The sequence below is a fragment of the uncultured Lamprocystis sp. genome, from assembly GCF_903933125.1.
GTDB lineage: Bacteria > Pseudomonadota > Gammaproteobacteria > Chromatiales > Chromatiaceae > Thiodictyon.
Window position 1 is genome coordinate 1 of sequence record NZ_CAIZIZ010000411.1, and the last position, 46562, is coordinate 46562.

The 46562-nt window shown below is 62.3% G+C and carries 32 protein-coding genes, 1 tRNA gene, 1 other RNA gene and 1 pseudogene; 29 read left to right on the plus strand and 6 right to left on the minus strand.

What is annotated here, in order from left to right; all coding sequences use genetic code 11:
* On the plus strand, positions 1-223 hold a 223-nt coding region (locus tag QZY03_RS21800; protein ID WP_295584559.1), incomplete at its 5' end, for a hypothetical protein.
* Here QZY03_RS21800 and QZY03_RS32230 read toward each other — a convergent pair.
* Positions 220-606, minus strand: a complete 387-nt coding sequence (locus tag QZY03_RS32230; protein WP_363169471.1) for a hypothetical protein — start codon at positions 604-606, stop codon at positions 220-222. The genes QZY03_RS21800 and QZY03_RS32230 overlap by 4 nt on opposite strands.
* 1229 nt (positions 607-1835) lie before the next feature.
* On the opposite strand from QZY03_RS32230, the gene QZY03_RS21810 reads away from it, so the two are divergent.
* Positions 1836-2156 carry a YMGG-like glycine zipper-containing protein gene (locus QZY03_RS21810; RefSeq protein ID WP_295584561.1) on the plus strand — a complete coding sequence of 107 codons (321 nt, stop codon included), beginning with the start codon at positions 1836-1838 and terminating at the stop codon, positions 2154-2156.
* Positions 2157-2342: 186 nt separating this feature from the next.
* Here QZY03_RS21810 and QZY03_RS21815 read toward each other — a convergent pair whose 3' ends face one another.
* The 3 genes from QZY03_RS21815 to QZY03_RS21825 all read right to left on the minus strand — a co-directional run bounded on the left by QZY03_RS21815 (position 2343) and on the right by QZY03_RS21825 (position 6276).
* Positions 2343-2759, minus strand: coding sequence for a hypothetical protein (locus QZY03_RS21815; RefSeq protein WP_295584563.1), 417 nt, complete (start codon positions 2757-2759; stop codon positions 2343-2345).
* A gap of 6 nt (positions 2760-2765) precedes the next feature.
* Complete coding sequence (locus QZY03_RS21820) at positions 2766-5081, minus strand: NADP-dependent malic enzyme (protein ID WP_295584565.1); 2316 nt, start codon at positions 5079-5081, stop codon at positions 2766-2768.
* 628 nt (positions 5082-5709) lie between these two features.
* On the minus strand, positions 5710-6276 hold the full coding sequence (locus tag QZY03_RS21825) for a hypothetical protein (RefSeq protein WP_295584568.1): 567 nt from the start codon (positions 6274-6276) through the stop codon (positions 5710-5712).
* A 378-nt stretch (positions 6277-6654) separates the two neighbouring features.
* Between QZY03_RS21825 and pglW the strand changes: the two genes are divergently transcribed.
* The 6 genes from pglW to QZY03_RS21855 all read left to right on the plus strand — a co-directional run bounded on the left by pglW (position 6655) and on the right by QZY03_RS21855 (position 22708).
* On the plus strand, positions 6655-10818 hold the full coding sequence (gene pglW, locus QZY03_RS21830; RefSeq protein ID WP_295584571.1) for a BREX system serine/threonine kinase PglW: 4164 nt from the start codon (positions 6655-6657) through the stop codon (positions 10816-10818).
* Between the two features lie 329 nt (positions 10819-11147).
* Positions 11148-14837, plus strand: a complete 3690-nt coding sequence (gene pglX, locus QZY03_RS21835; RefSeq protein ID WP_295584573.1) for a BREX-2 system adenine-specific DNA-methyltransferase PglX — start codon at positions 11148-11150, stop codon at positions 14835-14837.
* A 25-nt stretch (positions 14838-14862) separates the two neighbouring features.
* Entirely contained in the window at positions 14863-18561 is a 3699-nt protein-coding gene (locus QZY03_RS21840) for a phage resistance protein (RefSeq protein ID WP_295584575.1), read from the plus strand.
* Positions 18558-20753, plus strand: a complete 2196-nt coding sequence (gene pglZ / locus QZY03_RS21845) for a BREX-2 system phosphatase PglZ (RefSeq protein ID WP_295584577.1) — start codon at positions 18558-18560, stop codon at positions 20751-20753. The genes QZY03_RS21840 and pglZ overlap by 4 nt, the downstream gene beginning before the upstream one ends.
* Before the next feature lie 18 nt (positions 20754-20771).
* A complete protein-coding gene (locus QZY03_RS21850; RefSeq protein WP_295584579.1) occupies positions 20772-22109 on the plus strand; it encodes an ATP-binding protein in 1338 nt (445 codons plus the stop codon).
* Positions 22109-22708: a hypothetical protein gene (locus tag QZY03_RS21855; protein ID WP_295584581.1), complete on the plus strand. Its 600-nt coding sequence runs from the start codon at positions 22109-22111 to the stop codon at positions 22706-22708. The genes QZY03_RS21850 and QZY03_RS21855 overlap by 1 nt, the downstream gene beginning before the upstream one ends.
* A gap of 182 nt (positions 22709-22890) precedes the next feature.
* Here QZY03_RS21855 and ssrA read toward each other — a convergent pair.
* Both ssrA and smpB read right to left on the minus strand, forming a co-directional pair.
* Positions 22891-23246: a transfer-messenger RNA gene (gene ssrA, locus QZY03_RS21860) on the minus strand.
* Positions 23247-23566: 320 nt separating this feature from the next.
* Positions 23567-24043: an SsrA-binding protein SmpB gene (gene smpB / locus QZY03_RS21865; protein ID WP_295584584.1), complete on the minus strand. Its 477-nt coding sequence runs from the start codon at positions 24041-24043 to the stop codon at positions 23567-23569.
* Between the two features lie 83 nt (positions 24044-24126).
* Here smpB and tpiA point away from each other — a divergent pair, with 83 nt between their 5' ends.
* From tpiA to QZY03_RS21970, 21 genes and pseudogenes are all read left to right on the plus strand, one after another.
* Positions 24127-24891: a triose-phosphate isomerase gene (tpiA, locus tag QZY03_RS21870; protein ID WP_295584620.1), complete on the plus strand. Its 765-nt coding sequence runs from the start codon at positions 24127-24129 to the stop codon at positions 24889-24891.
* Between the two features lie 192 nt (positions 24892-25083).
* A pseudogene (gene secG / locus QZY03_RS32235) lies at positions 25084-25308 on the plus strand (preprotein translocase subunit SecG); the annotation flags it as partial.
* Positions 25309-25703: 395 nt separating this feature from the next.
* Positions 25704-25788 (plus strand) — tRNA-Leu (locus QZY03_RS21880).
* Positions 25789-25965: 177 nt separating this feature from the next.
* Positions 25966-26322: an NADH-quinone oxidoreductase subunit A gene (locus QZY03_RS21885; RefSeq protein WP_295584589.1), complete on the plus strand. Its 357-nt coding sequence runs from the start codon at positions 25966-25968 to the stop codon at positions 26320-26322.
* A complete protein-coding gene (locus tag QZY03_RS21890; RefSeq protein WP_295584592.1) occupies positions 26313-26789 on the plus strand; it encodes an NADH-quinone oxidoreductase subunit B family protein in 477 nt (158 codons plus the stop codon). The genes QZY03_RS21885 and QZY03_RS21890 overlap by 10 nt, the downstream gene beginning before the upstream one ends.
* Before the next feature lie 25 nt (positions 26790-26814).
* Positions 26815-27528 (plus strand): NADH-quinone oxidoreductase subunit C, encoded by a 714-nt coding sequence (locus QZY03_RS21895; RefSeq protein ID WP_295584594.1) that lies wholly within the window; start codon positions 26815-26817, stop codon positions 27526-27528.
* Positions 27521-28780 carry an NADH-quinone oxidoreductase subunit D gene (locus QZY03_RS21900; protein WP_295584597.1) on the plus strand — a complete coding sequence of 420 codons (1260 nt, stop codon included), beginning with the start codon at positions 27521-27523 and terminating at the stop codon, positions 28778-28780. Before QZY03_RS21895 ends, QZY03_RS21900 begins: the two co-directional genes overlap by 8 nt.
* Positions 28780-29307 carry an NAD(P)H-dependent oxidoreductase subunit E gene (nuoE, locus tag QZY03_RS21905; protein WP_295584598.1) on the plus strand — a complete coding sequence of 176 codons (528 nt, stop codon included), beginning with the start codon at positions 28780-28782 and terminating at the stop codon, positions 29305-29307. Before QZY03_RS21900 ends, nuoE begins: the two co-directional genes overlap by 1 nt.
* Before the next feature lie 5 nt (positions 29308-29312).
* Positions 29313-30596 (plus strand): NADH-quinone oxidoreductase subunit NuoF, encoded by a 1284-nt coding sequence (gene nuoF / locus QZY03_RS21910; protein WP_295584601.1) that lies wholly within the window; start codon positions 29313-29315, stop codon positions 30594-30596.
* A gap of 191 nt (positions 30597-30787) precedes the next feature.
* A complete protein-coding gene (gene nuoG / locus QZY03_RS21915) occupies positions 30788-33163 on the plus strand; it encodes an NADH-quinone oxidoreductase subunit NuoG (protein WP_295584603.1) in 2376 nt (791 codons plus the stop codon).
* Between the two features lie 13 nt (positions 33164-33176).
* A complete protein-coding gene (gene nuoH, locus QZY03_RS21920; protein ID WP_295584605.1) occupies positions 33177-34211 on the plus strand; it encodes an NADH-quinone oxidoreductase subunit NuoH in 1035 nt (344 codons plus the stop codon).
* A gap of 19 nt (positions 34212-34230) precedes the next feature.
* Entirely contained in the window at positions 34231-34722 is a 492-nt protein-coding gene (nuoI, locus tag QZY03_RS21925) for an NADH-quinone oxidoreductase subunit NuoI (protein WP_295584607.1), read from the plus strand.
* 83 nt (positions 34723-34805) lie between these two features.
* The gene (locus tag QZY03_RS21930; RefSeq protein ID WP_295584609.1) at positions 34806-35426 is read left to right on the plus strand and encodes an NADH-quinone oxidoreductase subunit J; all 621 of its coding nucleotides are present in this window, start codon (positions 34806-34808) and stop codon (positions 35424-35426) included.
* A gap of 5 nt (positions 35427-35431) precedes the next feature.
* Positions 35432-35737, plus strand: coding sequence for an NADH-quinone oxidoreductase subunit NuoK (gene nuoK, locus QZY03_RS21935; RefSeq protein WP_295584610.1), 306 nt, complete (start codon positions 35432-35434; stop codon positions 35735-35737).
* A gap of 95 nt (positions 35738-35832) precedes the next feature.
* The gene (nuoL, locus tag QZY03_RS21940) at positions 35833-37839 is read left to right on the plus strand and encodes an NADH-quinone oxidoreductase subunit L (protein WP_295584611.1); all 2007 of its coding nucleotides are present in this window, start codon (positions 35833-35835) and stop codon (positions 37837-37839) included.
* A 24-nt stretch (positions 37840-37863) separates the two neighbouring features.
* The gene (locus tag QZY03_RS21945; RefSeq protein ID WP_295584613.1) at positions 37864-39441 is read left to right on the plus strand and encodes an NADH-quinone oxidoreductase subunit M; all 1578 of its coding nucleotides are present in this window, start codon (positions 37864-37866) and stop codon (positions 39439-39441) included.
* A gap of 87 nt (positions 39442-39528) precedes the next feature.
* Complete coding sequence (gene nuoN / locus QZY03_RS21950; RefSeq protein WP_295584614.1) at positions 39529-40965, plus strand: NADH-quinone oxidoreductase subunit NuoN; 1437 nt, start codon at positions 39529-39531, stop codon at positions 40963-40965.
* A gap of 96 nt (positions 40966-41061) precedes the next feature.
* Positions 41062-41937 (plus strand): 4-hydroxy-tetrahydrodipicolinate synthase, encoded by an 876-nt coding sequence (dapA, locus tag QZY03_RS21955; RefSeq protein ID WP_295584615.1) that lies wholly within the window; start codon positions 41062-41064, stop codon positions 41935-41937.
* Between the two features lie 161 nt (positions 41938-42098).
* Positions 42099-43187, plus strand: coding sequence for an outer membrane protein assembly factor BamC (bamC, locus tag QZY03_RS21960; RefSeq protein ID WP_295584616.1), 1089 nt, complete (start codon positions 42099-42101; stop codon positions 43185-43187).
* Between the two features lie 18 nt (positions 43188-43205).
* Positions 43206-46100: an XrtA/PEP-CTERM system TPR-repeat protein PrsT gene (prsT, locus tag QZY03_RS21965; protein ID WP_295584617.1), complete on the plus strand. Its 2895-nt coding sequence runs from the start codon at positions 43206-43208 to the stop codon at positions 46098-46100.
* Positions 46101-46250: 150 nt separating this feature from the next.
* On the plus strand, positions 46251-46562 hold a 312-nt coding region (locus QZY03_RS21970), incomplete at its 3' end, for a low molecular weight phosphotyrosine protein phosphatase (protein WP_295584619.1).

The window sequence follows — 46562 nt, forward strand, 5'->3', positions numbered from 1 at the left end:
CCTTGAAATCGCTAAAAAGCGACATCAAGCGAATCCAGTCGTGCTTTCTTTTGCCGCATACAATTTATTCCAGCAGTTTGTCCGCATAATTAATAAAGTCTCGATAACATTTCTTACTCCGAAAACAAAAACGACCCAATTGGTTCAGATCACCATTGATGACCAGGTGTCCGGCCTCGTCCTGCTTGATTCCATCCCCAGCTGGTGCCCGGACGCCGGCTAGCTTCCTAGCCATTCGTTACTGGTGCAGTCATAGCGGTCACCGCCGGTGTAGCCGCTGCCATTGCTGTAACCGAAGCCATTGCCCTGGCGACAGCGGCTGTTATAGCCATAGGATCGTCCTTTGTTATGGCCGTTGCCGGGATACTGGTCATTCCCGCGTACGTTCTTATTGGGAGTCATCAAGTGACCAATGATACCGCCAGCGGCGGCGCCCCCGAGTGCTCCAGAAGCGCTCCCATCCGTGAGCAGGGCGCCCGCAATGCCGCCGATGCCCGCACCTGCCGAGCGGTTTCGGTCCTGTTGCGACATCCCGGCATAGCCACCCAAACCGATCGACGCGGCGAAAGCTGCCATCCACGATTTCAATGTCAGTTTCGTGTTCATTGCTTGCTAATGTCTCCTGGTCAGTCTCTGGATTGCCGGAATATCGATATTGTGCCGAGCCAGGGCGTGATCGAGTTGCTCCAACTCAATCCGCTGAGCTTCGTTTCTGGTGCGTCGGTATGCCAAGGCAGTTCTCCTGCGTTTGGGCCTTGATCATGGTTCCGGCCACCGAGACCTAAGTCCGGCGCTGCGGCACTTTAGGAACAGCATGTTACCTCTGGAGCATGAGGACTTTTTTCAGGTTTTGGCCGGAACGATGATCAAGGCCTGCGTTTGACCAACAGTTCACTGACCTGCGCGGCGCGATTCGCCACCGCCGCGGCAATCGGACTCCGCGGTAGCAAATGTCCCCGGATGACGGGTATGTGACGTGTATCAGAGCGCATAGCGGTTGTCCTCATGTCTCGATAGCTTGGGACTTATCCTAGCGAGACGCCCTGGTTCGGTGTTGATTCGTGAAAAGCTCCGGTACTGGGGTGCGGCTCGGTGTAAAGACTAGCGACGAGCACTGCCGCGGTCTGTGCGGCATCACACCTAGCCCGATTCTTGCTGTCGCTCGTTGGTGCGACCGCTGTCGCGTAGATCGCGTGCGATCAGGTGGCCGGCTGCTGGTCATCAGAAGCAGCGGCAGCCTCAAGGATGCCAGGTAGATCAGGAGAAGCCGGAAACTCCAGTTCAGCATCATGATGTATTTCATGACATTGCCGAAGGTACGGCGGCCTTCCAGGACGCCGTCATAGAGGACGTGCAGGTCTTGATCCAGCAGGATCATATCGGCTGCCTCCTTGGCGACATCCACCGCCGTCGGTACGGTATCGCACAGTGGATGACGCCCCGGAGCGGCCGACGCGGTCCCGCTTTTCTTGTGCTTTGTGCGTTGGTGCACCGAACGGCCGTGATGAAACGGCTAGTCTGGCCCATAGAGAGGGGAAGCCTCGTTCCTCGCTCGGACTATGATCACCCTGGTCATAGCGCAATGCCATATCAGGATACCGTCATGAACAAAGAACAAGTCAAGAGCCGTTACGAAGAAGCCGCCTCACTTCACTTGGCGTAGCGTTAGCGCGCATCGGCCTTGATCATCGTTCCGGCTGGCAATGCGCATTTGGAGTCCAAAGCCTCCCGATTGTTGGTTAACGTTGGCGCTCAAAGTGGGAAACAATTGATGGACCGCTTCTAAGCCACCGCGACGCGGGGCCGTTGGTATCGTCAACCCTGGAGAACACTCGATGAAACTCACCACTGCCTCTGTACTCGTGACCACCCTGTCCATTCTGTCCGGCTGCGGCACGACGACCGCCTCGCGGACCGGCAGCTCGGCCGCCCTCGGCGCGGCCACTGGGGCCGCGATCGGCTCGCTGAGCGGCGACGCGGGTAAAGGCGCCCTGATCGGCGCCGGTGCCGGTGTCATCGGCGGCCTGATCTACGATCAAAACCAGAGAAGTCAGCAGAACAATGAGAACTACCGGTATCAAGACACCCGGAATAACCAGTATCAAAACTCCTGGAACCGGAACAACCAGTACCAGGATAACGGGTACGGTTGGTAGGCGCGAAATGGCAGTTCAAGGCCACCCAGCCCCGGATAGACGGATTAAGTATGTCGGCTCATGGGGCGAATTGTGCGGCACCCTCATATGCCAGGAAAGTCCTCACAGGCGGAATCAGTCACCTGTGCTGGCCGCACCGTAGGCCAACCACCCAGTTGGCCCCATGAGCCAAAGCTCAGCCGTTCGCTACCCGCGCGGATACTGCGATGGCTTCTCGCCGCTCTGACCGATCAGGCGGGGGTAATGAATACCGGGTTCAGCCGCGAATGGTTTGCTCCTGGTTCGGCTGATCTGGAAAATCCAATCGTCCCCATAATCGAACCGGTAGAACAGCTTTCGATCCTTAGGCAGCGGGAACAGTTGTTCAAGCGTCGTTGAAAGCGGTCCCTCGTCCTCGTCGTCGTCGTAGCGAACGCGGTCCCGGCTATGCGGTGTCCGGGCAACGAAGAAGCCATACAGGTGGTCGTCGTCGAAATCGACGGCCTGCTGGATGATGTGGTGCAGATCCTCCAGCGTCGATGATGCATTAAGGGCGATGGTTGCCGCCCAGTCATTGCTCGCCCAGCGTCCTGCCAGGAGCTTGATTTGCAGTGTCCAGATCATTTGATATTAGATGACGTCCTGACGCGCGGCCGCCGCGCTCGCCACGGCCAGGGCCGTCATATTCAACATCCGGCGCACCGTGGTCGCGGGGGTGAGAATATAGGCCGTCGCCGCCGCCCCCATCAACACCGGACCAACCGTCACCCCGTGGCCGGTGGTGGTCTTGAGCACGTTATAGAGGATGTTGGCCGAATCCAGATTGGGGCAGATCAGCAGGTTCGCCGAGCCCTTGAGGGTGGAGTCGGCCAGGTAACGGCCGCGGATGTCCTCATCCAGCGCGGCGTCGCCGTGCAGTTCGCCGTCGCAGTTGATGTCGGGATGGCCGGCGGCGAACAGATCGCGCGCCAGACGCATCTTCTGGGCCGACGCGCGCTTGGACGAGCCAAAACTGGAGTGTGACAGGAAGGCGACCTTGGGCGGCAGGCCGAAGCGTCGCACCTCTTGCACGGCCATCCAGGCGATTTCGGCCAACTGGTGCGCGGTGGGATCCTCGTTGACATAGGTGTCGGTAATGAACAGCGGCCCGCGATCCGTCATCAGGGCATTGAGCGCGGCGTAATTGCTGACGCCGGCCCGCAGACCAAGGATGCTCTGGATGCATTCGAGGTGCGCCTCGTAGGCGCCCACCAGGCCGCAGAGCATGGCGTCGGCGTCGCCCAGGGCGACCATGAGCGCGCCGATGCGGGTATTGGAACGGCGTACCGCCGCCTTGGCCTCGGCCGGCGTGGCGCCATTGCGGCACATGCGCTGGTGGTAATGCTCCCAGTATTGACGGAAGCGCGGGTCATCCTCGGGATTGATGTTCTCCACGTCGACCCCGAGACGCATGCGCAGGCCGGCCTTTTCGATCCGGGCGTTGATCACCGCCGGACGTCCGATCAGGATGGGCCGGGCGACATGTTCGTCGATCGTCATCTGGGCGGCACGCAGGGCCCGTTCGTCCTCACCGTCGGAATAGGCGACGCGCTTGCAGTCGTCAGGCAGGGCCTTGGCGGCGTTGAACACCGGGCGCATAAGCATCCCGGTCTGGTGAATGAAACGCGACAGGTTCTCCTTGTAGGCATCCATGTCGGCAATCGGGCGGGTGGCGACACCCGAGTCGGCGGCGGCCTGGGCCACGGCGGGTGCGATCCGCAGGATCAGGCGCGAGTCGAACGGCTTGGGGATCAGGTACTCGGGTCCGAAGGTCAAGTCCTGCCCGGCGTAGGCGGCGGCCACCTCATCGCTGGTCTCGCTCTTGGCCAGATCGGCAATCTGGCGCACGCAGGCGAGTTTCATCTCCGGCGTGATCCGGGTGGCGCCGCAGTCGAGCGCACCGCGAAAGATATAGGGGAAGCACAGGACGTTGTTGACCTGGTTCGGATAATCCGAGCGGCCGGTCGCGATGATGCAATCGGGGCGGGCGGCCTTGGCCAGTTCAGGGCGGATTTCGGGCTCGGGGTTGGCCAGGGCCAGGATGATCGGGTGCGCGGCCATGGTTTTCACCATGTCCACGGTCAGCACACCGGGGGCGGAGCAACCCAGAAACACGTCGGCGTCCTTGACGACATCGGCCAGGGTGCGCGCCTCGGTTGGTTGCGCATAGCGGGCCTTGGACTCATCGAATCCGCCCGGACGTCCTTCATAGATCACACCCTTGGAATCGGCCATGAAGACGTGTTCGCGCTTCACGCCCAGACCCACCATCACGTCCACACAGGCGATGGCCGCCGCGCCGGCCCCGGACACCGCCAGTTTCACGGTGCCGATGTCCTTGCCCACCAGTTCCAGGCCATTGAGCAAGGCGGCGCTGGAGATAATGGCCGTGCCGTGCTGATCGTCATGGAACACCGGGATGTTCACGCGCTTGCTGAGTTCGCGCTCGATGTAAAAACACTCCGGCGCCTTGATGTCCTCGAGGTTGATGCCGCCCAGGGTCGGCTCCAGCGCGGCAATGATGTCCACCAGCTTGTCCGGATCGCGCTCGGCCAGTTCGATATCGAAAACATCGATGCCCGCGAACTTCTTGAACAGGCAGCCCTTGCCTTCCATCACGGGTTTGCCGGCCAGCGGCCCGATGTCGCCCAGGCCCAGTACCGCGGTGCCGTTGGTCACCACGCCGACCAGATTCCCGCGTGAGGTGTATTCCGCCGCGAGTGCCGGGTTGGCCTGGATATCCAGGCAAGGGTAGGCGACGCCGGGAGAGTAGGCGAGCGACAGGTCGCGCTGGTTCGACAGCGGCTTGGTGGGCGTGACTGAGATCTTGCCCCGGCTCGGGCAGCGATGGTAATCAAGCGCGGCATCGCGCAGTGCCTGCTCGGCAATCGACAGATTCTGGGGCATAGGAAACCGGGTCTGTTGGCGGAGAAAAGGAAACGGGCCTCGGGGGTGACTCCAAGGCCCGTTGATTTTGTGGCGGGATGGCGACCGGCATCCAACCGCGCTGACCGCCCGCGGCCGCTCGCGGGTCTGGGCAGTCTTTATTTCAGCAGCGTATCTTGGAGGCGTGAAGCAGCATCTAAGGACTTTATTGTAACCGAAATCGAGGACGGGTCGAAATATCCTAGGGGTTTAGTGTGGATGCAGGTCGGCTGAGGTTGGGAGCACCAATCGCGCGTCCCAGGCCGCATGAGCGCGCTTCCTCGCCTGCGGTGCGGGCCTTGATTATCGTTCCGGCCAGAACCCGCGCCTAGCGCACTGGCGGTCGAGGCTTTAGCCGGACCAGGGCCGCGCAGACGGGATGTCGACCGGCTAACGGCCATGGCGCCCGCGCCACCCCGGAACATGAAAGTCCTTTCGACCACTGTCGCAACTGCCAGCGTGCGAGGCTGCGTTGTCAGGGCTTCCAGCCCTGACTGCTCCAGTCCCCATGCCGTCAGGCCAGGATGGCCTGACTACGCACTTTCACGGTAAGCCTCGACCTCCGGTTTTCTGGTTGTGGTTGAGCGCCGGGCGCGGCGCGTTGTGACGATCAATACTCAACCATCTGGTCGAGCTTGAGACTCCAGCCGGCCTCGCCGGGCGTGAGCTTGTACTGAAGCTGGCGCATCTTGCCGGTCCGCTCGCCGTCCTTGCCGCAGAGTGGAAACCGGTAAGCAAAGACGCTTTCGACGATGGCCATGTCATCATGACCGCAATAGCCCTGATCGGCGTTTGGAACCTCGCCGAGCGGCGGCAGAAAAATCATGCTCATCGACTTCTTATTATTCGCGCTGTACGCGACCAGCGACATGCGCTCATCCGCCCCCGGCTCCCGGACATAGACATAAACTTCCGGCGAACCGTCGACATTGAGATCGGCGACCTCGGCGCGCATGACAGCCCCGGTCACCGGCCAGACGAGCTTCGCGTTGTCGATCTCAAGGCCCGCCGGTTGGACTTCAACCGAATTGCCCTGCGCGGAATTGGCGCTGGTGACCTGAAAGGAGATGCCGAGCAGGTTCAGCGTCTCGTCGAAGGGGTTGGCCGCGTGCGCGCCAAGCGCGGAGCAGGTCAGGACGGCGCCGGCGATGAGACCCAGGGGAAGACGGTTATTCATGCTGATTCACCTCAAGTTGAGTCGGTACTCATAAAAATGCGATAGACATAAAAACATCGAGCGACGATAGACGGATTCTAAGGCGCTCCATATACTCTCCGCAACGAGCGGACCAAGCAGTTTCTGCCTGGGCCGAGCCCGTCAAGATGCCTACCGACCAACTTGCCGACCTCACTCAAGTACAGGCTCCGGCTCAGAAATCACCTGGCGTTGTACGGGGTCCGAAGCGCCGTGCGGGCTCCCGGCTACGAAAGCCCGGAGCCCTTTGAGCCGGAACAAGATTGCGACTGATATGAATTCTCCACCAAACAACAGAGGAAGGCTGGGTGCGACCGATCGCCGACGTACGCGCTGCCTCACCAGGATCGGAGGCTGCCGATGAGTGGACGCTGGAAGACCATTTCGCCGTCCCAGTTTCCGTGGGAGCAGGACGCGCTCGACTATATTCAGCGCGCGCTGCCAAACCGCGAACCGTTCCGGGCCTACAGCAACTTCGAGTTTGTCGCCGACGACGGAAGCATCAACGAAGGCGACTTGCTGATCATTTCGCGCTACAGCATCTTCCTCGTTGAGATCAAGAGCCGGCCTGGGGAGATCGGTGGCGATTCGCATACCTGGATCTGGCGAGATGGCGGTCGGGAGTACTTTGACGACAACCCCCTGCTGCTGACGAACCGCAAGGCCAAGAAGCTCGCATCGCTGCTGCGAAAGCAACTGACCGTTCAAAAACGCCGCACACCCTACATCCAGTCCCTGGTCTTTCTGTCCGACCCCGCGCAACGGTGCAAGCTCACCGGTCCGGCTCGCGAAAATGTTCATTTGCGGGCCGACATCGCCAACAAACTGTTCGATGAGACGGCTCCGGTCGCCAGTGCGCAGCCAATCGACCGCGATCTGGCAACGTCGATCCATCGGGCTCTGGAAGCCATTGGCATCCGTCCGCCGCAGCAGAGCCGGCGCGTCGGGGATTACCAACTCGAACAAGTCCTTGCCGAGACCGATTTTCACCAGGACTGGTTGGCAAAACATGTATCGCTGACCAACGTGCGCCGACGTGTTCGGCTCTACACCGCCAAGCGCACGCTCACTGCCGCCCAGCGCTCCATGCTCGCCGACGCCGCGCGACGCGAGTTTCAGTTGCTTGAAGGTATCCGCCATCCGGGCATCCTGCGCGCCTCGGACTTCATTGACAGCGAGCATGGGCCGGCCCTGATCTTTGAGTATGACGAAGGGCTTCAGCGACTCGACCATTTCATTCGGGCGCAAGGGGAGTGCCTCGATCTTTGGCAGCGATTGAAGCTGGTCCGCGCAATTGCCGAAGCACTGGATGCGGCTCATCGCTATCGTCTGTACCATCGGGGCCTGTCGCCGCAGACCATCATGGTCAGGACAGTCGGCGCCCATGCGTTCGATGTCACCCTCTTCGACTGGCAAATCGCCACGCGGCAGTTGCAGGAAGCCGAGGGCGAGACGACGGGAGCGCTGCCTGTCGAAATGCTCTCCGATCCGGTCGCTCAAGCGATCTACCTCGCGCCTGAAGCCCGCACCGCGCCCCGGCCGGACGCCATCAAGCTCGACCTCTTCGCGCTCGGCGCCATCGCCTATTTCGTGCTCGCGGGCGAGCCTCCTGCCATCAGCGGCGACGAACTGGTCACGAAGTGCGAACAAGGGCCTGGACTGACGTTGTCGGCCCTGGTCAACGGGTGTCTGGCCGAGATCGAGGAACTCATCCAGTTCGCCACCTGGCCCACGCCCGAAGATCGCTTCAGCACAACCAACGAGTTCTTGGCCGCCCTCGACAAGGCCGAAGAAGCCCTCGAAGACGCGCTGACCGCACCCGCATCACCGCTGGTTTCGCCGCTGGAAGCCAATACCGGAAATGAGCTCAACGGCTTTGAAGTCATTCGGCGACTCGGCAAGGGTGGCACCAGTCTGGCACTGGAGGTCCGCCGCAAGGGCGCCGGGCAACCGCGCCAGGGCGTTTTCAAGATCGCGTTGGAGCCGGAGTTCAACGAGCGACTCAAGCGCGAAGCTGAGACGCTGGTCCGGCTGCAGCCCCACCAGAACATCGTCCAGTGCTTTGAGCGCTTCGAAGTCGCGGGGCTGGCGACCCTGTTCCTGTCCTCGGCGGGCGAGGAAACCCTTGGTGAGCGCCTGCGCCAAGAGGGGCGCCTGGGTTTGGACCTGCTGCAGCGGTTCGGCGAGGAGCTGATTGCGGTTGTGGAGTACCTGGAGCGCGAGGGCGTGCCCCACCGCGACATCAAGCCGGACAACATCGGCATCCGCCCAGGCACCGGCAAACGACTCACCCTGACGTTGTTTGACTTCTCGCTGGCGGGAGTCCCGGCCACCGACCTGAACGCGGGGACCCGGCTCTATATGGACCCGTTCTTGCGCAAACGCGGCCTGTGGGACGGGTATGCCGAGCGCTACTCGTGTGCACTGACCCTGCACGAAATGGCCACGGGGACCCTTCCTGAATGGGGTGATGGCAGTGCCGATCCGGCGACGCTGAAATCAGAGATCGTTCTTGATTCAGAACGCTTTGATGCGTCGATTCGCAAGCAGGCCCGCGACTTCTTTGGCCGGGCGCTGGCCCGCAACCACCGCAAACGCTTTGACAACGCTGAGCAGATGCTGCGTCATTGGCGCAAAGTGTTCGAGAACGTCTCGCGGCCCGTCACGACCCACGCCACGCAACCGCGACAAATCGAATTGCCGCTCGGTGATGAGCCGACGGCCAGCGACGGCGGCATCTCCCCGAGCACACCGATCGGATCGCTCGAACTGGATTCACGACAACTCGAACTGATTGATCGGATTGGCCACGATGCACTGGCGACCGCGGGCGATCTGGCCGACTTGCCGCGCAATCGCCTCTACCGGCACCGCGGCATTGCGCTGGCGGTCGCGCGCGAATTGCACCAAATTGCCGACCGGCTGCGGCAACAGTTCAGCGGAGGCGCGGCCAGGGACGAACAGCCCGCGGACACCACCGTCGCCAAACTGTCGGTGGATGCGGCAGCCGCCTTGCTCGTGCCCAAGAAGGGTGACGATGCACAACGCCAGGTGCTGGAGGGGTGGCTCGGCTTGAGCGCACCGGCCGACGCCTCACCACTGCCGGAGCATCTGTTGCAGTCGATGGCGGAGCGGATGTCGCGTCAGCCGGAAGTCACCCACCTGCGAGACGACGTGGCCCTTGTGTTGACGGGGCTGGGCGGCATCGCGACGGTTGGCGAGATCGCCACCGCACTCCTGGCCCGGCGCGGCAGCGTGCAAACCGGCGCCGCCCGGCGCGGCGAGGCTGAAGCACTGACCCGCGCCGTCATCACCGTCGAACGCACCAAACAAGCCGCCCGCTGGCAATTGGTGACGCGCGACGCCATCGTTCGGCCGCTGACCGAGGCGGCGCATATCGACGATCTGGTCGTTGCCACCCTCGCCGGCAGCGGTGCGGCAGGGCTGTTTCCATCCGCACCCGAGGTGCGCGCCAGTTACGCGGTGCTATTGGGCGAGGCCGCCGATCGCCTGGCGCAACAAGACCCACTGCCGTCGTCGCAACAGGTGGCCGACACCTTGGCGCAGGTGCCGGCGCCCGCGGGAGATGCCGGCTTGAGCTCCGATCGGCTGATCCGTCTGGCGGCCGCGTGTGCCCGGCAAGCCGCTTTGTCCTCGCGCCTTGAGTTCTATCCAACCCAGTTGTCTGCCGCCCGCGCCGTCAAGCTGGCGACCAACTCGTTGCTCGGTTTGCGTCAGTTCGACCTGGAGACCATCCGGCGCAGGATATTCGCCCGCTACCCCGAGGCAGCGCCCTTGCCTGGGCCCACGGAGCTGGAACAATTGCTCAAGGACGCCGGCCTGGAGGTGAGTTGGGACGGCGCCAAGCGCGCCTTCGTCACGCTCTACTCGGCGGGCATTATTTCAGGCACCACACAGATCACCCGCTTCAGCACTCACAGCCGGCCGCGCTCGTCCACGGCGCAGGATGTACAGGCCGCCCTGCAGATCGACGAACGCATCAAGCACACCTTGCGCAGCGGCAAATTGCTCACCTTGTCCGTCGACCCGAAGGGGCTTGCGCTCGCACAGTGCGAACTCGCCGAGCGCTTTGGCCTGAAGGTCATCGACTTCGATGCGGTCGTGCTCACCCTGCTCGAGGCGCAGGCCAAGGAATGGGACGTGGACTGGAACATCCTGCTGGCCGCCGATGCCGCGCCCGTGGGTTCGGTGGATGCGCAGAACTTCGCGACCGTGCTCGGTGAAGTCTGGCCCAAGGTCGAAGCGCAACTGCTGCGCGACGATCAGCCGGGTGTGCTGGTGAATCTCGGTCTGGCCGCGCGCTGGCAGCGCATGCCGCTGTTCGCCAAGCTGGCCGAGGCCTGCATGTTTGGCCGGCGGCCACCACTGATTGCCCTGATTGCCAGCCCGCTGACGCCTGACAACCGCCCGGTGCTGGATGGCGAAGCCGTTCCGGTCACCATCAACACCACGGATTACGGTCGCATCCCCCGCGCCTGGCTGGAAAACGCTCACCGTAGTTAAACCGCGCCCGGCGCGATATGCGATGTTTTTGGATTGGGTTAGCCTCGGTAGAATCGGCGATCGTCGGCGCTGGCGCGGTTTAAGTACCTCGATCAAGATTCCGGCCACTTGGGCTCGCCCGGTGCGTAGTCAGGCCATCCTGGCCTGACACCGTCAGGGCTGGAAGCCCTGACGACGCACGCCGCTGGCCGGGATTACGATCAAGGCCGGTTTAAGATATTAAAAAAGAGACATTCTAGATTGCGTTTCCACAAAGGCTTGTGACGTCTCCAAGGTCCATCACAACATGAAAATTAACCAGTTCACTCTGGACGCGGTTTAAGGCAGTTATGATCAATCGCACCAAACTGCTGGCGGACCTGAAGGTTCAGGTTCGCGACCTGGAGAGCGATCTGCGCGGCCGCTTTGCCACTCACGCGGACTACCGGGAGCGCCTGACGGCGGACTGGCAGGCCGCCCGTGATGCCGGACGCACCGCCGAGGCGGTGGAGACCTGGTCCGAGGCGCAGTTCACCCAGTCCGCCGTGGCCTGGATCCTGGCCTGCGTCTTCGTGCGCTTCTGCGAAGACAACGCCCTGCTCGACGCGCCGCTGATCGCCGGCACGGATGCCCGGGGCCAATCCGCCGTGGCGCGCCAGGACGCGTTTTACCTGCAACACCCGACCGCGTCGGACAACGACTACCTGCGCGACGTGTTCACGGTGGCGAGCCGTCTGCCTGGCCTGTCGGACGTCATGAAGGTCCAGCGCGTGTTGCTGACGGCCCCGGTCTCCGCCGACCTGGGCAAGCAACTGGTGCGTCTCTTCCGCGCCACCAATGCCGACAGCGGCGCCCTGGTTCACGACTTCGCCGATCCCGACTGGAGCACCCGCTTCCTGGGCGACCTGTACCAGGACCTCTCCGAGGCGGCGCGGGAGCGCTTTGCCCTGCTGCAGACGCCGGAGTTCATTGAATCCTTCATCCTGGACCGGACGCTCACCCCGGCGCTCGACATCTACACCCTGGAAGAAGTCGATCTGATCGACCCGACCTGCGGATCGGGGCACTTTCTGCTCAGCGCCTTTGAGCGGCTGGCCCCGCGCTGGCTGCGCAAGCGGCCGGACAACGTCAATCTGGCCTTGCAGGAAGCGCTGGATCGCATCGCGGGCATCGACCTGAATCCCTACGCCGTGGTCATCGCCCGGTTCCGACTGCTGGTGGCCGCGCTCAAGATGGCTCAGGTGCACAAGCTGCGACTTGCGCCGGACTTCCATCTGCATATCGAGACCGGCGACAGCCTGTTGCACGGGTTCGATCAGCGGGACTACCTACGGGCACAATTACCGCTCGGGTTGACTACGCCGCACGAGAATCTGGCGAAGACTGCTGATCATTTGTATCGGCACGCATTCGCGGCAGAGGACTTGACCGCGACCAATCAGATACTGGCGAGAAAGTACGCTGCTGTGGTTGGGAACCCGCCGTATATCACGGTCAAGGATGGTGCGGTTTCAGCCTTGTATCGCGAGCGCTTCTTTAGTTGCCATGGCAAGTACGCCATGGTCGCGCCGTTTTGCGAGAGGTTCTGGGCGTTGGCAAAGCCTCTCGACAACGCGCGGCGAGCAGGTTATGTTGGCCTGATTGTTGGCAATGCATTCATGAAGCGCGAGTTCGGCAAGAAACTCGTTGAGGAAATATTCCCAACAATTGATCTGACTCACGTTATCGACACATCTGGAGCTTATATCCCTGGTCACGGCACTCCAACGGTTATTTTGATGGGGCGAAATCGACCACCAGCTACATCCTCGATACGTGCGGTCATGGGAATCAACGGCGAGCCCTCGACACCCGCTGATCCTGCCCACGGAGTCGTGTGGTCGGCAATCGTCAACCAGATTGACCTTAGCAATTCCAGCAGTGAGTGGATTAGTGTTTCAGACACTGAGCGCGCACTATTCGAAAAACATCCTTGGAGCATTAATGGGGGCGGGGCTGTCGAATTGAGAGAACAACTTGAAAGTCGGGCCGATGCTGTTTTTAGCGCGTCGGTCGTAGACGCAGGTTTCTTTGGAATCTCAGCCGCTGACGATGTGTACTTGTTGCCACTTTATGCGCCGAAGACCATCGGTTTTCAGAACGATTTCTTTAAACCTGTAGTTTCTGGAGATGAGGTTCGCGATTGGCAATTGACGCCAGAGCAAAGCATGATCCTTCCCTACAAGGATGGCGCACTGGCTGACATCCGATCGGATGCAGCCACGTTTAAGTATCTATGGCCTTTCAGAAACTTTCTATGGTCCCGGACTACGTTTGCGAAAAAAACCTACCGAGAAGAAGGTAGAGCGTGGTGGGAATGGCATCAGATTGCACTGCGCCGTATCGAGACTCTGCTGACGATAACACTCGCAGAAGTTGCAACGCACAACCACTTTGTCCTCGACCGGGGCGGTAAGGTCTTCAACAGAACCGCGCCCGTCATCAAGCTACCCGCCAACAGCACCGAAGATGACCATTTTGGACTCCTCGGCCTGCTAAATTCTTCTACGGCATGTTTTTGGTTCAAGCAGGTTTGTCATAACAAGGGGAGTACGGTCGATCAGCATGGGGCACGTCAAAGAACGGCTGCATTCGAGGACTTCTACGCACACAACAGTACCAAGGTTGGTCAGTTTCCCGTGGTGACGGAACGTCCTGTCGATATCGCAAAGCGAATCGATAACCTGGCCTCTCTACGCGCAGCCCGCCTGCCAGCGGCAGTTCTGGCGGCCACGGTGCCAACCCGCGCTGGACTGGATGCTGCGAGGAATGAGGCCGAGAGTATTCGGTGTCAGATGATCGCCTGGCAGGAGGAACTGGACTGGCAGGTCTACCGCATCTATGGCGTACTGGCCGATGCGCTGAATTGTGAAGGGGAGCCCCCCGGTCTTCAATTCGGAGAGCGCGCCTTTGAGATTTCATTGGCTCGGCAGTTGGCTGCGGGGACCATGTCAACGACCTGGTTTGAGCGTCACGGCGCCCGACCCATCACGGAATGCCCCGCACACTGGCCGGCGGACTACCGCGTCCTGGTCGAACGTCGTATCGCCGCGATCAGCCAGTCGCGGGACCTGGCTCTCATTGAGCGCCCTGAATACAAGCGCCGCTGGGCCGGTGCGGATTGGGGTTCGCTGGAGAAGGCTGCCATTCAAGATTGGCTACTCGACCGATTGGAAGCGGCCGACCTCTGGCCGCGAAACCCACAGCCTGCACCGTGCCTTTGTTCCGTGCGGGAGCTGGTTGATGCGCTTTCGGGCGACGAGCATTTCCGCCGCGCGTTGGACCTGTATGCAGGCATCGGCAGTGATGCCCATGCGACCCTGACCATGCTCCTGCAACAGGCCGCCGTGCCCTACCTTGATGTGCTGCGGTACACCGACAGCGGTTTGCGCAAGCGCGCGGTGTGGCAAAACACCTGGACCTTGCAACGCAGAGAGGATGCAATCGATGCGGACGTGGCCCAGGAATTGGCCGGCGAGCCGCCTGAGGTGATCAAAGAGGAACAGGCCCGCCGCAAGGCCGCGGAAGTCGGCTCCATCCCAGTCCCTCCGAAGTACAAGCAGGAAGACTACCGCGACGGCGTCTGCTGGAAGCTTCGCGGGGCACTCGATGTGCCCAAAGAGCGCTTCGTCGGTTTCCCAGGGTTGGAGCGCAGCAACGATGCCGGAAGCCCGATGCTGCTGTGGGCCGGCTATGACGCCAAGGCACGCGCCCTGGCGCTGGCGGGCTACCTCTACGAGATGCTGCAACGCGAAGGCGCGGACGCGGCGCGCTTGACGCCTGCCTTGGCTGGTCTCGACGAACTGCTGCCGTGGGTCCACCAATGGCACCCTGAGATGGACGACGACCTGGGCATGAGCACCGGCGACTACCTGCAAGGTCTGCTCGATGCGCAGTTGGCCCAGCACGGGCTGACGCTCACGGCGGTGCGCGCCTGGAAACCCCCGGCGCCCGTGCGCCGCACGCGCGGCCGACGTGCCGGCGCAGCCGCGCCGGCCTGACACAAATCAAAAGGGATACAATAAGATGCCAAAGCTGCGCGAGATCTTTGACCTGCCGGAGCAGGTCCACCAGGGCGACTTTGTCCTTCGCTTGACGGATGGCTTGAACGCTCCCGCGGAAACCGTGCGCGACTACGTCGTCACGCCCCAGTTGGTGAAGTGCTTTGATCAGGCACTCGGTGTGGTCAAGGGTGCGATCGACAGCCGGATCAGCAAGGGCGCGTATCTGCACGGCAGTTTCGGCTCGGGTAAGAGCCACTTCATGGTCATCCTGTCGCTGCTGCTCCGCGGCGACGCCACGGCTCGCGGTAAGCCCGAGCTGGCCGCGGTGGTGTCCAAGCACAACGGCTGGACCCAGGGCAAAAAATTCCTGGTCGTGCCGTACCACATGATCAATGCCGAGACGCTGGAGTCGGCACTGTTCTCGGGCTACGCCGAACTGACCGCCCGCCTGCACCCGGACGCGCCGAGCCCTGGCTTTTACCAGAGTGAGGGCATGCTCAACGATGCCCAGAAGATGCGCACGAACATGGGTGACGAGGCCTTCTTCCGCACCCTGAACGGCGGGACCGGAGCGGCCACCGGGGGCGGCGGCTGGGGACGTGTCACGCAGACCTGGGCCGCCGCCCGCTTCGAGGCCACGCTAAAGGTGCCGCCCGGCAGCCGGGAGCGCTTCCAACTGGTCGGGGCGCTGACCCGCGCCTTCTATGGCAGCGTGAGCCACCTGTCGGCCTCGCAGCGCGAGCTGTACACATCGCTCGACGAAGGCTTGTCGGCGATGTCGCATCATGCCAAGGATCTGGGCTATGACGCCATTATCCTATTCTTGGACGAGTTCATCCTGTGGCTCGCCAGTCGGGCGGCCGATGTGGCCTGGGTTGCCCGTGAAGGGCAAAAGGTGGCGAAGCTGGTTGAGTCGAACAACGCCGACCGACCGACCCCCATTGTCAGCTTCATGGCCCGCCAGCGCGATCTGCGCGAACTGGTTGGCGAGCACATGCCCGGTGCGGAGCAGTTGTCGTTTGCCGACACGCTGCAATGGTGGGAGGCGCGCTTCGACAAGGTGAACCTGGAGGACCGCAACCTGCCGGAGATCGCCAAGAAGCGCTTGCTGCGCACCCGCGGCCCGGCCGAGGAGGCGCTGCTCAAGGGTGCGATCAACAAGCTGCTCAGCAGCCAGCCCGAGGTGCTGCAAACCCTGCTGACGCGCGACGGCGATCAGCAGATGTTGCAGGACCTGTATCCGTTCACACCGGCGCTGGTTCAGACCTTGATCGCCGTGTCGTCGATGCTGCAGCGCGAGCGCACGGCGCTCAAGCTGATGCTGCAGATGCTGGTGGACAAGGCCGACACGCTGGAGATTGGCGACGTGATCCCCGTGGGCGATCTGTTCGACGTGATTGCCGATGGCGACGAGCCCTTCACCCACGGCATCAAGCTCTTCTTTGAGCAGGCCAAGCAACTCTGGCGGCGTCGCTTGTTGCCGATTCTGGAAACCCAGCACGGCGTGACCTGGGAAGACATCGCGCTGGGCAAGGCCGACGCCAAGAAAGCGGCCGCCCTGCAAAACGACGCGCGTCTCATCAAGACCCTGGTGTTGGCCGCCTTGGTCCCCGAGGTAGACGCCCTGAAGAACCTGACGCCGACCAAGCTGGCGGCGCTGAACCACGGCACCATTCGCACGCCGGTGCCCGGCAGCGAGGGCATCACGGTACTGACCAAGCTCAAACGTTGGGCGGGTCAGGCCGGTGAAATCAAGATCGCCGACGACTCGCCGAACCCGATCGTGTCGGTGGAAGTCGCCAAAGTGGACACCGACGCCATTCTGGCCAATGCGATGTCATTCGACACGCAGGGGAACCGGCAGGCCGAGGTCAGGCAACTGATCACCGACGGATTGGGACTCGCTGACGTTGGCTCAAGCCTGCTGCCGCCGGAACTGGAGATCAGTTGGCGCGGCTCGCGCCGCAACGCGGAGATTCTATTCGGCAATGTCCGGGAGCAATCGTTCGACACCCTGAAGGGGCGTGAAGGCATCTGGCGCATCCTGATCGACTTCCCGTTTGACCACCAACCGGAACACGGGCCGCAGGACGATGTGGCCAAGATCAACGGCTTCCTCAACGACGGTCGGGTCGGGCGCTCCATGGCCTGGCTGCCGTCCTTTCTGTCACCCAACACCCAGGACCAGTTGGGCCGGCTGGTGGTCATCAATTTCGTCCTGCGCGGGAACAACCTGGACCAGTACGCCAGCCAACTGTCGCAGGCCGACCGTGAGCAGGCCCGCGTGCTGCTGACGAACCAGCGGGACCAACTGCGCCAGTTCATTCGCAACTGCCTGAACTCGGCCTACGGACTCAACAGCGTGGCTCAAGAGGCGCTGGACCCCGCGCAAACGCTCGACGAGCACTATTTCAGCCTCGATCCTTCGTTGGTCTTGCGCCCCCCGGTCGCAGCCAATTTCAAAGATGCGTTCGAGAAGCTGACCGAACAAGCGCTGGACTACGAGTTTCCGGCCCACCCGCACTTTGATGCCGAACCCAGGCCGATCGCGGTCAAACGCCTCGCGGATCTGATGGTGCTGGCAGCCCAGAAGCCCGCCCATCGGGTGGAACTCGAAGCCTCCCTGCGGGACGACGCCAAGCGCATCGCACCCAGGCTCGATCTGGCCGAGGTCGGCGAAGCGGCGTTGCAGTTGCGTGATGACTGGTCGCAGCACTTCGCGCGACAGATCGCCCAGCAGTCAGGCCACGAGCCCACCGTGACCGATCTGCGCCGCTGGCTGGACCTTCCCGACCGGCGCGGGCTGCGCGAAGACCTGCAAGACCTGGTGATCCTGACCTGGTTGGCCAAGAGCAATCGCTCCTTGTACCGCTTCGGCCAACCGTTCAAGGGCGAAATCGGCAACGTGCCCAACGAATGTGAAGTGCGCGAGCAGCCCTTGCCGACGACAACCGAGTGGGACAAGGCCACCAAGCTCGCTGGAGAGATGCTGGACCCGGCCATGGCCGCGTTGTATCGGTCGGCGCCGGGGTTGGTGGAGTTTTCTCGCGCGGCACGCCGGCGGGTCACCGACACGGCAGCCCATCTGCAGAGCTACGTGCGTGTGGTCGATCAGTTGATGACCTTGGTGCAGACCGATGTTGTAGCCGGTGGCGAACCCGCCCTTCGTAAAACCGGTGCGATACGCCTGCGCGACTGGTTTGCCGCCATGGAATGCAGCAGTTCCGAGATTGACCTCGTCACGAGCGTGTCCAGGCTGGATTTCAGTACCGAAGAGATCGCCGAAGCCAAGGCGGTTCTTGGTGGAGTCCAGGCGCTGGCGCGGGTCGAGGCCAAGCAATACCTGGTCAACAGCCTGCGCTCGATCGCGAGCGGCAGCGGTGCGTTTGCGCCGCGCGCCAACCAGATTCTGGAAAGCCTTGCGCACGCCGTTCTTCGCTACGAATACGTCGATGCACTCCAAACCGCGGTCGCACAGTTCGAACGCGATGCGGGAACGCTGATGGCCGATGTCGCCAACCGGGCGACGCCGCCGAGCCCGCGGCCTCAGCCCATTCCTGAGCCGCCGCCGGAACCCGGTATGAAAGCTGCGCAGCGCATTGAGCGCTCCAGGCTGGTGAAGACCGATGCCCTGAAGGCATTGGCCGACGCGCGCGCGCTGCTTGAGGGGCTGGGTGAAGTCAGTGTGGATATTCAGATCGTGATCCGGGAACAGGAATGAAGGTTCCGGCTCACCAGATCAGTCTTCAGGCCAAGCAGGCCCATGAGGCAGACCCGCCCGCACGATTCATTCTGCTGCGGCTGCCGCCGGATGCCTTCGCTGGTACGGCGGTGGATGTGAACGCCGAGCGCTGGCCAGTGGCGGCCTGCAGTTCCCCGTTGTCGGTTCGTGACGCCATGCGCCGCCATTCAACGAGCACGACGCCCGTGATCTTGCTGTTCTGCGGCAATGAGAGTGACTTGGGCTCTGACGTACTGGCCCGTTGCGCCAAGCGGCGCGCCATCACGCACGACCTGTGGCAGACCGTCTTGGCTCTGTTTCGGGCAGCGCATATTGATCCGCGATTGGCCCGCCACCGCTGGTTGGCTGAACTGCTCGTGCGCTACATGCCGGCTGATGGCTATGCGCCAGTTCGGTCGCTCGTGCTGGATCAGGACCGCGCGTGGAAAGAGCTGTTCCGGGTCGTGCTGGGCTTCGAGTCTTATCCGCCGACCGAACTTGACCTGCTGAAGTGGGCCGGCGATGCCCAACGGCGAGAGCAATTCAAGACGCTGGAAGACACCGCGCGTCAGGAAGCAGTCCAACAACTTTGCGAGACGCTCGGCGAACTGGTGAGCTTCGTCTTTGCGGCCATCGAGACTGGCAGTGCCGACGCGTTGGTCGCCATCGCCATGCTTTGTGAAGCCTTGGAAGACAAGGCCGCCGGGACCGAAGCCAATCGGGCAAAGGTTGCAGCCCGGCTCGAAGTGCTGTTCGATGGACTGACGATCTCCTCGCACACCACACATCAACTGGCTGGAGCAGCCGACGCCTGGTTCGACCGCGCCACAGCGGCGGCTAAACAGCAAGAGGTTGCCAGGTATGAGTCCTTGGTGACGCAACTGAAGGCAGAGTCACTGGCGGCACATGCACGGTACGGGAGCGCGGCACTGCGCGAGAAGACAACGGCCTTCGCTGGCGCGTTGAACGAACTCAACTTGGTCGAGGCCATCTCGCGGTTTGGGCGTCTGATGGCCCATCGCGGACCGGTACTGAACAGTCGCTCTGCGCTCCGATGCAAGATGGCTGTCCGGCTGGTGAGCTGGCTCACGCAGACCGCCAATGCCTTTCCCTCGGCATTGGACATGCTGGCCGAGCAGTATCGCAACGAGATTGCGTGGGTGGACTGGGCGCTGACGGTCCTGCTGGAGGGCGACGACTCCGCTGACTTGGCGAACGCCTATGGACTGCTGCGCGAGAATACGCGTGCTCGCAGGGATTTGTTCGATCGCCAGTTCGCCGAGTCGCTGACGGCTGATCAGCCAAACGGGACCTCTTTGATTGCGATCGAGGACGCGCTCGACACGTGCGTCGCACCGATCGCCATGGCCGGGCGCAGCTTACTCATCGTCGTGGATGGAATGAGCATCCCCGTGTTCCTTGAGCTGCACCACAGCCTGACCGATCATGGCTGGGTTCAGTTCGAACGTGGCGAGGGGACATGCTCAACCTTGTTGGCCATGTTGCCGTCCACAACAGAGGCATCCAGGACTTCGCTGCTTTGCGGCAGCGCTTGCGCGGGTTCAGCAGCGACGGAGAGGTCAGCATTCAGTGCCTACCCTTCGCTCGTTGCCCCGTCGGTAGCGGGCAAGCCGCCGGCGATTTTTCACAAGCGAGACTTGCTCGACAGTTCCGGCGTCACCCTTTCGGATGATCTGAGAACAGCCCTGAGCGACACGCGGCAGCGGGTCGTTGCCGTGGTGATCAATGCGGTGGACGACCACTTGATGAAATCCGACCAATTGCGACTTCGCTGGGATATCGCACAGTTCAAGGGACTGGACGCACTGCTGGCGGAAGCACGGTCCTCCGACCGGCTCGTGATATTCACCAGCGACCATGGCCACGTCCTTGACCAAGACACGATGATGCAAGGCGCAAGTCCGAATGCGCGATGGCGCGAACCGAATCTGGAGTCCTATCCCGGCGAGATTGCCCTGAAGAGTAAGCGAATCAAGGCTGCCAGCGGCATGGATGAGGTTGTTCTGGCTTGGAACAGCAAGTTGCGCTATGCCGGCAAGCGCAATGGCTACCACGGAGGTTGTGCCCCGGCCGAAGCACTCGTCCCCTTCGCAACGTACCGCTATGGCATCAAGGCTGTGGACGGTTGGAGTATTCGGGACGAAACGGCGCCCGACTGGTGGCAGGCATGATGGGGTGCGAGATCTTTGATGACATCGAAGAGAACAACCCTGTCTGGACCGCAGGATAAAACCATGCTAAAACACTTGAAATTGACAAACATTGGCCCGGCCGACACCGCGCTGGAGTTTGGCACGCGCCTGAATCTGATTACTGGGGATAATGGTCTTGGCAAGAGCTTTTTGCTCGACATTGCCTGGTGGGCGATGACGCGAAAATGGCCTGCTGAAGTGAATCCGAAACTGACGGCGGGCAAGATAGCACTCCCCACTGATAAGAAGAAAAAAGCGGAGATTGGCTTCTCTTTTACCGGTGTTTCAAAAACGAAGGCGAATGTGATTGCTTTTGAGCCGCGGCTGCAGAGTTGGAACATTCCGCGCGGTCGGCCCGCCAATCCCGGCTTGGTTTTCTACGCCATGGCCGATGGCAGCTTTGCAGTGTGGGATCCTGCGCGTAACTATTGGAAAACCAGGGCAGACGATGCCTTGGATCGCCCCCCGGCCTATGTATTCAGCCCCAAAGAGGTCTGGGATGGGTTGCAACGTGATGATGGCTCCTGGCTTTGTAATGGTTTGATCCGTGACTGGGCGAGTTGGCAAAAGGAAAAGGGCCGGGCTTTGGACTACCTGGTGGCGGTGTTGGCGTCGCTATCGCCCTCTTCGGCGGAGCGGCTCCAACCAGGCGCGCTGACTCGCATCAGTCTGGACGATGTACGTGATATGCCGACACTGAAAATGCCCTACGGGCAGGACGTGGCGGTCGTGCATGCCTCGTCGGGCATGCGCCGGATCATCTCCCTAGCCTATTTCCTGGTTTGGTGTTGGGAAGAACATTTAAAGGCCAAGGAATTGTTGGGTGAAGAACCCGAAACCAAGACGACCTTTCTGATCGATGAAGTGGAATCCCACCTCCATCCAAGATGGCAGCGCACGGTGGTTCCTGCGCTGATGCAGGTGATGGCGAAGTTAACGACTTCCGCTAAGGTTCAGTTGATTGCAGTGACTCATTCGCCGCTGATCATGGCCTCAGTCGAACCACAGTTTGACGATCAGCAGGATACTTGGTGGGACTTGGACTTGGTGCGTCATCAGGGCAACAGGACCCCCACTGTAGTGTTCAGTAACCGGCGCTTTGTGCGTCTTGGTGATGTGTCGCGATGGCTGGTGAGCGAGGCATTTGATTTGGGCAGCGCCCGGTCCCTTGAAGTCGAAGACGTGTTAGAGCAGGCGGCGCAAATCTTGTCGGAAGAAGTGATTGACCACGCAAAGGCTAAAGCGCTTGACGTGAAGTTGCGCACGCTGCTGGGCGACACCGATCCGTTTTGGGTTCGCTGGCGCTTCGTCGGCGAGAAGCAGGGGTGGTTGTGATGATCCCTATTGCAGCACAGCCCGAACCAACTGATTTTGATGCCGAAGTTCGCAAGAAAGGTCTGGCGCATCTCAGAAAGAAAGGAATTCCCTTGGATCAGCCCTTGCCCCCGAAGGCAAAAATTGAGCCTTACTGGCGTGCGTGCTTGACGGACCTGCATCAGGCCTATGGCGGAATTTGTGCTTACCTGGGTGTCTTTTTCGAGCGTGTAATGGGTGGCGGTAGCGTGGATCATTTCATTGCGAAGTCCAGTCATGCTGGCTTGGCATACGAATGGAGTAACTACCGGTTGGCGTGTTCGACAATGAATAGCCGTAAGCGCGAGTACAACGACGTCCTGGACCCTTTTTTCCTTGCGCCAGACCTGTTTCGATTGCAGCTTTCAACGGGGCATATTTATCCTAACCCTCGGCTTGAAGCACGTTCGATGCGTATCGTGGAAGAGACCATCGCGAGACTTGGGCTTGATGATCCGCCGTGTCGAGAGCTACGCACATGTTGGTACCAAGACTATCTGGAGTATTGCTTGCCGGCTGAATACTTGAGGCAGAAGTCTCCTTTTGTTTGGCAAGAAGCCAAGCGACAGGGACTGCTATAGCCTTCCAACCTGATATCCGGACAGACCCTTGGTGTAGGGGCGGGTTTGAAACCCGCCCCTACGTCCGGTTATAACGTCCGACGACTATATGAGTGACCCACAAGCAGCAGACGATAGCGCATAACGTGACAAAGAGATGGGCATAAAAAAACCCCAACCGAAATCGGTTGAGGTTCTGTGCTTGGTGGAGGCGGCGGGAATCGAACCCGCGTCCGCAAGCCCTCTGCCGTTGGATACTACATGCTTATCCTTTCTATTATTTTTAACCTTCCCGCGCCCGAAAGGCAGGACGCACGGTCGGCGATTCCGTTAGGTTTTAGCAGCTCAGGTCCGGACTCCCGTCACCGCGATCCTATGTGTTGTTACCCCTGGAACCCAGCACCCACAGGCAAGTACTGGCCAGAGGCCCGCTGGGATTAAGCAGCGAGAGCGTAGTTGTCGTCGTTGGCAACTAGAATTTGCGGACGGTTTTACGAGGTACCCGCACCTCGGCATGCACCTCGAGTTTCGCGACCCACGTCGAAACCAAGTCGCCCCCTAAGTGTCATCTCAGACTATAGGGGCTCGGGGGCTTTTCGGCAAGTCCGTCGGCGTGACTTTTACCCGTCGTTGTCGGGCCTCGATGATCGACCCGGCCAGTGCCCGTAAGTGGCGCACTGGAGATACTAACAGCCACGGAAGGAGCATCAGCCATCCCGGAAGATGAATGCTCTCCGTGGGAGCGGCGTCCCGCCGCGATGCGGTGCCGCGGCGACCGCGAACGTTGCGGTGACGCGCCCGGCCCCATCGCGGCGGGACGCCGCTCCCACAGCGGTTTAGCCCAAGTCCCGCTCGGTCTATCATCGTCGGCGGCCGGCCTCAGCCGGACTTGAACAGCCGCTCCTTCTCGCGCTGCCAGTCTTTGTCCTTCTCGCTTGCGCGTTTGTCGTGCAGCTTCTTGCCTTTGGCGAGTCCGATCTCCAGCTTAGCCCGGCCGCGCTTCCAGTACATGGCGGTCGGCACCAGGGTGTAGCCGGCGCGCTCGGTCTGGCCGATCAGGCGGTTGAGTTCGGAGCGTTTGAGCAGCAGCTTACGGGTGCGGGTCGGGTCGGGGCTGATGTGGGTGGACGCGGTCGGCAGCGGCGAGATGTGGGAGCCGATCAGGAAGGCCTCGGCATGGAGGATTTTGACGTAGGCCTCCTTGATTTGCAGCCGCCCAGCACGCAGGCTCTTGACCTCCCAGCCTTCGAGGGCCAGGCCGGCCTCGATGCGCTGCTCGATGTGATAGTCATGCCCCGCCTTCCGATTGAGTGCGATGGTGGAGTTGCCGTCGGTTTTTTTCTTGCCCTTGCTCATGTGCGCAGTTTACGGCAAGGTTTCGGTTGATTTCCACGTCTGATCCGGATAAATTGCCGGGCTCTATTTTTGGGAGATTTATGATGCGCCAGCCACTGATTGCCGGTAACTGGAAGATGAACGGGACCAAGGCCAGCGTCGAGCGGCTGTTGGCCGAAGTCGTCGCTGGCGCGGGTGCCATCCAGCGTAGCGAGGTGGCGGTGTGTCCGCCCTATCCGTTCCTGCAGATGGCCGCGCAGGCGCTGGCCGGCAGCAGCGTCCGTCTGGGTGCGCAGAACCTCAGCACCGAGGCGAGCGGGGCCTTCACCGGCGAGGTCGCCGGCGCCATGCTGGCCGAATTCGGCTGTAAGTATGTCATCGTCGGCCACTCCGAGCGGCGGGCCATGTACGGCGAGGACGATGCGCTGGTCGCCAAGAAACTCGCCGCGGCGCACGCGGCTGGCCTGACGGCGATCTTGTGTGTGGGTGAGACCCTGGAAGAGCGTGAGCGCGGCGACATGGAAAAGGTGGTTGGCGGCCAGATCGACGCGATCATCCAGATCAGCGGGATCGGCGCCTTCGATGTCCTCGAAGTAGCTTACGAGCCCGTGTGGGCGATCGGCACCGGGAAGACGGCAACGCCGGCCCAGGCCCAGGAAGTTCATGCCTTCATTCGCAACCGGCTGGCCGGTCACAGTGCCCCGATCGCGGCCAAGACGCGCATTCTGTACGGCGGCAGCATGAAGGCCAGCAATGCCCTCGAATTGCTGTCCCAGCCGGATATCGACGGCGGTCTGATCGGTGGTGCCGCGCTGGTCGCAGCGGATTTCCTGGCGATTGCCAAGGCGGGCGATACCGCGGCGAAGTAGCATGCGGCGCGCTGACCGGCTGTCTTGCGACGCCGGTCAGGTCTCCGCGAACATGATTATTTCTGCGCCCTGATGTCCGGTATCCCGTCGGACCGGCGGTAGTGGAGAACCTGACGCTTAAGCCCAGAGTCTAAAGCCTGGATTTAAAATCTGAGTTTATTGGTAGGTGGAACAGGGCGCTCGAGAGATTTTATGCAGACCATCCTGACCGTCGTTCAAGTGTTTCTGTCGCTCGGCCTGATCGGCCTGGTGCTGATTCAGCACGGGCGCGGCGCCGATGCCGGTGCGGCCTTCGGGGCCGGGGCTTCGGCGACTGTTTTTGGCGCGCGTGGGTCGGGGTCCTTCCTCTCGCGTGCAACGGGAATTATCGCGGCGCTGTTCTTCCTAACCAGTATGGCATTAGCGTATTATGCAGCCAAGGGCGGGAAGCCGGCGGGGTTGATGGAGTCGGTCGATGGGACTGTGGTCTCCGCCCCGGCCCCTGTCCCGATTCCGGTTGAAAAGCCGGCGTCCAAGCCTTCGGAGGTTCCAGTTGTCCCCGGGGGCGTTCCGGCACCGAGCGGTTCCGACATCCCGGCAATTCCCGGCACCGTGGCACCGGTCACCCCGGCGCCGGGTGCCGAGGTTCCAGTGATCAAGGCGCCGCCGGAAGGGGTTGCGCCGCCTGCGCCGCCTGCGCAGTCGTCGGTGGACGTACCGATGGTGCCGCCGAATGTGGAAAAGACTCCCGACGCGGTGCCCTCGGCCCCGGTCGGTGACTCGGACACGGCTCCGGCAAAGTGATATGGCAGACCTGAGGTGAACAGTTTTTAGCCGACGTGGTGAAATTGGTAGACACGCTATCTTGAGGGGGTAGTGGCGTAAGCCGTGCCAGTTCGAGTCTGGCCGTCGGCACCAACAACCTAACGGCATGCCACGCGAGTGGCCTGCCGTTTTTTTTGCGGTTTTTCTAACCAGTTGAATGGCAATGTGTATCAGTTGTCGCTACTGTTGACTTAGCGCGCAATCGCACATTAGACTCGTCGGACTGAACCGTGAAGCGCGAAAACATAACAACCACGGTGTGGAGTGACAGTGCTCGATAACTATCTTCCCATCCTGATTTTCATCATCGTCGGCGTGCTCGTGGGTGCCGGGGCGATGCTGCTCGGCGTCGTGCTTGGCCCGCGCCGGCCGGACGCCGAGAAAGACTCACCCTACGAGTGCGGCTTTGCGGCCTTTGAGAGCGCGCGCATGAAATTCGACGTGCGCTATTACCTGGTCGCCATTCTCTTTATCCTGTTCGACTTGGAGATCGCGTTCCTCTTCCCCTGGGCGATCGTGCTGGGTGATCTTGGCGTCTACGGCCTGTGGGAGATGGTGATCTTCCTGGCGATTCTGGTCGTCGGTTTTGTCTACGAGTGGAAAAGGGGGGCGCTGGAATGGGAATAGAGGGCGTTCTCGAAAAAGGCTTCGTCACCACGACGGCCGACGAACTGATCAACTGGGCGCGCACCGGCTCCATGTGGCCGATGACCTTCGGGCTGGCCTGTTGTGCGATCGAGATGATGCACGCCGGCGCCTCGCGCTATGATCTGGACCGCTTCGGCATCGTTTTCCGTCCCAGTCCGCGCCAATCGGACGTGATGATCGTCGCCGGCACCCTGGTCAACAAGATGGCCCCGGCCTTGCGCAAGGTCTATGACCAGATGGCGGAGCCGCGGTGGGTGATCTCCATGGGTTCCTGTGCCAATGGCGGTGGGTATTACCACTACTCGTACGCGGTGGTGCGGGGCTGCGACCGCATTGTGCCGGTGGATGTCTATGTTCCTGGCTGTCCGCCGACCGCCGAGGCGCTGCTGTACGGCATCCTCCAGCTACAGAACAAGATACGTCGCACCAGTACCATCGCCCGCTGAGCCCTTCCGCTTGTACCGAGGACCCATGGCAACAGATACATCGATCCGAAACGGCAGATGCGGCGCCTTGGCGACGGCTCTGGCCGCGCACTTGGCCGACCATGCATGCGAGACCCTGATCGCGCATGGCGAGGTGACTTTGGTGGTACCGGCCGGGCACTTGCTCCCGGTCTGCCGGATCTTGCATGATCACGCGGACTTCCGGTTCGAGCAGTTGATCGATGTCTGCGGGGTCGACTATGCGGCCTACGGTCAGGCCGAGTGGGAGACCGCGGAGGCGTCGAGCACAGGCTTCGGGCGCGGGGTCGATCGCGACCTCGACTTGGTGGTGGATGACCCGCAGCGCTTCGCGGTGGTTTACCACCTGCTGTCCCTGGTGCATAACCGGCGGCTGCGGCTGCGGGTTTACGCGGGTGGCAGTGCGCCCGTGGTGGATTCCGTCCTGCCGGTGTGGGCGTCGGCGAACTGGTTCGAGCGCGAGGCGTTCGATCTCTTCGGTATCCTCTTTCGCGGCCATCCGGATCTGCGCCGTATTCTCACTGACTATGGTTTCATCGGGCACCCCTTCCGCAAGGACTTCCCCATTTCCGGCCAGGTGGAGATGCGCTATGACCCAACTCAAGGCCGCGTGATCTACGAGCCGGTGCAGATTGAGCCGCGCGTGCTGGTGCCCAAAGTGATCCGCGAGGACAGCCGCTACGCCGCGCACCATTCCGGGGCGGGGGTGGGCAATGCCTGAAATACGCAACTACACGCTGAATTTCGGTCCTCAGCACCCGGCAGCCCATGGCGTGCTGCGGCTGGTGCTTGAGATGGATGGCGAGGTGATCGAGCGCGCGGACCCCCACATCGGTCTGCTGCATCGGGGAACCGAAAAGCTGGCCGAGACCAAGCCCTACAACCAAAGCATCGGCTACATGGACCGTCTGGACTATGTATCGATGATGTGTAATGAGCACGGGTATGTGCGGGCCATCGAGAAGCTGCTTGGGGTCGAGGCCCCGGAGCGTGCCCAGTACATTCGTACGATGTACGATGAGATCACCCGCATCCTGAACCATCTGATGTGGCTCGGGGCCCATGGTCTTGACATCGGCGCCATGTCCGTCTTTCTGTACTGCTTCCGCGAGCGTGAAGACCTGATGGACTGCTACGAGGCGGTCTCCGGTGCGCGCATGCACGCCACCTATTACCGTCCGGGCGGGGTTTATCGGGATCTGCCGGGGCTGATGCCGCAATACCAGGCGGGCGGCACCAAATGGCACAGCAGCAAGCACCAGGCTCGGCGCAACGACGCGCGCCATGGTTCGCTGCTGGACTTCATCGAGGACTTCACCAACCGCTTCCCGGCCTGCGTGGACGAATACGAGACCCTGCTCACCGACAATCGCATCTGGAAGCAGCGTACGGTCGGGATCGGCGTGGTTTCTCCGGAGCGGGCGCGGCAACTGGGTTTCACCGGTCCGATGTTGCGCGGTTCCGGCGTGGAGTGGGATCTGCGCAAGAAGCAGCCCTATGCCGCTTACGCGCTGATGGATTTCGATATCCCGGTCGGGGTCAATGGCGACAGCTACGATCGCTATCTGGTTCGCATGGAGGAAATGCGCCAATCCAATCGTATCATCCGGCAATGCGTGGAATGGCTGCGCACGCATCCTGGACCGGTCGCGGTGGATGATCATAAGGTCATGCCCCCGAGCCGTGAGGCGATGAAAGAGGACATGGAAGCCCTGATCCACCACTTTAAGCTCTTTACCGAAGGCTACTGCACCCCGCCCGGCGAGGTGTACGCCGCGGTGGAGGCTCCGAAGGGCGAATTCGGCTGCTACATCATCTCCGATGGTGCCAACAAGCCGTATCGGCTCAAGGTCCGTGCCCCCGGTTTCCCTCACCTGGCCGCGCTCGATGAGATGGCCAGGGGCCATATGCTGGCCGATGTGGTGGCCATTATCGGGACTCTGGATATCGTGTTCGGGGAGATCGATCGCTGATGAGTTTTCGCAACGCCCCCTTAGGTGTGATTCACGACCGGGACAAGTCGACCCTGTTCACGTCCGAGATCCGTGCAGCGATCGACACCCATATCGCCAAATACCCGCCGGAGTGGAAGCAATCCGCGGTGATGCCGGCCCTGACCCTGGTCCAGGAGGCGAACGGCGGCTGGTTGACGCGAGAGCTGATGGACGCTGTCGCCGCGTATCTGGACATGCCGGAGGTCGCCGTCTACGAGGTTGCGACCTTCTACAGCATGTATGATCAGACGCCGACCGCGAAGCATAAGGTGTGTGTCTGCAACAGCATCTCCTGCATGCTGAACGGCTCCGAGGAACTGATCCACCACATTGAGCACAAGTACCAGGTCAAGCCTGGACAGACGACTGCTGACGGCCGTTTCACGTTCAAAGAGGCGGAGTGCCTGGGAGCCTGCCGGGACGCGCCGGCGGTGCTGATCGGCAAGACCTACTATGAACATCTGACGCCGGATGCCTTGGACCTGTTGATCGAGGGGCTCGAGTAACCATCATGGCGGCACAACAGAATACGGTTTGCTTCCGCACCATGCACCTGCCCGCGGCCGAGCGCTTTACCCTGGCGGCCTATCGCAGTCTGGGCGGCTATGTGCAATGGGAGCGCATCCTGCGTGAAAAGCTGGACCCGGCGACCCTGATCGAGGAACTCAAGCTGTCCAACCTGCGCGGTCGCGGCGGCGCCGGCTTCCCGACCGGGCTGAAATGGAGTTTCATGCCGCGCAGCGCGCCGGGTCAGAAATACATCGTCTGTAACTCAGACGAGGGCGAACCCGGCACCTGCAAAGACCGGGACATCCTGCGCTATAACCCCCACCAACTCATAGAGGGGATGGTGATCGCCGGCTACTGCATCGGCGCCACGGTCGGTTACAACTATATCCGCGGCGAGTTCTACGAGCCCATCGAGCGCTTCGATGGCGCACTGCAGGAGGCCTATGCCGCCGGGCTGGTTGGTCGCGATATCCTGGGCTCCGGGGTGGACTTCGATCTGTACACCCATCTGGGCGCGGGGGCCTACATCTGCGGCGAGGAGACGGCGCTGCTGGAATCGCTCGAAGGCAAGAAAGGGCAGCCGCGCTATAAGCCGCCCTTCCCGGCGCAGGTCGGTCTCTACGGCTGTCCGACGACGATCAACAATACCGAATCACTGGCCTCGGTGCCGGTGATCCTGGAGAAGGGCGGCAAGTGGTTTCTGGAGCAGGGGCGGCCCAACAATGGCGGGCCCAAGCTTTTTTCCATCACCGGGCATGTGAATAACCCATGCAACGTCGAGGTTCCGCTGGGCACGCCGTTCCGGGACCTGCTGGCGATGGCCGGCGGGGTCAAGGACGGGAAAGGGCTCAAGGCGGTGATCCCGGGCGGCTCCTCGGTGCCGGTGGTGCCGGGTGAGATCATGATGCAGACCGACATGGACTATGACAGCGTCGCCAAGGCGGGTTCGATGCTGGGCTCGGGGGCGGTGATCGTGATCGCCGAGGGCACCTGCATGGTGAAGGTCCTGGCGAATCTGTCGAACTTTTACATGCACGAATCCTGTGGTCAGTGTACCCCCTGCCGGGAGGGTACCGGCTGGCTGGCGCGGGTGGTGGGGCGCATCGCCGCCGGTCAGGGTCGTGCACAGGATTTGGACCTGCTCGAGAGTGTTGCCGGGCGTATCGGCGGGCGCACCATTTGTGCCTTGGGAGACGCCGCGGCGATGCCGGTGCAGAGTTTTCTCAAGCATTACCGGGCCGAGTTCGCGCACCTGATCGAGCACGGAGTCAGTCAGGCGGCCTGATCGTTCCGAATCGCGGTGGCAATCCGGTTTCTGGCCGGATCCTGAGGCTGGCGGGTATTGAGCCCGCGAGCGGTGAAGAAACGCGGGGCGGTTCGGCACGGTTGCTGATCCACCCCATACCCTTCGGAGTTGTGCCGCATCTGGGCGCGGGTTCGCGAGACCCGGCGTGTGGCGCCGACTGAGAGACCGGAATGACGGATAAGCTTACCATCGAGATCGACGGTCGCGCCTGCGAGGCGGCGCCGGGCGAGATGATCATCGCGGTCGCGGACCGTGAGGGTATCGCGATCCCGCGTTTCTGCTATCACAAGAAGCTCTCCATCGCCGCCAACTGCCGGATGTGTCTGGTGGAAGCGGAGCAGGGCGGGCGTCCGTTCCCCAAGCCGGTGCCGGCCTGCGCCACTCCCGTCGGCCCCGGCATGAAGGTGCAGACCCGCTCCCCCAAGGCCATCGAGGCCCAGCAGGGGACCATGGAGTTCCTGCTGATTAATCACCCCTTGGACTGTCCGATCTGCGATCAGGGCGGCGAGTGTGAATTGCAGGACGTCGCCATGGGGTACGGGGGCGACCTGTCGCGCTACACCGAGGGTAAGCGGGTCGTCATGGACGAGGATTTCGGTCCCCTGATCGCCACCGAGATGACCCGGTGTATTCACTGCACCCGCTGCGTGCGCTTCGGGGCCGAGATTGCCGGGGTGCGTGAACTGGGAGCGACCGGGCGCGGTGAGGACATGCGCATCGGGACCTACGTCACCCACACCATTTCGCATGAGTTATCGGGGAATATTATCGACCTGTGTCCGGTAGGCGCGCTGACCTCCAAGCCCTACCGCTTCACCGCGCGTGCCTGGGAGTTGACCGAAGCGGACAGCATCGCCCCGCACGACGGGGTGGGGTCGAATGTGCGGCTCCATATCCGCCGCGGTCAGGTGATGCGCGTCCACCCCAGAGACAACGAGGCGGTCAACGAGACCTGGATTTCGGATCGTGATCGGTTCAGCTACGCGGGACTGCACGCGGCGGACCGGCTGACGCACCCGCTGGTGCGGCGTGACGGCGCCTGGGTCGCGGTCGAATGGACCGAGGCGCTGACGCTGGTGGCCGAGCGGCTCAAGGCCGCCGACGCCGCGCGAACCGGCTGGCTGATCGCGCCCAATGCAACCCTGGAGGAGATGTATCTGGCGCAGGCGCTCGCGCGAGCCCTAGGCTGTCCGAACATCGATCACCGCCTGCGTCAGCGTGACTTCCGCGGCGATGGCGCGGATCCGCTGCTGCCCTGGCTGGGGGTGTGTATTGAGGACCTCGAGTCGCGCGAAGGGGTTCTGTTGATCGGTAGTGATATCCGCCAGGAGCAGCCGATGCTTGCGCACCGCCTGCGCAAGGCGGTCCTGGCCGGTGGTCAGTTGGCCCTGGTCAACCCCTATCGACTCGATCTGACCCACCCGGCCACCCAATTGGTCGTCACGCCCGATGGGATGGTCGAAGCCCTGATGGGCATCGCCGGCGCCCTGGGCGCCCAGGTAAGCGGGCCGCTGCGCGAGCGGATCGCCCGCGTCGTCCCGACAGCGACGCAGCAGGCGGTTGCCGAGTCACTCAAGGCCGCCGGTGCGGGCGGCAAGGGGCTCATCCTGCTGGGTGCACTGGCCGCGGCGCATCCGGACTTCACGGTGCTCAAGGCCCTGTCCTACGCCATTGCCGCGGCGAGCGGCTGCCGGGTCGGCTACCTTCCGACCGCGGCCAACAGCGTCGGCGCCGCGCTGGCCGGGGCCTTGCCGCGGGTGGGGCCGGGCGCCCGACCGGCCGGTCAGGTTGGTCTTGCGGTCGCGCAGATGCTGGCCGCGCCCTGTTCGACCCTGGTTCTCTGGGGGCTGGAGCCGGACCTGGACCTGGGCAATCCGGCCCAGGCCATGGCGGCGCTCGGCCAGGCGGACTGCGTGATCGCGGCCAGCGCCTTCCGCTCGCCCGCGCTGGAAGCGGTCGCGCATGTGATCCTGCCCATCGGCGCCTTTACCGAGACCTCCGGCACCTATGTCAACGCCGACGGCACCTGGCAGAGTTTCCAGGGCGCGGTCGCGCCGCCGGGAGAGGCCCGGCCCGGCTGGAAGGTCTTGCGCGTCCTGGGCAACCTGCTGGCGCTGCCTGGGTTTGAGTACAGCGATACGGCGGCTGTCCGCGCCGAATTGGCGGCATGCTGTGCGGGTGTCCAGCCCGATAATGCACCGGTGGGTGATCTGGGGGGGGTGCAGCCGGTCGGGGCAGGGACGGGACTGATGCGCATCGGCAATGTGCCGATCTATGCACTCGATGGGTTGGTCCGCCGGTCGCCAGCGCTCCAGCGCACCCCCGCCATGGGCGCCTTCGGTGTCTCGCTGCACCCGGAGCAGGCGTCCGCCCTGGGTCTGACGAGCGAGGATCGCGTGGAGGTTCGACAAGGCGCGGTCGGGGTCCGCGCCCCGGTCGTGATTGATGAGCGGATTCCCCTGGGCTGCGCGCGAATCCCGGCCGGGGTCGCGGGCAGCGAATCTTTGGGCGATCAGATCGCCCCCGTCAGCATGACCAAGGCCTGAGGAGTCGACGCCAATGATCGAGCTTTGGAATATGCTGCCGCTGGTGATCCAGATCCTGCTGAAGATCATCGCCATCGTGCTCCCGCTGCTGGGACTGGTGGCCTACTACACCCTGGCCGAGCGCAAGGTGATCGGCTATATGCAAGTGCGCATCGGGCCGAACCGGGTGGGTTGGCGCGGCTCGCTGCAGCCCATCGCGGACGCGGTGAAGCTGATGATGAAGGAGATCGTGCTGCCCGCGAAGGCCGACAAGACGCTCTTTCTCATTGCCCCGCTGATCTCACTGACGCCCGCGCTGGCGGCCTGGGCGGTGTTTCCATTCGATGCCGGCCTGGTGCTCGCCGACATCCACGCCGGTTTGCTCTATATTCTTGCCCTGACGTCCTTGGGGGTCTACGGGATCATCATCGCCGGCTGGGCCTCGAATTCGAAATATGCCCTGCTCGGGGCCATGCGCTCGGCGGCGCAGATCGTCGCTTATGAGATCGCCATGGGCTTTGCGCTGGTGGGCGTGCTGGTGGCCGCGGGGAGTCTCAACCTGGGCGAGATCGTCGCCGCGCAAAGCGGGAATGTCTTTACCTGGTTCTGGCTGCCGCTGCTGCCGCTGTTTGGCGTCTATGTGATCTCGGGAGTGGCCGAGACCAATCGTGCCCCGTTCGACGTCGCCGAGGGTGAGTCGGAGATCGTCGCCGGGTTCCATGTGGAATACTCGGGCATGGCCTTCGCGGTGTTCTTCCTGGCCGAGTATGCCAACATGATCCTGATCTCCGCGTTGACGGCGATCCTGTTCATGGGCGGCTGGCTGTCGCCTTTGCCGCAGGCCTGGGTATCCGGGGTCTTCCTGCTGGATGACGGCTTCCACTGGTTGTTGCTCAAGACTTTCTTCTTCATGTTCCTGTTCCTGTGGCTGCGCGCGACCTTCCCGCGCTACCGCTACGATCAGATCATGCGTCTGGGGTGGAAGGTCTTCATCCCGATTACGATCGTCTGGATTCTCGTGGTCGCCGTCGGCGTGGTCGCGAAGATGCCGCCTTGGTGGTCCGCTTGATGTCGCGGGGGAATGACCGATGCTGAAGAGCGCGCGTGACTATGTGCAGAGCCTGCTTCTGTTTGAGCTGTTCAAAGGGATGCGGCTGACCGGGGCTTATCTTTTCAAGCGTAAGTTCACCGTTCAGTATCCGGAGGAGCGGGCGCCGATTTCGCCGCGGTTCCGGGGGCTGCATGCACTACGCCGCTATCCGAACGGTGAAGAGCGCTGCATCGCCTGTAAGCTGTGCGAGGCGACGTGCCCGGCCCTGGCGATCACGATCGAGGCCGAGCCGCGCGCCGATGGATCGCGGCGCACGACGCGCTACGACATCGATTTGTTCAAGTGCATCTACTGCGGCTTCTGCGAGGAATCCTGTCCGGTGGACTCGATCGTCGAGACCGGCATTTATGAGTATCACTTCGAGCAGCGCGGCGAGAACATTATGACCAAGGAGAAACTGCTCGCCGTCGGCGACCAGTACGAGGCGCAGATTGCCGCGGCGCGGGCCGCGGATGCGCCGTATCGCTAGCCGGGATAGCGGACCGACCAGACCCGGTAAGGCGCACGATTCCAGTATTCCTTGTGACTGAACACTAGCTTTCGGATACATCCATGGGCTTTGAGAAATTTCTCTTCTACTGCTTCGCGGCCATCACCGTGGCGGCCGCGGTGATGGTGATCACGCGGCGCAATCCGGTCCATGCGGTGTTGTGGATGGTGGTCGCCTTCGTCAGCAGCGCGGCCCTGTGGCTCCTGTTGGAAGCCGAGTTCCTCGGGATTGTCCTGGTGCTCGTGTATGTCGGTGCGGTGATGGTGTTGTTCCTGTTCGTCGTCATGATGCTGGACATCGATATCGCGACACTGCGGGCGGGTTTCATCAAATATCTGCCGGTCGGGGCCCTGGTGGCCACGGTCATGCTGGTGGAGATCGTGCTGATCGTGGGCCCCGGCAATTTTGGTCTGGATGCCTTTCCCGCGCCGCCGGCCGCCGGGGTCGAGGTCAACAACACCCATGACCTGGGGATGATGCTCTACACCGTCTATGTCTATCCCTTCGAACTGGCGGCGGTGATTCTGCTGGTGGCGATCGTGGCGGCGATTCGGCTCACCCTGCGTCACCGGATCGACACCAAGTTCATCGACCCGGCCCGCCAGGTCGCAGTGCGCAAGGGACCGGACCGCATCCGGATCGTCAAGATGCCGGCCGTGGTCGAAGCCGAAACCCAGGAGTAGCCGCCATGATCGCCCTCTCCGACTATTTGATCCTCAGCGGTATCCTGTTCTGCCTCGCGGTGGCCGGGATTTTCCTCAACCGCAAGAACGTGATCATCCTGCTCATGTGCATCGAGCTGATGTTGCTGGCGGTCAACACCAATTTCATCGCCTTCTCGCATTTTCTCCAGGACATGACCGGGCAGGTCTTCGTGTTCTTCATCCTGACCGTGGCCGCCGCTGAGGCGGCGATCGGATTGGCGATTCTGGTGGTGCTGTTCCGCAACCGGCGGACCATCAATGTCCAGGACCTCGACCGGCTGAAGGGGTGACCCTGAGCACTCCGGTCGATCCTGTCACCTATTTTCACCCGCACCAGGCCCTGTCGGCCTAGCGCGGAAACCCTAGCGAAAGAGCCAACGAAGAGATGGAAAAAGTCTACCTCACCATCGTGCTCGCGCCCCTGATCGGCGCCCTCGTCGCCGGCTTCTTCGGCGGGCGGATCGGCCGGCGCGGGGCCCATAGCGTGACGATCCTGGGCGTGGGCCTATCCACCGCCTTGTCATTCTATGTGCTTGCCCAGTTCATCTGGAACGACTTGCCCGTCTTCAATGATGCGGTCTACACTTGGATGGTCTCGGACGGCATCCGCTTCGAGGTCGGCTTTCTGGTCGACAAGCTCACCGCCCTGATGATGACGACGGTGACCTTCGTGTCGCTGATGGTGCACATCTACACCATCGGCTACATGGCCGATGACGAGCACAACTGGCCCCATGGCTCCAAGGCGGGCACGAACAGCTATCAGCGCTTTTTCTCCTACATCGCACTGTTCACCTTCGCGATGCTGATGTTGGTCATGTCCAACAACTTCATGCAGTTGTTCTTCGGCTGGGAAGCGGTGGGGTTGGTGTCTTACTTGCTGATCGGCTTCTGGTCGGTACGGGAATCGGCGATTTTCGCTAACCTGAAGGCCTTTCTGGTGAATCGGGTCGGCGACTTCGGGTTCATCCTGGGTATTGCCGCTATTGCCATGTATTTTAACACCATGGACTACGCGGAGGTCTTCGCGGCAGCCCCCGGTCAGGCCGACACTCAGGTGAATCTGTTCGGCGGCGTGTCACTCATGTCGCTGATCTGCATCCTGCTGTTCATCGGCGCCATGGGTAAGTCCGCGCAGGTTCCGCTGCACGTCTGGCTGCCGGATTCGATGGAGGGTCCCACCCCGATCTCCGCCCTGATCCATGCGGCGACCATGGTCACCGCCGGTGTCTTCATGGTCGCGCGCATGTCGCCGCTTTACGAGCTCTCGGAGACCGCGCTCTCGTTCGTGATGATCGTGGGCGCGACCACCGCCTTTTTCATGGGCCTGATCGGTCTCGTGCAAAGTGATATCAAGCGTGTCGTGGCCTATTCGACACTCTCTCAGTTGGGCTACATGGTCACGGCTTTGGGCGCATCGGCCTACGCCGCCGGTATTTTTCATCTGATGACTCACGCTTTCTTCAAGGCGCTCCTGTTCCTCGCGGCCGGTTCGGTGATCATCGCCATGCACCATAACCAGGACATCCGGGAGATGGGCGGGCTGCGTAAGTACATGCCCATCACCTGGCTGACCGCGCTCATCGGCTCGCTGGCCCTGATCGGCTTTCCCGGCTTTTCGGGTTTCTTCTCCAAAGATGCGATCATCGAGGCCGTGAGCGGGGCCACGATTTTCGGCTCCGGGTACGCCAGTGTCCTGTTGACCTTCGGGGTCCTGATCACGGCGCTCTATAGTTTCCGGATGTACTTTCTGGTGTTCCATGGCAAGGAGCGCATGGATGACCACACCCGGCACCATCTCCATGAGACCCCCTGGGTGGTGACCGTGCCCCTGATTCTGCTCGCCATCCCGTCGGTGATGATCGGCTGGTTCACGATCGAGCCGTTGTTGGTGAACGACTGGCTCACGTCAGGCGACTGGCATCCGATCGTGGTGCACCATGGGCACGACACCCTGCATCATCTGGCCGATCACTGGCATGGCCAGTGGGCCTTCATCCAGCACGGCATGACCGGTCTACCCTTCTACCTGGCGATGGGTGGTCTGTTCGGTGCCGCCTTCATCTGGTGGCTCATGTTCGCCAGGAATCCGAAACTGGACGAGCAGATTCAGGCGGCGGGCGGTCCCGTTACCCGACTCCTCCTGGATAAGTATGGGTTTGATGATTTCAATCAGCGGGTGTTCGGTGGCGGCGGTCAATCGCTCGGTAACGCCCTTTGGAATGGCGGCGATCGGCTCTTCATCGACGGCGCCCTGGTCAATGGATCGGCTCATTCGGTCGGACGCCTGGCTGGGGTTGTGCGCCACCTGCAGACCGGGTACCTCTACCACTACGCCATCGCCATGATCGTCGGGCTCGTTGCCCTGTTGACGATTTTTGTCGGCCTCTGATCAGACTCAGGAGACTAAAAGACGATGGAATCGGTTTTCCCCCTGCTGACGCTGGTCATCTGGCTGCCAATTTTCGGCGGCATGGTCGTGCTTGCGAGCGGCGATCGTGATACGAACCTGTCGAAGTGGATTGCGCTCGGCATTGCCGTGCTGACCTTTCTGGTCAGTCTGGGTCTGTGGATCGGGTTTGACAGCGCCACGGCGGACATGCAGTTCGTCGAACGCGGCGCCTGGATACCGACCTTCAATGTCTGGTATTTCCTGGGCGTTGACGGTATCTCGATGCCGCTGATCGTCCTGACGACCTTCATCACCATCTTCGTCATGGTGGCGGGCTGGGACGTCATCACTTATCGGCCGTCCCAGTACATGGCCGCTTTCCTGATCATGGAAGGGTTGATGGTCGGGGTCTTCTCCGCCCTGGATGCGATCCTGTTTTACGTCTTTTGGGAGGCGATGCTGATTCCGATGTTCATCATCATCGGGGTCTGGGGTGGACCGAATCGGGTCTACGCCACCATCAAGTTCTTCCTCTATACGTTCTTCGGTTCGGTCTTCATGTTGGTCGCGCTCATCTACATGTATTTCCAGGCCGACAGTTTCAGCATTCTCGATTTCCATGAACTGGAGCTGGGGATGAGCGCTCAGGTGCTGATCTTCATCGCCTTCCTGCTGGCCTTCGCGGTCAAGGTGCCGATGTTCCCGGTGCATACCTGGCTGCCCGATGCGCATGTCGAGGCCCCGACCGGCGGGTCGGTGATCCTCGCCGCCATCATGCTGAAGATCGGCGGCTACGGCTTCCTGCGCTTCAGTCTGCCGATCACACCGGATGCCAGCGCATCACTCGACTGGCTCATCATCGCCTTGTCGTTGATTGCGGTGGTGTACATCGGGTTCGTCGCCTTGGTGCAGCAAGATATGAAGAAGCTGATCGCCTATTCGTCGATCGCCCATATGGGTTTTGTCACCCTCGGATTCTTCATCCTGTTCGCGCTTCTGCGGCATTCCGGGGAGAGTACCGGGGCGGTGATGGGCATCGAGGGCGGCATGGTCCAGATGATCTCTCACGGTTTTATTTCGGCCGCCTTGTTCCTGTGCGTCGGCGTGCTCTACGACCGGATGCATTCCCGTCAGATCGCCGATTACGGCGGTGTCATCAATACCATGCCGTGGTTCGGCGGCTTTATGGTCTTTTTTGCCATGTCCAATGCGGGTCTGCCGGGGACGTCGGGCTTTGTCGGTGAGTTCATGGTGATCCTCGCGGCCTTCCGTGCCGATTTCTGGTTCGCTTTCCTGGCGGCCACGACGCTGGTTCTGGCCGCCGCGTTCACCCTGTGGATGGTCAAGCGGGTGGTCTACGGCGAGGTCAAGAACGAGAAGGTCGCAGCACTTGCTGATCTGAACCGGCGCGAAGTATTCAATCTCGGCGCCCTGGCCGCGGTGGTGCTCTTGTTCGGCCTGTGGCCCGCGCCCCTCGTCGATGTCATGCATAAGAGCGTCGAGCACCTGGTCGCCCAGGTCAGTGTCTGCAAACTGCCCGCCGCGCAGGCTGCTGATTGCCTGCTGGCACGGCCGGCACCCGTGGCGTTTCTGGCGCCTTAGGTAAGGTGTCCACAGCCTGATCTCACCCGACATCGCCGCGCCTGGTAGGTCTTGGCCTGACCAGGCGCCTGTTCACGGAATATGCCCATGCCATTCGATGCTGCGAACCTGTTACCCATCCTGCCGGAGATCGTGGTCGCGATCACCGCGAGCCTTGTGCTGATGGTGGACCTGTACCTCAAGGATAAGCGCAAAGGCGTCAACCATGCGTTGGCAGTCATCGGTCTACTCGTCGCGATCGGGTTCACCGGGGCGGTCGGGGGTGGTGCGCAGGAGTTGTTTTTCGACGGGAACGTGGTGCGCGATGCGATGAGCGACCTGCTCAAGGGGGCGGTGCTGGTCATCTCGATCTTCGCCTTTGTCTACGCTCAGCCCTGGCTCAAGGATCGTGGCCTGATGGTTGGCGAGTATTACGCGCTGGGGCTCTTTGCCGTTCTCGGTATGCTGGTGATGATTGACGCCAACAGCTTCCTGACGCTCTACCTCGGTCTGGAGCTCCTGGCGCTCTGTTTCTATGCGCTGGTGGCTTTTGACCGGGACTCGCCGACCGGGTCCGAGGCGGCGATGAAGTATTTTGTCCTCGGGGCCTTGGGTTCGGGGATGCTGCTCTACGGCATTTCCATGATCTACGGCGCGACCGGCTCGATCGAGTTTGGCGTGGTAGCGCAGGCGATTGCCGAGCAAGGGACGAAAGACAAGGTCCTGATTTTTGGTATCGCTTTCCTGGTGATCGGCATCGGTTTCAAGTTCGGCGCCGTGCCCTTCCACATGTGGGTGCCGGACGTCTATGAGGGGGCGCCGACCCCGGTTGCCTTGTTCTTGAGTTCCGCCCCCAAGATCGCGGCTTTCGCCCTGGCCGTGCGCCTCCTGGTCGACGCCATGGGTGGCCTGCAGGCGGACTGGCAAGGGATGTTGGCGATCCTGGCCGTGCTATCCATGGGCCTGGGTAATCTGGTCGCCATCGCCCAGACCAATATCAAGCGGATGATGGCTTACTCGGCCATCTCCCATGTCGGCTTCATTTTTCTCGGACTCCTGGCCGGCTCATCGCAGGGTTATTCCGCCGCCATGTTTTACGCGATCGTCTACGCTCTGACGACGGCGGGAGCCTTCGGCATCATGATCATCCTGAGCCGGAAAGGCTTCGACGTTGAGCATCTGGAGGACTTGCGCGGGCTCAACGACCGCGACTCCTGGTATGCGGCCATGATGGCGATCATGATGTTCTCGGCGGCGGGGGTTCCGCCGACGGTCGGTTTCATGGCCAAGTTGTTGGTGTTGGAGGCGGTCGTGCGGGTCGATATGGTGTGGTTGGCCCTGGTTGCCGTGTTCTTTTCCATCATCGGCGCCTACTACTATCTGCGGGTGGTGAAGCTCATGTATTTCGACCGGCCCACGACCGACGCGCCCATCCTCACCTCCGGCGGCGTGCGCGCGGTGATGTCGGTCAACGGGCTGACCATCCTGTTCCTGGGTCTGTTTCCGGCGGCCTTGCTGAGTTTGTGTCAAGGCGCCTTCGCGTAGGGCGACTATTTCCGCAATCCACCACTGTCCGGCTGTTCAGAACCCTTGGCACAGGCTACCATGTGGTAGTTTTCTACAGAGCGGGAGCTCCCCAGTATGTTTCGCGGCAGCATCGTAGCCCTGATTACGCCCATGGACGCGGATGGCGGCATCGATGACGCGAGCCTGAAGCGTCTGGTCGATTTTCATGTGGACGCGGGAACCACGGCCATCGTCTCGGTCGGGACCACCGGCGAGTCGGCCACGCTGGATGAGGACGAACACTGTCGTCTGATCGCCCGCACCCTGCAACTGGCTGATGGGCGCATCCCGGTGATCGCCGGTACCGGGGCAAACTCGACCCGTGAGGCGATCACGCTGACCCGATGCGCCAAAGAGGCGGGTGCCGATGCCGCCTTGCTGGTCACTCCCTACTACAACAAACCCACCCAGGAAGGGCTTTATCTGCACTACCGGGCGGTCGCCGAGGCCGTGGATATCCCCCAGATCCTGTACAACGTGCCGGGCCGCACCGCCTGCGATCTGCTGCCTGAGACCGTGACGCGATTGTCCAAAGTCGACAACATCATTGGTATCAAGGATGCGACCGGCGATCTCAAGCGCGTCGCCGCCCTGCGCGAGGGCTGCGGCGAAGGGTTCGCGCTCTACAGCGGCGACGACGCCTCGGCCTGCGACTTCATGTTGCTGGGTGGCGATGGGGACATCTCGGTGACCGCGAATGTTGCCCCGCGACTGATGCAAGAGATGTGTCAGGCGGCACTGGCGGATCAACGCGTGCTCGCTCGTGCCTGCGACCGGCGATTGTCCGCGCTGCATCGGGACCTGTTCGTGCAGTCCAATCCGATTCCGGTAAAATGGGCGGCCTGCGAGTTGGGTCTGTGCGGCGTCGGTATTCGGCTGCCGCTGACCTGGCTCTCCGATCAATTCCATGCGCGTGTGCGGGCCGCACTGGAGCAGGCGGGCTGCCTGTGACGGTTGGTCCAGCGCCCCGATGCGGGCCACGGCGCGTCCCTTTTGAGAGGTCCCGGACCTTGAGACCTTCCCGTGTACTGGGCGGCCCTGCCGTCTTGTTGTCGCTGTCGTTGCTGATCGTCTGTGGATTGACCGCATGCGGCTCGGCATCCCTTCAGGAAATGTTGCCCAACCAGAGCCTGGCCTACAAGAAAAGCCGGCAGGCCGAGGAAAACCTTGAGTTGCCCCCGGATCTGAGAAGCGGGAAGTTCGATGACGCGATGGACGTGCCGCCCATCGACGGCGGGGCCACCTACTCGGAGTATGCGGGGGGCCGGGCACAACGGCAGCGCGATACCGCGACGGGTGCCGTGCTGCCCGCCGTCGAGAACGTCCAGTTGCGCCGCAGCGGCGATTCCCGTTGGCTCGAGGTGCAGGCGACCCCGACGCAGGTTTGGCCGCGGGTGGTCGCATTCTGGCGCGAGCAGGGCATCCTGCTGGTCGATCAGAACCCCACGGTCGGGGTGATGAAAACAGATTGGATCGAGAATCGTGCCGAAGTGCCCCGGGGCTTTCTGGCCCGGATGGTCCGCAAGGTGGCCGACGGACTCTATGCCACGTCGAGCCGGGATCAGTACAGCGTGCGGATCGACAACGGGCCGACAGCGGGGGTCACGGAGCTCCATCTCACCCACCGCGGGATGGAGGAAAAGCTCGAAACCGGCACCCTGGGCGACAGTAAGCGGACTGTCTGGCAGCCTGGTAAGAGCGATCCGGAGCGGGAAGCGGAGATGCTGCGCCGTCTGATGCTGTTCCTGGGTGCTCCGGAAAAGCAGGCTGCCGCCGCCGTCGCCGTCGCCGGCACCGTCGCTGCGCCAACCTCAACGCGGGCGGCCTCCCCGGTGCGCTTGGTCAGCGAAGGCGCCGGGCCTCAACTGCTGATTGCGGACGAATTCCGCCGCGGTTGGCGGATGACCGGCTCGGCGCTCGACCGCGCCGGCTTCGCGGTGGAGGACCGTGACCTGAGTCGCGGCATCTATTTCGTCCGTTATCAGGATGCGGATGGCGCGGGGGCCGGGAAGCGGAGCCTCGTCGATCGACTGGCCTTCTGGCGCAAGGACGGGATCGACCGGGTGAAGCAGTATCAGATCAAGGTCGAGGGTAACGACACCGAAACGCGCGTCAGCGTGCTTGATGCGAAAGGCAACCGGGATAATTCCACCGGTGCGCAGCGTATCCTCACCCTGCTGCAGGAGCAGATGAAGGGCTAGACGCCCAGAGTTGATGGCATGCGTTCGGGACCCAGTCGCGCACTCCTGCTGCCTGGCTTCGCCTTGGCGGCCGGGGTGGCCTGCGCGGTCTGGGCTACCGACCCGGTGCTTGAGGCGCCGATTCAGGCGCGAGAAGGTGCGGGCGCCTGGTACGAGCAGGCGTTGAACGAGGTCAATGCGGGACAGACGCCTGCCGCCTATCTCAGCATCAAGAACGCCCTGCGGCAAGATCCCTTTTCCCTCGCTGGCCACCTGCTGCTCGCTCGCGTCTACATCCAACTCGGTCAAGGTGACAAGGCCGAGAAAGAACTCCTGATCGCGGATGGGCTCGGGGCTCACCAGTCATTGACGCTGATCCCGCGCGCCCGTTCCTATCTGTTGCAGGGCAACGCCGAAAAGCTGCTCGGCGAGTTGTTTCCGCCGGGAACCCTGGCCGACGAGGACGCCGAGCTATTGGCCTTGCGCGGCCAGGCCCACGTGCAGCTCGGTCAGTTGTACGACGCCCAACGGGCGTTCGATCAAGCCGGCGAACGCGATCCCACGAATGTCAGCGCCATCTTGGGTCGGGTCCATGTCCTGATGTTGCAAGGCGATCTCAACGCGGCGTCAGGTGACGCGCGTCGTGCCGTCGCGCTGGCCCCGGATAATCCGCGTGCCTGGTTGCTGCGCGGGATGCTGTTGCGTGGTCTGAGCGATGTGCCCGCCGCACTGCGGGATTTCGAGCGGGCGGTCGCGGTTCTGCCGGCCTATTTGCCCGCGCAGGTTGCCCGGATCAGTGCCTTGCTCGAACTGGATCGATTCGATCAGGCACTGGCTGCCGCGGAAGAATTACTGAGGCTTTATCCGCGCGATCCGCGCGCCTTCTATCTGAAGGCGGTCATTCAGGCGCGTCGGCACGATGTCGACTCGGCCCAGGCCGCCCTGCGTCAAACCGAGGCGCTGATCTCCCAGTTGCCGCGTGAACTGATCGACGCGCATCCGCCGACCCTCTTGCTGGCGGGTATGGTGAACTTCAGCCTGAAGCAATGGACCGAGGCAACCAGTTACCTCGCGCCATTTCTCGATCAATTTCCCGATACGGTCGGCCCGCGGATCCTCTTGGCCCGAATCGCGCTCGATCGGCAACAGAATGACCGGGCCATCCGGCTGCTTGAACCGGCACTGAGTCTGGCGCCAGGCGATCAGCAGGTGTTATCACTGCTGGCCGAAGCCTTTATGCGCGACGGGCAGCACGTCAAGGCCGCGCTGTTCCTGCAGCAGGCGCTGGAGGCGGGGGACGACAATCTGGTGTTGCGCACCCAGCGCGCGGTCAATCAGTTCGGGCTCGGCCGCAAGGCGCAGGCGATCGAGGAATTGGGTGCGGTCGTCGCGGCCGATCCTCAGTATGCGGAGGCGGGCGCGACACTGGTCGTCACCAGCCTGAAGGAGCGGCGTTTCGAGGAGGCCGTCAAGGTTGCCGCGCAACTGCTGAATGCCTATCCGGAGAATATCACCTATCTGAACCTCTATGGTGTCGCTCAATTGGCGGCCGGGAACCGGGCGGCGGCCCGCTGGGCCTTTGATCTCGCTTTGGCCCTGGACTGGCGCTTTGTTCCGGCGCAACTCAACCTTGCGGAGTTGGACCTGCGGGAGAACCGCCCGAATGCGGCCCGCGACCGTTTGCAGTTGGTGCTGGCCCGCAACCCGGATCAGCTCTCCGCGCTGTTGCTGTTAGCCCGGACGCTCGAGCAGCTGGGCCTGCCCGAGCAGGCGCGGCAATTGGCGGAGCGGGCGGTCAGTTCGGACCCGACCGCGGTCCCGGCGGCCGTTTACCTGACCGACTTGTTGTTGAAGATGCAGCAGACCGAAGCGGCGCTGACGGTGGTCGAAACGGTCGAAGCGCGCGCGGCGGACCCGGAAGATCTCGCGCTGTTGGTCGCGTTGAGCCGGGCCTATCTCGCCAATGGCCACCGCGCAACCGCACAGGTGGTGCTGCAGCGGGGTTCCAGTCTGGCTGGTTACCATGCGGCCGGTTTGCTTGAACTGGCGCTCCTGCAACGGCAGGCGGGTGACCGCAATGGAGCAATCTGGTCCCTCGAAAAAGCGGTCAAGGGACAGCCGCGGTACCTTCCGACCCGGATCAAGTTGGGAGAGCTGTACGCCGAGGTCGGCAAGCTCGACCAGGCGGAGACCTTGGCCACGGCCTTGACCAAGGACTTTCCGCAGGAACCTTACGGGGAGCATCTGCTGGGGACCATCGCACGCGCGCGCGGTGACGATGCGCGCGCGCTTGAACACTTCAAGCGGGCACTGAAACTGCGCGAGTCGCCCATTCTGGCGGTCAGGACCTATGAAACCCTGCGGGTTGCTCAGGGCGTCGGGCCGGCGACCGACTTTCTCCGGCGGTGGGTCGAGAAACATCCGGACGATGCGGTCGCCAGACAAGCCTTGGCCGAGGGTTTGTTCCGCGGGGGGCGGGTCGCCGAGGCCAAGGCGATCTATCAAAGTGCGCTCTTGCGCACGCCCGACAATGCCATTTTGTTGAATAATTTGGCATTGATCTATGCTCAGGAAGGTGACGCGCAGGGGATCGCGCTTGCGCGCAAAGCCCAGGCACTGCTGCCGGTGCCTGAGATCACCGATACCCTGGGCTGGGTACTGGTCCGTGCCGGCCAGCTCGCCGACGGTTTAAGTTATCTGCGCGATGCCCAGTCCCGCGCGGCCGCTGAGCCTGGGATCAGCTACCACATCGCCTACGCCCTGGTGCGCATGGGACGTGATGAAGACGCGTTACGCGAGCTCACGCTGTTGTTTCGCAAGGGGTCTGACTTCCCGGAGCGGGAGGCGGCGGACCAGCTGCGCCGGGAGGTCCAGGCGCGTCTTGGACGGGGTACCGGCGCGCGGGACGCTGGACTCGATCCGGTGGTCGAGTGACGCGGCCGGCGCATGACCTGTTGTCGATGCCGCGGGACCTTGCCCGGTTTGTGCTTTCTCCTTGCAGGGCCCCGGTCTTGGTTTCCCCTGGCGCGTTACTGGGGTATTGTGTTGTCTGTTGTCCGACCGCGACTGATCCGATCGTCTGCTATGTTCGACCACCTGCTGATCATCTGTGCTGGAAACCTCTGCCGCAGCCCGCTGGCCGAGGTGATGATGCGTGATCGCCTGGCGCGATCAGGCAAGGCGGTCGAGGTGCGCTCCGCCGGCCTGATCGCCGCCGTGGATGATCCGGCGGATGAAATGATCCGACTCGTGGCGGCCGGGCACGGTCTGGACCTGAGCGCGCATCGCTCCCGACCGATCGACCCCGAACTGATGCGGTGGGCCGATCTGGTGTTGGTCATGGAGGGAGATCATCGTCGCCACTTGCTGCAGTTGGCCCCGTCGAGCGCGGGCAAG

What these genes read in the sequence shown, in the direction of transcription:
- QZY03_RS32230 (WP_363169471.1), bottom strand. Translation starts at nt 606, where the DNA reads ATGAACACGAAACTGACATTGAAATCGTGGATGGCAGCTTTCGCCGCG.
- QZY03_RS21810 (WP_295584561.1), top strand. Translation starts at nt 1,836, where the DNA reads ATGAAACTCACCACTGCCTCTGTACTCGTGACCACCCTGTCCATTCTG.
- QZY03_RS21815 (WP_295584563.1), bottom strand. Translation starts at nt 2,759, where the DNA reads ATGATCTGGACACTGCAAATCAAGCTCCTGGCAGGACGCTGGGCGAGC.
- QZY03_RS21820 (WP_295584565.1), bottom strand. Translation starts at nt 5,081, where the DNA reads ATGCCCCAGAATCTGTCGATTGCCGAGCAGGCACTGCGCGATGCCGCG.
- QZY03_RS21825 (WP_295584568.1), bottom strand. Translation starts at nt 6,276, where the DNA reads ATGAATAACCGTCTTCCCCTGGGTCTCATCGCCGGCGCCGTCCTGACC.
- pglW (WP_295584571.1), top strand. Translation starts at nt 6,655, where the DNA reads ATGAGTGGACGCTGGAAGACCATTTCGCCGTCCCAGTTTCCGTGGGAG.
- pglX (WP_295584573.1), top strand. Translation starts at nt 11,148, where the DNA reads ATGATCAATCGCACCAAACTGCTGGCGGACCTGAAGGTTCAGGTTCGC.
- QZY03_RS21840 (WP_295584575.1), top strand. Translation starts at nt 14,863, where the DNA reads ATGCCAAAGCTGCGCGAGATCTTTGACCTGCCGGAGCAGGTCCACCAG.
- pglZ (WP_295584577.1), top strand. Translation starts at nt 18,558, where the DNA reads ATGAAGGTTCCGGCTCACCAGATCAGTCTTCAGGCCAAGCAGGCCCAT.
- QZY03_RS21850 (WP_295584579.1), top strand. Translation starts at nt 20,772, where the DNA reads ATGACATCGAAGAGAACAACCCTGTCTGGACCGCAGGATAAAACCATG.
- QZY03_RS21855 (WP_295584581.1), top strand. Translation starts at nt 22,109, where the DNA reads ATGATCCCTATTGCAGCACAGCCCGAACCAACTGATTTTGATGCCGAA.
- smpB (WP_295584584.1), bottom strand. Translation starts at nt 24,043, where the DNA reads ATGAGCAAGGGCAAGAAAAAAACCGACGGCAACTCCACCATCGCACTC.
- tpiA (WP_295584620.1), top strand. Translation starts at nt 24,127, where the DNA reads ATGCGCCAGCCACTGATTGCCGGTAACTGGAAGATGAACGGGACCAAG.
- QZY03_RS21890 (WP_295584592.1), top strand. Translation starts at nt 26,313, where the DNA reads ATGGGAATAGAGGGCGTTCTCGAAAAAGGCTTCGTCACCACGACGGCC.
- QZY03_RS21895 (WP_295584594.1), top strand. Translation starts at nt 26,815, where the DNA reads ATGGCAACAGATACATCGATCCGAAACGGCAGATGCGGCGCCTTGGCG.
- QZY03_RS21900 (WP_295584597.1), top strand. Translation starts at nt 27,521, where the DNA reads ATGCCTGAAATACGCAACTACACGCTGAATTTCGGTCCTCAGCACCCG.
- nuoE (WP_295584598.1), top strand. Translation starts at nt 28,780, where the DNA reads ATGAGTTTTCGCAACGCCCCCTTAGGTGTGATTCACGACCGGGACAAG.
- nuoF (WP_295584601.1), top strand. Translation starts at nt 29,313, where the DNA reads ATGGCGGCACAACAGAATACGGTTTGCTTCCGCACCATGCACCTGCCC.
- nuoG (WP_295584603.1), top strand. Translation starts at nt 30,788, where the DNA reads ATGACGGATAAGCTTACCATCGAGATCGACGGTCGCGCCTGCGAGGCG.
- nuoH (WP_295584605.1), top strand. Translation starts at nt 33,177, where the DNA reads ATGATCGAGCTTTGGAATATGCTGCCGCTGGTGATCCAGATCCTGCTG.
- nuoI (WP_295584607.1), top strand. Translation starts at nt 34,231, where the DNA reads ATGCTGAAGAGCGCGCGTGACTATGTGCAGAGCCTGCTTCTGTTTGAG.
- QZY03_RS21930 (WP_295584609.1), top strand. Translation starts at nt 34,806, where the DNA reads ATGGGCTTTGAGAAATTTCTCTTCTACTGCTTCGCGGCCATCACCGTG.
- nuoK (WP_295584610.1), top strand. Translation starts at nt 35,432, where the DNA reads ATGATCGCCCTCTCCGACTATTTGATCCTCAGCGGTATCCTGTTCTGC.
- nuoL (WP_295584611.1), top strand. Translation starts at nt 35,833, where the DNA reads ATGGAAAAAGTCTACCTCACCATCGTGCTCGCGCCCCTGATCGGCGCC.
- QZY03_RS21945 (WP_295584613.1), top strand. Translation starts at nt 37,864, where the DNA reads ATGGAATCGGTTTTCCCCCTGCTGACGCTGGTCATCTGGCTGCCAATT.
- nuoN (WP_295584614.1), top strand. Translation starts at nt 39,529, where the DNA reads ATGCCATTCGATGCTGCGAACCTGTTACCCATCCTGCCGGAGATCGTG.
- dapA (WP_295584615.1), top strand. Translation starts at nt 41,062, where the DNA reads ATGTTTCGCGGCAGCATCGTAGCCCTGATTACGCCCATGGACGCGGAT.
- bamC (WP_295584616.1), top strand. Translation starts at nt 42,099, where the DNA reads ATGTTGCCCAACCAGAGCCTGGCCTACAAGAAAAGCCGGCAGGCCGAG.
- prsT (WP_295584617.1), top strand. Translation starts at nt 43,206, where the DNA reads ATGCGTTCGGGACCCAGTCGCGCACTCCTGCTGCCTGGCTTCGCCTTG.